At 70.1% G+C, this 56,192-nt stretch carries 49 protein-coding genes, 1 tRNA gene and 2 rRNA genes (1 of these 52 running past the window's edge); 24 read left to right on the forward strand and 28 right to left on the reverse strand.

Going from position 1 to position 56,192, the window contains the following annotated elements; translation table 11 throughout:
* Positions 1–241 precede the first annotated feature (241 nt).
* The 3 genes from M503_RS0108335 to M503_RS0108345 all read left to right on the forward strand — a co-directional run bounded on the left by M503_RS0108335 (position 242) and on the right by M503_RS0108345 (position 4,918).
* A 23S ribosomal RNA gene (locus tag M503_RS0108335) occupies positions 242–3,104 on the forward strand.
* Between the two features lie 125 nt (positions 3,105–3,229).
* Positions 3,230–3,343, forward strand: a 5S ribosomal RNA gene (gene rrf, locus M503_RS0108340).
* A 318-nt stretch (positions 3,344–3,661) separates the two neighbouring features.
* Positions 3,662–4,918 (forward strand): dipeptidase, encoded by a 1,257-nt coding sequence (locus tag M503_RS0108345; RefSeq protein WP_028920194.1) that lies wholly within the window; start codon positions 3,662–3,664, stop codon positions 4,916–4,918.
* A gap of 87 nt (positions 4,919–5,005) precedes the next feature.
* On the opposite strand, the gene M503_RS0108350 is transcribed toward M503_RS0108345, so the two are convergent.
* Entirely contained in the window at positions 5,006–6,727 is a 1,722-nt protein-coding gene (locus tag M503_RS0108350) for a M28 family metallopeptidase (protein WP_028920195.1), read from the reverse strand.
* Positions 6,728–6,779: 52 nt separating this feature from the next.
* Positions 6,780–7,445 carry a hypothetical protein gene (locus M503_RS0108355; RefSeq protein WP_037060933.1) on the reverse strand — a complete coding sequence of 222 codons (666 nt, stop codon included), beginning with the start codon at positions 7,443–7,445 and terminating at the stop codon, positions 6,780–6,782.
* Positions 7,446–7,532: 87 nt separating this feature from the next.
* On the opposite strand from M503_RS0108355, the gene M503_RS0108360 reads away from it, so the two are divergent.
* Together M503_RS0108360 and M503_RS0108365 are read left to right on the forward strand one after the other, a co-directional pair.
* Entirely contained in the window at positions 7,533–8,822 is a 1,290-nt protein-coding gene (locus tag M503_RS0108360) for a peptidoglycan DD-metalloendopeptidase family protein (RefSeq protein ID WP_155952004.1), read from the forward strand.
* Positions 8,823–8,920: 98 nt separating this feature from the next.
* Entirely contained in the window at positions 8,921–10,417 is a 1,497-nt protein-coding gene (locus M503_RS0108365) for a S41 family peptidase (protein ID WP_028920198.1), read from the forward strand.
* A gap of 93 nt (positions 10,418–10,510) precedes the next feature.
* Here M503_RS0108365 and M503_RS0108370 read toward each other — a convergent pair whose 3' ends face one another.
* Complete coding sequence (locus tag M503_RS0108370; RefSeq protein ID WP_024869165.1) at positions 10,511–10,834, reverse strand: DUF1820 family protein; 324 nt, start codon at positions 10,832–10,834, stop codon at positions 10,511–10,513.
* Positions 10,835–10,900: 66 nt separating this feature from the next.
* The gene (locus tag M503_RS0108375) at positions 10,901–11,593 is read right to left on the reverse strand and encodes a rhomboid family intramembrane serine protease (protein ID WP_024869166.1); all 693 of its coding nucleotides are present in this window, start codon (positions 11,591–11,593) and stop codon (positions 10,901–10,903) included.
* A gap of 210 nt (positions 11,594–11,803) precedes the next feature.
* On the opposite strand from M503_RS0108375, the gene M503_RS0108380 reads away from it, so the two are divergent.
* Positions 11,804–13,174, forward strand: coding sequence for an outer membrane protein transport protein (locus tag M503_RS0108380; protein ID WP_024869167.1), 1,371 nt, complete (start codon positions 11,804–11,806; stop codon positions 13,172–13,174).
* Positions 13,175–13,281: 107 nt separating this feature from the next.
* On the opposite strand, the gene M503_RS0108385 is transcribed toward M503_RS0108380, so the two are convergent.
* The 7 genes from M503_RS0108385 to M503_RS0108415 all read right to left on the reverse strand — a co-directional run bounded on the left by M503_RS0108385 (position 13,282) and on the right by M503_RS0108415 (position 18,858).
* Positions 13,282–14,310, reverse strand: coding sequence for an SMP-30/gluconolactonase/LRE family protein (locus M503_RS0108385; protein WP_028920199.1), 1,029 nt, complete (start codon positions 14,308–14,310; stop codon positions 13,282–13,284).
* Positions 14,311–14,366: 56 nt separating this feature from the next.
* A complete protein-coding gene (locus M503_RS0108390; RefSeq protein ID WP_028920200.1) occupies positions 14,367–15,155 on the reverse strand; it encodes a M48 family metallopeptidase in 789 nt (262 codons plus the stop codon).
* A 67-nt stretch (positions 15,156–15,222) separates the two neighbouring features.
* Positions 15,223–15,603 carry a hypothetical protein gene (locus M503_RS0108395; protein ID WP_028920201.1) on the reverse strand — a complete coding sequence of 127 codons (381 nt, stop codon included), beginning with the start codon at positions 15,601–15,603 and terminating at the stop codon, positions 15,223–15,225.
* Between the two features lie 91 nt (positions 15,604–15,694).
* Entirely contained in the window at positions 15,695–16,600 is a 906-nt protein-coding gene (locus M503_RS0108400; protein WP_028920202.1) for a recombination-associated protein RdgC, read from the reverse strand.
* A gap of 86 nt (positions 16,601–16,686) precedes the next feature.
* Positions 16,687–17,595: a tRNA 2-thiocytidine(32) synthetase TtcA gene (gene ttcA / locus M503_RS0108405; protein ID WP_028920203.1), complete on the reverse strand. Its 909-nt coding sequence runs from the start codon at positions 17,593–17,595 to the stop codon at positions 16,687–16,689.
* Between the two features lie 82 nt (positions 17,596–17,677).
* On the reverse strand, positions 17,678–18,280 hold the full coding sequence (locus tag M503_RS0108410; RefSeq protein WP_155952005.1) for a hypothetical protein: 603 nt from the start codon (positions 18,278–18,280) through the stop codon (positions 17,678–17,680).
* Complete coding sequence (locus M503_RS0108415) at positions 18,277–18,858, reverse strand: hypothetical protein (RefSeq protein ID WP_028920205.1); 582 nt, start codon at positions 18,856–18,858, stop codon at positions 18,277–18,279. The genes M503_RS0108410 and M503_RS0108415 overlap by 4 nt, the downstream gene beginning before the upstream one ends.
* A gap of 113 nt (positions 18,859–18,971) precedes the next feature.
* Here M503_RS0108415 and M503_RS0108420 point away from each other — a divergent pair, with 113 nt between their 5' ends.
* Positions 18,972–19,175, forward strand: a complete 204-nt coding sequence (locus M503_RS0108420) for a YdcH family protein (RefSeq protein ID WP_028920206.1) — start codon at positions 18,972–18,974, stop codon at positions 19,173–19,175.
* 178 nt (positions 19,176–19,353) lie between these two features.
* Positions 19,354–21,618: a tetratricopeptide repeat protein gene (locus M503_RS16845; protein ID WP_051414415.1), complete on the forward strand. Its 2,265-nt coding sequence runs from the start codon at positions 19,354–19,356 to the stop codon at positions 21,616–21,618.
* A gap of 33 nt (positions 21,619–21,651) precedes the next feature.
* Here the strand turns inward: M503_RS16845 and plsB are convergent, their stop codons facing one another.
* The 7 genes from plsB to M503_RS0108460 form a co-directional block, all read right to left on the reverse strand.
* Positions 21,652–24,288: a glycerol-3-phosphate 1-O-acyltransferase PlsB gene (gene plsB, locus M503_RS0108430; RefSeq protein WP_028920207.1), complete on the reverse strand. Its 2,637-nt coding sequence runs from the start codon at positions 24,286–24,288 to the stop codon at positions 21,652–21,654.
* A gap of 7 nt (positions 24,289–24,295) precedes the next feature.
* Entirely contained in the window at positions 24,296–25,270 is a 975-nt protein-coding gene (locus tag M503_RS16025; RefSeq protein WP_081720987.1) for a hypothetical protein, read from the reverse strand.
* A 220-nt stretch (positions 25,271–25,490) separates the two neighbouring features.
* The gene (gene pyrF, locus M503_RS0108440; protein ID WP_028920208.1) at positions 25,491–26,213 is read right to left on the reverse strand and encodes an orotidine-5'-phosphate decarboxylase; all 723 of its coding nucleotides are present in this window, start codon (positions 26,211–26,213) and stop codon (positions 25,491–25,493) included.
* Positions 26,210–27,100: a 5'-nucleotidase, lipoprotein e(P4) family gene (locus tag M503_RS0108445; protein ID WP_028920209.1), complete on the reverse strand. Its 891-nt coding sequence runs from the start codon at positions 27,098–27,100 to the stop codon at positions 26,210–26,212. Before M503_RS0108445 ends, pyrF begins: the two co-directional genes overlap by 4 nt.
* 74 nt (positions 27,101–27,174) lie before the next feature.
* Positions 27,175–27,711, reverse strand: a complete 537-nt coding sequence (locus tag M503_RS0108450; RefSeq protein WP_028920210.1) for a DinB family protein — start codon at positions 27,709–27,711, stop codon at positions 27,175–27,177.
* Positions 27,712–27,713: 2 nt separating this feature from the next.
* The gene (locus M503_RS16030) at positions 27,714–28,229 is read right to left on the reverse strand and encodes a GNAT family N-acetyltransferase (RefSeq protein ID WP_051414420.1); all 516 of its coding nucleotides are present in this window, start codon (positions 28,227–28,229) and stop codon (positions 27,714–27,716) included.
* A gap of 2 nt (positions 28,230–28,231) precedes the next feature.
* Complete coding sequence (locus M503_RS0108460; protein WP_028920211.1) at positions 28,232–30,205, reverse strand: UvrD-helicase domain-containing protein; 1,974 nt, start codon at positions 30,203–30,205, stop codon at positions 28,232–28,234.
* 220 nt (positions 30,206–30,425) lie between these two features.
* Here M503_RS0108460 and M503_RS16035 point away from each other — a divergent pair, with 220 nt between their 5' ends.
* From M503_RS16035 to M503_RS0108480, 4 genes are all read left to right on the forward strand, one after another.
* Positions 30,426–31,169, forward strand: coding sequence for an SEL1-like repeat protein (locus M503_RS16035; RefSeq protein ID WP_051414423.1), 744 nt, complete (start codon positions 30,426–30,428; stop codon positions 31,167–31,169).
* Positions 31,166–31,984, forward strand: coding sequence for a tetratricopeptide repeat protein (locus M503_RS16040; RefSeq protein WP_051414426.1), 819 nt, complete (start codon positions 31,166–31,168; stop codon positions 31,982–31,984). Before M503_RS16035 ends, M503_RS16040 begins: the two co-directional genes overlap by 4 nt.
* A gap of 157 nt (positions 31,985–32,141) precedes the next feature.
* Positions 32,142–32,885, forward strand: a complete 744-nt coding sequence (locus M503_RS0108475) for a sel1 repeat family protein (RefSeq protein WP_155952006.1) — start codon at positions 32,142–32,144, stop codon at positions 32,883–32,885.
* A gap of 70 nt (positions 32,886–32,955) precedes the next feature.
* On the forward strand, positions 32,956–33,576 hold the full coding sequence (locus M503_RS0108480) for a thymidine kinase (RefSeq protein WP_024869184.1): 621 nt from the start codon (positions 32,956–32,958) through the stop codon (positions 33,574–33,576).
* A 39-nt stretch (positions 33,577–33,615) separates the two neighbouring features.
* On the opposite strand, the gene M503_RS0108485 is transcribed toward M503_RS0108480, so the two are convergent.
* The 6 genes from M503_RS0108485 to M503_RS0108510 all read right to left on the reverse strand — a co-directional run bounded on the left by M503_RS0108485 (position 33,616) and on the right by M503_RS0108510 (position 40,810).
* Entirely contained in the window at positions 33,616–33,855 is a 240-nt protein-coding gene (locus tag M503_RS0108485) for a hypothetical protein (RefSeq protein WP_028920213.1), read from the reverse strand.
* Positions 33,856–33,985: 130 nt separating this feature from the next.
* Positions 33,986–35,575 carry a glucan biosynthesis protein gene (locus tag M503_RS0108490; RefSeq protein ID WP_028920214.1) on the reverse strand — a complete coding sequence of 530 codons (1,590 nt, stop codon included), beginning with the start codon at positions 35,573–35,575 and terminating at the stop codon, positions 33,986–33,988.
* 46 nt (positions 35,576–35,621) lie between these two features.
* The gene (locus M503_RS0108495) at positions 35,622–38,468 is read right to left on the reverse strand and encodes a protein kinase domain-containing protein (protein ID WP_028920215.1); all 2,847 of its coding nucleotides are present in this window, start codon (positions 38,466–38,468) and stop codon (positions 35,622–35,624) included.
* A 10-nt stretch (positions 38,469–38,478) separates the two neighbouring features.
* Positions 38,479–39,057, reverse strand: a complete 579-nt coding sequence (locus tag M503_RS0108500; protein WP_024869188.1) for an ECF-type sigma factor — start codon at positions 39,055–39,057, stop codon at positions 38,479–38,481.
* A 77-nt stretch (positions 39,058–39,134) separates the two neighbouring features.
* A complete protein-coding gene (gene mutM / locus M503_RS0108505; RefSeq protein ID WP_028920216.1) occupies positions 39,135–39,950 on the reverse strand; it encodes a bifunctional DNA-formamidopyrimidine glycosylase/DNA-(apurinic or apyrimidinic site) lyase in 816 nt (271 codons plus the stop codon).
* Positions 39,951–39,952: 2 nt separating this feature from the next.
* Positions 39,953–40,810, reverse strand: a complete 858-nt coding sequence (locus tag M503_RS0108510) for an ABC transporter ATP-binding protein (RefSeq protein WP_028920217.1) — start codon at positions 40,808–40,810, stop codon at positions 39,953–39,955.
* Positions 40,811–40,944: 134 nt separating this feature from the next.
* Here M503_RS0108510 and M503_RS0108515 point away from each other — a divergent pair, with 134 nt between their 5' ends.
* Both M503_RS0108515 and M503_RS0108520 read left to right on the forward strand, forming a co-directional pair.
* Positions 40,945–42,144, forward strand: a complete 1,200-nt coding sequence (locus M503_RS0108515) for a DesA family fatty acid desaturase (RefSeq protein WP_028920218.1) — start codon at positions 40,945–40,947, stop codon at positions 42,142–42,144.
* Positions 42,145–42,188: 44 nt separating this feature from the next.
* A complete protein-coding gene (locus tag M503_RS0108520) occupies positions 42,189–42,521 on the forward strand; it encodes an EF-hand domain-containing protein (RefSeq protein ID WP_028920219.1) in 333 nt (110 codons plus the stop codon).
* Between the two features lie 252 nt (positions 42,522–42,773).
* Here the strand turns inward: M503_RS0108520 and M503_RS0108525 are convergent, their stop codons facing one another.
* Positions 42,774–43,604, reverse strand: a complete 831-nt coding sequence (locus M503_RS0108525) for a glycosyltransferase family 2 protein (protein ID WP_037060937.1) — start codon at positions 43,602–43,604, stop codon at positions 42,774–42,776.
* Between the two features lie 96 nt (positions 43,605–43,700).
* Between M503_RS0108525 and M503_RS0108530 the strand changes: the two genes are divergently transcribed.
* The gene (locus M503_RS0108530; RefSeq protein WP_028920221.1) at positions 43,701–44,732 is read left to right on the forward strand and encodes a CDP-glycerol glycerophosphotransferase family protein; all 1,032 of its coding nucleotides are present in this window, start codon (positions 43,701–43,703) and stop codon (positions 44,730–44,732) included.
* Between the two features lie 16 nt (positions 44,733–44,748).
* Here M503_RS0108530 and M503_RS0108535 read toward each other — a convergent pair whose 3' ends face one another.
* The 3 genes from M503_RS0108535 to M503_RS0108545 all read right to left on the reverse strand — a co-directional run bounded on the left by M503_RS0108535 (position 44,749) and on the right by M503_RS0108545 (position 47,823).
* Entirely contained in the window at positions 44,749–46,281 is a 1,533-nt protein-coding gene (locus tag M503_RS0108535) for a PH domain-containing protein (protein ID WP_037060939.1), read from the reverse strand.
* Entirely contained in the window at positions 46,278–46,802 is a 525-nt protein-coding gene (locus M503_RS0108540) for a PH domain-containing protein (RefSeq protein WP_051414430.1), read from the reverse strand. The genes M503_RS0108535 and M503_RS0108540 overlap by 4 nt, the downstream gene beginning before the upstream one ends.
* A 91-nt stretch (positions 46,803–46,893) precedes the next feature.
* Entirely contained in the window at positions 46,894–47,823 is a 930-nt protein-coding gene (locus tag M503_RS0108545) for a lauroyl acyltransferase (protein ID WP_028920224.1), read from the reverse strand.
* Between the two features lie 117 nt (positions 47,824–47,940).
* Between M503_RS0108545 and dtd the strand changes: the two genes are divergently transcribed.
* The 9 genes from dtd to M503_RS0108590 all read left to right on the forward strand — a co-directional run.
* The gene (gene dtd / locus M503_RS0108550; RefSeq protein ID WP_028920225.1) at positions 47,941–48,381 is read left to right on the forward strand and encodes a D-aminoacyl-tRNA deacylase; all 441 of its coding nucleotides are present in this window, start codon (positions 47,941–47,943) and stop codon (positions 48,379–48,381) included.
* Between the two features lie 118 nt (positions 48,382–48,499).
* Positions 48,500–50,359, forward strand: coding sequence for an RNA polymerase sigma factor RpoD (rpoD, locus tag M503_RS0108555; RefSeq protein WP_028920226.1), 1,860 nt, complete (start codon positions 48,500–48,502; stop codon positions 50,357–50,359).
* Between the two features lie 107 nt (positions 50,360–50,466).
* Positions 50,467–50,542 (forward strand) — tRNA-Ile (locus tag M503_RS0108560).
* A complete protein-coding gene (locus tag M503_RS0108565; protein ID WP_269319396.1) occupies positions 50,509–50,904 on the forward strand; it encodes an HsdM family class I SAM-dependent methyltransferase in 396 nt (131 codons plus the stop codon). Before M503_RS0108560 ends, M503_RS0108565 begins: the two co-directional genes overlap by 34 nt.
* A gap of 226 nt (positions 50,905–51,130) precedes the next feature.
* Complete coding sequence (gene istA, locus M503_RS16045) at positions 51,131–52,228, forward strand: IS21 family transposase (protein ID WP_197017197.1); 1,098 nt, start codon at positions 51,131–51,133, stop codon at positions 52,226–52,228.
* Positions 52,229–52,598: 370 nt separating this feature from the next.
* Positions 52,599–53,264 carry a YkgJ family cysteine cluster protein gene (locus M503_RS0108575; RefSeq protein WP_028920228.1) on the forward strand — a complete coding sequence of 222 codons (666 nt, stop codon included), beginning with the start codon at positions 52,599–52,601 and terminating at the stop codon, positions 53,262–53,264.
* A gap of 16 nt (positions 53,265–53,280) precedes the next feature.
* Entirely contained in the window at positions 53,281–54,285 is a 1,005-nt protein-coding gene (locus tag M503_RS16050) for a MerR family transcriptional regulator (RefSeq protein WP_051414432.1), read from the forward strand.
* Positions 54,286–54,339: 54 nt separating this feature from the next.
* Positions 54,340–55,209: a class I SAM-dependent methyltransferase gene (locus M503_RS0108585; RefSeq protein ID WP_028920229.1), complete on the forward strand. Its 870-nt coding sequence runs from the start codon at positions 54,340–54,342 to the stop codon at positions 55,207–55,209.
* Between the two features lie 25 nt (positions 55,210–55,234).
* A protein-coding gene (locus tag M503_RS0108590; RefSeq protein ID WP_028920230.1) for an MBL fold metallo-hydrolase crosses the window boundary here: on the forward strand, positions 55,235–56,192 show its 5' portion. 179 nt of this gene lie beyond the right edge of the window; only the first 958 of its 1,137 coding nucleotides appear in the window; it begins with the start codon at positions 55,235–55,237; its stop codon lies off the right edge, out of view.

Below are 56,192 nucleotides of genomic sequence, written 5' to 3' on the forward strand. Positions count from 1 at the left end.
AGTCCTCCCAGACCCACCAACTCTGGATGTAAGCGCACATACTTTTATACGGATCGGCGTTGAGGCCGGTGCGTGTTCTTTAATAACTTGTGATGTAGCGAGCGTTTGAGATGACTATCTCGACGTGTCGTTGAGGCTAAGGCGGGGATCGCAAGATCCCTAAAAATTGAGTCGTTGCAATTCGCGCCTGGGGATTTGTACCCCTGGGCACAGACGACCCCGAGGCGACTTGGGGTTATATGGTCAAGCGAATAAGCGCACACGGTGGATGCCTTGGCGGTCAGAGGCGATGAAGGACGTGACAGCCTGCGAAAAGCGTGGGGGAGCTGGCAATAAGCATTGATCCCGCGATGTCCGAATGGGGAAACCCACTGCTTCGGCAGTATCCTGCAGTGAATACATAGCTGCTGGAGGCGAACCCGGTGAACTGAAATATCTAAGTAACCGGAGGAAAAGAAATCAACCGAGATTCCCTAAGTAGTGACGAGCGAACGGGGACTAGCCCTTAAGCTGGCGTGGTTCTAGGAAAACAACCTGGAAAGGTTGGCCATAGAAGGTGACAGCCCTGTATTCGAAAGGGCCACATCAGTGAAGACGAGTAGGGCGGGGCACGTGAAACCCTGTCTGAACATGGGGGGACCATCCTCCAAGGCTAAATACTCCTGACCGACCGATAGTGAACCAGTACCGTGAGGGAAAGGCGAAAAGAACCCCGGAGAGGGGAGTGAAATAGACCCTGAAACCGTGTGCGTACAAGCAGTAGGAGCCCGCAAGGGTGACTGCGTACCTTTTGTATAATGGGTCAGCGACTTACAGTTCGTGGCAAGCTTAACCGTATAGGGGAGGCGAAGGGAAACCGAGTCTGAATAGGGCGCATAGTCGCGGGCTGTAGACCCGAAACCGGGTGATCTAGTCATGCCCAGGGTGAAGGTGCGGTAACACGCACTGGAGGCCCGAACCCACTCCCGTTGCAAAGGTAGGGGATGAGGTGTGATTAGGAGTGAAAAGCTAATCGAACCCGGAGATAGCTGGTTCTCCTCGAAAGCTATTTAGGTAGCGCCTCATATGTATCCTCTCGGGGGTAGAGCACTGTTATGGCTAGGGGGTCATCGCGACTTACCAAACCATTGCAAACTCCGAATACCGAGACGGACTGTATGGGAGACACACGGCGGGTGCTAACGTCCGTCGTGAAAAGGGAAACAACCCAGACCCACAGCTAAGGTCCCAAATTACCGCTAAGTGGGAAACGATGTGGAAAGGCACAGACAGCCAGGAGGTTGGCTTAGAAGCAGCCACCCTTTAAAGAAAGCGTAATAGCTCACTGGTCGAGTCGGTCTGCGCGGAAGATTTAACGGGGCTAAGCGGTAAACCGAAGCTTGGGGTGCACACTTCGGTGTGCGCGGTAGAGGAGCGTTCCGTAAGCCTGCGAAGGTGGATCGAGAGGTCTGCTGGAGGTATCGGAAGTGCGAATGCTGACATGAGTAACGATAATGCGGGTGAAAAGCCCGCACGCCGAAAGCCCAAGGTTTCCTTGCGCAACGTTAATCGGCGCAGGGTGAGTCGGCCCCTAAGGCGAGGGCGAAAGCCGTAGTCGATGGGAAGCAGGTTAATATTCCTGCACCTCGCGTGAGTGCGATGGAGGGACGGAGAAGGTTAGGCAGGCCGGGCGTTGGTTGTCCCGGTGAGAGAGTTGAGGCGGTGCCCTTAGGCAAATCCGGGGGCGCAACGTTGAGACTAAGGACCAGCCCTATAGGGCGAGGCTGCTGATATCACGCTTCCAGGAAAAGCTCCTAAGCTTCAGCTCACGAAGACCGTACCGAAAACCGACACAGGTGGGTAGGATGAGAATTCTCAGGCGCTTGAGAGAACTCGGGTGAAGGAACTAGGCAAAATAGCACCGTAACTTCGGGAGAAGGTGCGCCTCTTCTGGTTCATAGCTGGGGGAGGCCGAAGTAACCAGGCCGCTGCGACTGTTTATCAAAAACACAGCACTCTGCAAACACGAAAGTGGACGTATAGGGTGTGACGCCTGCCCGGTGCCGGAAGGTTAATTGATGGGGTCAGCCGCAAGGCGAAGCTCTTGATCGAAGCCCCGGTAAACGGCGGCCGTAACTATAACGGTCCTAAGGTAGCGAAATTCCTTGTCGGGTAAGTTCCGACCTGCACGAATGGCGTAACGACAGCGGCGCTGTCTCCACCCGAGACTCAGTGAAATTGAAATCGCTGTGAAGATGCAGCGTTCCCGTGGCAAGACGGAAAGACCCCGTGAACCTTTACTATAGCTTTACACTGAACGTTGAGTTCGTCTGTGTAGGATAGGTGGGAGGCTATGAAGTGTCGGCGCCAGCTGGCATGGAGCCATCCTTGAAATACCACCCTGATGTGCTTGACGTTCTAACCTGGGCCCGTAATCCGGGTCGGGGACCGTGTATGGTGGGTAGTTTGACTGGGGCGGTCTCCTCCTAAAGAGTAACGGAGGAGCTCGAAGGTACGCTCAGCGCGGTCGGACATCGCGCACTGTGTGCAAAGGCATAAGCGTGCTTGACTGCAAGATCGACGGATCAAGCAGGTACGAAAGTAGGACTTAGTGATCCGGTGGTTCTGTATGGAAGGGCCATCGCTCAACGGATAAAAGGTACTCCGGGGATAACAGGCTGATACCGCCCAAGAGTTCATATCGACGGCGGTGTTTGGCACCTCGATGTCGGCTCATCACATCCTGGGGCTGTAGTCGGTCCCAAGGGTATGGCTGTTCGCCATTTAAAGTGGTACGCGAGCTGGGTTCAGAACGTCGTGAGACAGTTCGGTCCCTATCTGCCATGGGCGTTGGAGATTTGAGAGGGGCTGCTCCTAGTACGAGAGGACCGGAGTGGACGAACCTCTGGTGTTCCGGTTGTCACGCCAGTGGCATTGCCGGGTAGCTATGTTCGGAAGCGATAACCGCTGAAAGCATCTAAGCGGGAAGCGCGCCTCAAGATGAGATCTCCCGGGACACAAGTCCCCTGAAGGAACCATCAAGACCAGGTGGTTGATAGGCTGGGTGTGTAAGCGCAGTAATGCGTTGAGCTAACCAGTACTAATGATCCGTGCGGCTTGACCATATAACCTCAAGTGGCCTTGGACTCGACGACAACGTCGATAGCCATCCGCCGCTCCCTACATCACAAGTCCCTATGCGAGACGGTGCGGTACCTGTCACAGGCCACCTGCACGCTCCAACCGTCTCCCTGGTGAAATTAGCGTTGTGGAACCACCCGATCCCATCCCGAACTCGGAAGTGAAACGCAACAGCGCCGATGGTAGTGTGGGCTTCCCATGCGAGAGTAGGTCATCGCCAGGGTCTTTACCCGGAACCCCCAGCCAATGGCTGGGGGTTCTTTCTTTGCGCGAAAGAAAGACGCGCAACGGCCTGGAACAGCACGCAGAGGCCGAGGTGCGCAGGCTTCAACACGGTCTGCCGCCCGCCAGCATCACCGCAGACGAACCGCAGCTGAGCAACCACACGCGAAGCGCGTGCTGTACTAGCGCCGGCAACAAGACTGCAGGACGGCGCGGATCTTCGGGGAAAACCCGCAACGAAGCTGCACCCAGGCCCTTCGCACTATCCCCGCCCCGGAAAATGTCCAACAATCGACGGTCCGTTCGATGGGGGTAATGCATGAAAACTGCCGTACGCGTCCTGGCCTGCTGCGTGGCGCTGGCCTGTGCCGTCCCGGGTCTGGCCACCGAAGTGAGCGAACAGGCCAAGGCGCTGCATGAGCGCCTGCTGGTCCTGGACACCCACCTGGATACGCCGGCGAACCTGCCGCGCCCCGGCTGGAACGTCCTCGACGACCACACCGCCGAGCGCGACTTCTCGCAGGTCGACCTGCCGCGCATGCGCGAGGGCGGCCTGGATGGCGGCTTCTGGGCGATCTACACCGGCCAGGGCGACCGTTCGCCGGAAGCCAACCTCGCCGCACGCGACCACGGCCTGGTCCGCCTGGCCGCGATCCGCGAGATGGTCGCGGCGAACCCGCAGCAGTTCGAGCTGGCGCTGACCGCCGACGACGCGCAACGCATCGCCGCGGCCGGCAAGCGCGTGGTCTACATCAGCATGGAGAACGCCACGCCGCTGGCCACCGATCCGAGCCTGCTGACCGCGTACTACCGCCTCGGCCTGCGCATGCTGGGCATCACCCACCTGCGCAACAACGAATTCGGCGACTCGGCCAACACTCCGCCGGAATGGAACGGGCTGAGCCCGGCCGGCAAGGCGCTGGTCGCCGAGGCCAACCGCCTGGGCATCGTGCTCGACGCTTCGCACGCCAGCGACCTGGTGTTCGACGACCTGCTGGAGCTGTCGCGCGCGCCGATCGTGCTCTCGCACAGCGGGGCCGACGCGATCTACGAACATCCGCGCAACATCGACGACGAACGCCTGCGCAAGCTCGCGGCGAAGGGAGGCGTCATCCAGGTCAACGCCTACGGCGGATACCTGAAGGACACCAGCACCACGCCGGAGCGCAGCAAGGCGCTGGAGGCGCTGGAGGAGAAGTACGGCGACCAGGAGCACATGGATGCGGCCACCGTCGCCCGCTTCCTGGCCGAGCGCGACGCGATCGACGCGCGCTACCCGCCGGTGCGCGCCGACTTCGACGACTTCCTCAAGCACCTGCTGCACATCATCGAAGTGGCCGGTCCGGAGCACGTCGGCATCGGTGCCGACTGGGACGGCGGCGGTGGCGTCGACGGCATGGAGGACATCACCGACCTGCCGCGGATCACCCAGGCCCTGCTCGATGCCGGCTACAGCGAACAGCAGATCGCCGGCATCTGGGGCGGCAACGTGCTGCGGGTGCTGCGCGAGACCGAACGGGTCGCGGCCTCCCTCGACGGCGGCGCGAAGAAGGACGTCCCGGCGCACGCGCACTGAGGTCGCTGCGCTGCCAGCAACCGCCCAGGAAAAAGGGCCGGCGCCTCGCGGCGACCGGCCCTTTCCTTTTCTAAAGCCCGGGGATGGTTACGGCGTGGCCGCAGCCGGCGCCTTGTCCGCCATCATCCTGTCGCGGGCCGCCTTGAACGCATTGCCTTCGCGCCAGTTCGGCCAGCGGTCGCCGGCGGCCAGGTCGCGGCCCACGCCGTACAGCGCGGTGAGGTCCTCGACGATGCCGTCATAGCGCCAGCCCTCGTGGATCTCGTCGCTGGGCTGGTGGTAGCGCTTGGCGTACTCGGCGCTGGCCGCCTTGCCGGCGGCGGTGCCGCCTTCGACGAGGTCGCTGCCGCCACTGGCGTACAGCGCCGGAACGCCGGCCTTGGCGAAGTTGAAGTGGTCGCTGCGGAAGTAGTAGCCGGCGGCGGTATTGCCTTCCTCCTTCAGCACGCGGCCCTGCTGGTCGGCGTGGACCTTCAGCATGTCGTCCAGCTCGGAGCTGCCCAGGCCGGTGACCACAAGGTCCTTCGAGCGACCGGCGACGCTCATCGCGTCGAGGTTGATCACGCCGGCGATCTTGTCCAGCGGGAAGGTCGGGTGGGCGACGTAGTACTTGGAACCGAGCAGGCCCGATTCCTCCAGCGTCACCGCCACGAACACCACCGAACGCTCCGGCTTCGGTTCCTGTTTGGCGAAGGCCTCGGCGATCTCGAGGATGCCGGCCACGCCGGTCGCGTTGTCGACCGCGCCGTTGTAGATCTGGTCGCCTTCGCCCTCGTGCTTGCCCAGGTGGTCCCAATGGGCCATGTACAGCACCGCTTCGTCGGCGCGGCCGGCGCCCGGCAGCACGCCGATCACGTTGCGCGAGGTCTTGCGCGCGGTGCTGCTGGCCAGGTCGACCGAAAGCGTGGCGTTGAGCGGCACCGGCTTGAAGCCCGGCTTGTTGGCCTGCTTGTAGGCGTCCTCGAGCGAGATGCCCGCGCCGGCGAACAGCTTGCGCGCGGCATCGGCGGTCAGCCAGCCCTGCACGGGGATGCGCGGCTCCGGATCGTCGCTGGCCGGCAGGTCGTACTGCGCGCCGGACCAGGAGTTCTTCACCACGTCCCAGCCGTAGCTGGCGCCGGCGTCGTCGTGCACGATCAGCGCGGCCTTGGCGCCGCGGCGCGCGGCCTCCTCGAACTTGTAGGTCCAGCGGCCGTAGTAGGTCATCTTCTTGCCGTCGAACAGCTTCGGGTCGTCGACGTGGAAGCCCGGATCGTTGACGAACATGACCACGGTCTTGCCGGTCCAGTCCTCGTCGCCGTAGTCGTCCCAGCCGCGCTCCGGCGCCTTCACGCCGTAACCGACGAACACGACCGGACTGTCCTTGACGCTGACCAGCGATTCGCCGGTGCGGGTGCCGACCACCATGTCGGTGCCGAAGCCCAGTTCCACCGGCTCGCCGCCGATGGTCAGGACCAGCTTCGTGTTGGGATCGGCCGTGGTTTCCACCATCGGCACTTCCTGGAAGAAGCTGTCGCCGTTGCCCGGCTGCAGGCCGATCCGCTGCATCTGCGCGCGCAGGTATTCGACCGTGCGGTCCTCGCCGACCGAGCCGGGGCCGCGGCCCTCGAACTCGTCCGAGGCGAGCCTGCCGACCAGCTCGGCGAAATCACCGGCGTCGATCGCGGGCTGGAACTCGTGGTTGCTGGCCGGCAGCGAGGTGCTGGCCGCTTCGGACGCGGCCGCGGCGGCGGGCGCGTCGGCTTCCTTCTTGCAGCCGGACAGCGCGATTGCGCCGGCTGCAAGGCCGATCAGGATCTTGCGGGACATCGGGACTCCGTAGTTGACGGCGGACGTCCCGATTCTAGCCAAGCCCCGCCGCTCAGTCCTTGGGCGCGGTATCGGTTTCGAACTGGATGGGCTCGGCGCCGTTCACCTCGCCGATGCGGGCGGTGCGGTGCACGTACAGGGTGACCTCGCGGCCGAACTCCAGCTTGCCCTCGACCACCGCGTCGGGGCCGATCACCACGCGCGGCTTGCGCCGGGTGGTGTTGAACCAGCCCTGCGGGCGCTCGATCACGATGCCACCGCGCACGTGCGAGCCGATGCCCACGGTGACGTCGCCGTTCACCGTCTCGATGCCGCCGCTGAGCTGGGTGCGGACCAGGCCGATGCCGCCGTTCACGGTCTCGATGCCGCCGCCGATGACGCTGCCCTGGTCGACGAACACGCTGCCGTTCACGGTTTCGATGCCCTTGGCGACCTGCACGTTGCGGCCGACGCGGATCCCGCCGTTGACGGTTTCCAGGCTGCGGACGATGGCGCCGTCGCCGACCGTGATGCTGCCGTTGACGGTGGAGGCGTCGTCGGCGCGGGTGTTCCCGGCGATGCGCACGGCACCGTTCACCGTTTCCAGGTCGCCGTAGGTGTTGCCGGCGGTGGTTTCGATGCTGCCGTTGACCTTGCTGATGTCGTCCGCCGCGGTCGCCGCCAGCGGGCAGGCCAGGGCCAGCGCCAGGGCAAGGCGGGTGAAGGTACGTTCGATCATGGCGGGCGCCTGTTTCCGGGACCAGACAGCATACGATCACCGTTGGCTACAATCCGCCACTGTCTGAAGTCATTGGGATGACCGGGCGTGCCCCCATGCCGTGAGCACCAGCCGCGCTGGCCTGCCGTTCCTGGCGGATTCCGGGCGCGGGCGGCGCTGGCCCTGGGGCTGGCCGCCGGGCTGGGCCTGGCACTGCCGGCCGATGCCCCGGCGCAGTCGCAGAAGGCCACCGAGCAGCAGCTGCGCAAGGCCCGCGCCGAGCTGGAACAGATCGCCCGCGAACGCCGCAAGCTGGAAAGCCAGCGGGGCGAGGCCGCGCGCAAACTGCGCGAGGCCGAGGAGCGGCTGGGCCGCTCCAGCCGCGCCCTGGCCGAGACCGAGGCTGAACTGCGCAGCCAGCGTGAAGCCCTGGCAGGCCTGGAACAGCAACGCCGGACCCTGCAGGCCGACCTGGGCAAGCGCCGCGAGCGCCTGGCCACCCTGCTGCGCAGCGCCTACACCCAGGGCGCGCAGGCGCCGCTGAAGCTGCTACTGGCCCAGGACCGGATCACCGATGCGCAGCGGGCGATGGCGTACTACCGCTACGCGCAGCGCAGCCAGACCACCGAGGTCCGCGAACTGACCGCCGCGCTGGAAGCGCTGGCGGCCAACGAGGCGGAAATCGCCGCGCGCACGCAGGAACTGGAAGCGCTGCAGGCGCGCCAGCAGGAAGAGCTGGCCGCGATCCGCCGCGACCGCGGCGCGCGCGCCTCGCTGGTGGGCGAGCTGGAGCAGCGTTACGGCGACCGCGAGGCGCGCGAGAAGGCGCTGGGCCAGGACGTGAAATCGCTCGAGACCCTGCTCGCCAACCTGCGCGCGGCCGCTGCCCGCGCCGCTGCCGAGCGCCGTGCCGCCGCCGCCCGCGAGGCGCAGGAAAAGCGCGACGCGGCCAGGGCGGGGACGACCTCGCCAGGCAAGGTCCCGCCGAAGGTGGCCTCGGCCGCGCCGCCACCGAAGGTCGGCGGTCTCGGCTGGCCGGCCACCGGCGAACTGCTGGCGCGTTACGGCGGCCGCCTTCCGGATGGACGTACCAGCAACGGCGTGCTGATCGGCGCCGCGCTCGGCAGCCCGGTCACCGCCGTGGCCGACGGCACGGTGGTGTTTTCCGAGTGGATGACCGGCTACGGCCTGATCCTGATCATCGACCACGGCAACGGCTACATGAGCCTGTACGCGCACAACGAAAGCCTGCTGCGCGACGCCGGCGCGCGTGTGCGCCGCGGCGAGGCGGTGGCGAAGGTCGGCAATTCCGGCGGCCACGGCCGCCCGGCGTTGTACTTCGAGCTGCGCCGCAACGGCCAGCCGGTGGACCCCTCGACCTGGCTGCAGCGGCGCTGAAGCAGGCGCCGCGCGGGGCCGGCCGGGTTCAAGCGGCATTCGGCCGGCCTTGACGCATAATCGGGACGAACGCGCCTCGAGCGCTACCGGAGTCCTGCATGCGTCGTCTTCCGCTCCTGCTGTCGCCGGCCCTGGCGCTGGCCCTGCTGCCGGCCGCGTCCGTCCTCGCCCAGCAGCCGGCGCCTGGACAGCCTCCGGTGTCGGTGGAAGACCCGGCGCGGGCGCCGGCGGACGAGGCCGCGCCGGGCGACGACGCGCCTGGGGACGCCGCCTCCGGTGAAGCGCCGGCGGGCGAGCCGCCCGCCACGGCTCCGGCCGAGGCCCCGGTCCCGGCCAGCGACGATCCCGATGCCAACGAATCCGCCGCCGCGGCCAGCTCGCGCGTGCCGCTGGCGGAGATCCGCCGCTACGTGGCGGTCTACAACGCGGTCAAGGAAGCCTACGTCGACCCGGTCGAGGACCGCGAGTTGATGCAGTCGGCGATCCGCGGCCTGCTGATGGACCTGGATCCGCACAGCGCCTACCTCGACAAGGCCGCCGCCGAATCCTTCGACGAGCAGACCAGCGGCGCCTACGACGGCATCGGCGTGGAACTGCAGCAGCAGCAGGACAACACCCTCAAGGTGATCGCCCCGATCGACGACACCCCGGCCGCGCGCGCCGGCATCCTCGCCGGCGACACCATCATCGCCATCGACGGCAAGCCGATCGCCGAAGTCGAGGGCATGGAACCGCTGCGCGGCGCGCCCGGCAGCAAGGTCACCATCACCCTGGTGCGCGAAGGCCGCGACAAGCCGTTCGACGTGACCCTGCAGCGCGAGACCATCAAGGTCACCAGCGTGCGCAGCCGCATGCTCGAACCGGGCTACGGCTACGTCCGCATCAGCACCTTCCAGGCCGACACCGGCGCCGATTTCCAGAAGCACGTCGACCAGCTGCAGGCCAAGGCCGGCGGCAACCTGCGCGGCCTGGTGCTGGACCTGCGCAGCAACCCGGGCGGACTGCTGACCGCCGCGGTACAGGTGGCCGACGACCTGCTCGACCGCGGCGGCATCGTCAGTACGCGCGGCCGCATCCCGATCAGCGACACCCGCTTCGACGCCACCCCGGGCGACCGCCTCAAGGGCGCGCCGGTAGTGGTGCTGGTCGACGCGGGCTCGGCGAGCGCGGCCGAAGTGCTGGCCGGCGCCCTGCGCGACAACGAACGCGCGCGCATCGTCGGCAGCCGCACCTTCGGCAAGGGCTCGGTGCAGACCCTGCTGCCGCTGGACAACGGCGATTCGGTGAAGCTGACCACCGCGCGCTATTACACGCCCAGCGGCCGCTCGATCCAGGCCAGCGGCATCGTCCCGGACACCGAGCTGTCGCCGGATCCGGCGCTGGTGCAGGCGCCCGACATGCCGGCGAGCATCGCCAGCATCAGCGAGGCCCGGCTGCCGGGCCACCTGCGCGGCGACGACGAGGACGCGGCCGACTACCGGCCCGGCCTGCCGCTGCCCGGCGACCAGCCGATCACCGCCGCGCTGGCGGAACTGAAGAAGCTCGCCAGGGGCGCGCCGGTGGCGGCGTCGAAGGCGGGCGCGCAGGCGCACTGAGCCGGGGACAGCCGGCGCCGCGGTCGTGACGCGGGGCGGGGAGGGATTCGCTGGTCGGGCGGTGATGAACGCCGTCGCGGTGAGCGACCGGCCTCAGCGCGGCGGCTTGGCCGGCAGCGGGAACGGGGTGACCACCTTCTCGCCGGTGGCCGCGTCGCGGATCGCCGACTGGCCTTTCCGCTCCACTTCCTCGACCCGGACGATGCTCTGCATCGGCAGGTGCAGCATCTTCGTGTTGCCGAACTCGTCGCGCAGCCGCTCCTCGGTGGGGTCGACCACCAGGCCTTCGTGCACGTCGAACACCAGCTCGCCGACCTCGGTGAACCCCCACAGCGAACTGCCGGCCACGTGCCGGGCGTAGAGCTCGTACACCTTGCCGTGGTTGAGGAAGGTCACCTTGTACAGCGGCTTGGCCATGGGCGCGATGATCTCCGGAGGGGACGCAAAGATGGGGCGCGGCCGCCCCGAATCCAAGGGCCGGCCTCAGTAGCCGCGCTGCCGCCGCAGGCGCCGGGCGATGCCCGCGCGCACCGCCAGGGCGAACACCACCCCGAACAGGAAGCCGGCCACGTGGGCCGCCCAGGCCACCGCGCCGAAGGCCGGGCCGATGTAGGCGAACAGCACCTGCAGGGCCGCCCAGATCCCGATCAGCAGGAACGCCGGCGCGCGCACGAACTCCAGGAACAGCCCCAGCGGCAGCACCACCCCCAGCCGGGCCGACGGGAACAGCGCCAGATAGGCGCCGATCACCGCCGAAACCGCGCCACTGGCGCCGATCACCACCTGGTCCGGGTTGCCGATGGCCATGACCGCGGCCAGGTTGGCCACCGCCCCGCCAAGCAGGAACAGCAGCAGGAAGCGCCAGGCCCCCATGGTCCGCTCGGCCGGCAGGCCGAAGATCAGCAGGAACACCAGGTTGCCCAGCAGGTGGGCCCAGTCGGCGTGCAGGAACAGGGCGGTGAACAGGCGCGAGACGCTGCCGTCCTGCAGCGCCGCCAGCCAGGCGACCCCGCCGCCGAGGCCCCGTCCCAGGGCTCCCCAGGCCAGCCAGAGGGCGTGCCGGGCCTCGTCCGGGCGGCCCAGCGACCACAGGAAGGCCAGCCACAGGGCGGCGAACAGCAGGGGGGTGGCCCAGCGCGGCGAGGGTTTGCGTCGTGACGGCAGCGATACAAACATGCCGTCAATATCGCCGATCAGCGGCAAGCTTGTCCGCTGCAGTGCGGCAACTTTTACTGCACTGCAGCGTTATTTCCAAGTTAAAAGCATGGTTATATTCCAGTACGGCGTCGTATGTCGGGGGGAAGGGCTCCGATGATGGGGGTCCGGAAGGGCGATCCGCCGACGCTGGTGACAACAACAAACACGTACCCGGAGAGAGAGCGCAACATGCATTACGCCCACAGCTTCACCCGCTTTTCCGTGCTGGCCCTCGGCATCGCCGGTGCGCTGGCATGCGGCCACGCCCACGCCGCCGCCTTCCAGCTGAAGGAGAACAGCGCCAAGGGCCTGGGCCGCGCGTTCGCCGGCTCCACCAGCGCCCCCGGCGACGCCTCGGTCGTGGCCACCAACCCCGCCTCGATGCGCCTGCTCGACGGCCGCCAGCTGCAGGCCGACCTGAGCGCGATCAGCTTCTCGGCCGAGTTCGAGAAGTTCGGCGCCCGCCACGTCGGCCCGACCGGCCCCGGCACCGGCACCCCGGTCACCGGCGGCAACGGCGGCGATGCCGGCATGATCGCCCCGGTCCCGGCGGCGTACTTCCACGTGCCGTTCGGCGCCGAGGACAACATGCACTTCGGCCTGTCGGTGACCGCCCCGTTCGGCTTCAAGACCGAATACGACAGCGACTGGGTCGGTCGCTACCACGGCATCAAGACCGACCTGAAGGCGGTCGACTTGGGCGCCGCGTTCTCGTACGACGTCAATCCGTACGTCTCCTTCGGCGCCAGCGTGTTCGTCGAGCACCTGACCATCGAGCTGAGCAGCGCGATCGACTTCGGTACCGCGATCTACGCCCAGCCGGGCGGCGCGCAGCTGGGCTTCCGCCCGGGCAACGCCGACGGCACGATGACCATCGAAGGCGACAACAACGCCTGGGGCTTCGTGGTGGGCACGACCGTGACCCCGGTCGAAGGCACCAACCTGGCCTTCACCTACCGCTCCAAGGTCGAGCACAAGATCACCGGCGGCAAGGCCAACTTCGACGTCCCGGCCAATGCCGCGGCCGTGCTGGGCCTGGTCGCCCCGGGCCAGTACGTCGACACCAGCGGTCGCGCCACCCTGACCCTGCCGGCGGTGTTCAACTTCAGCATCACCCATGCGCTCAACGACCGCTGGATGGTGATGGCCGACCTGTCGCGCACCGCGTGGAGCCCGTCGTTCGACCAGGTGACCGTCGACTTCGCCTCCAACCAGCCGGATGCCGTGCTGGAGTTCAACTACAACGACACCACCTTCGGCTCGATCGGTACCGAGTACAAGCTGTCCGACACGGTGACCCTGCGTGCCGGCGTGGCCTACGACGAGACCCCGACCAGCTACGCGCACCGCGACATCCGCGTCCCGGACGTGACCCGCAAGTGGCTGTCGTTCGGCCTCGGCTGGACCCCGTCGGAGAAGGTCGAATACAACTTCGGCTATACCCACCTGTTCACCAACGACCCGGCGGTGAACCTGGTGTCGCCGACCGGCAGCACGCTGCAGGGCCGTTACGACGTCGGTGGCGACATCCTGGCGGCTTCGATCAACTACAAGTTCTGATCGGGTCCCACGCGTCGCACACGGAAAAGCCCCGCTTCGGCGGGGCTTTTTCTTTGGGCGCCGGCTGCATCCGCCGCGCATGCCGCGCGTGCGTGACGGATGCGTCCTCAGTACGGCAGGCCGGCCACGTCCAGCCCGATCGACCACACCGAACCGGCGCCGGTGAGGTAGAGCGTGCGCCGGTCCTCGCCGCCGAAGGTGGCATTGGTGAGGTTGGCGTCCACCGCGATCGTCGCCAGCGCCTCGCCCTGCGGCGAGACCACGCGCACGCGCCGGCGCGTGTGCTCGGTGAGGTAGATGTTGCCGAGGCAGTCCACGGCCAGGCCGTCGGGGATCACCGCGTCGCTGACCAGGTCGCGATGGCTGCCATCTGGCCTGCCGTCCACCAGCGGATACGCGCGCAGTACGCCATTCTCTTCGCCGCCGGCCGCGTACAGGGTGCGGCCGTCGGGCGACAGGGCGATGCCGTTGGGGTTGCGCAGCGTGTCGTCGACCACCGAGACCACGCCGTCGGTGCCGACGCGGTAGACGCGGGTACGCTCCTGCCCGCCCGGCGCGGCCGCGCGCTGGAAATCCGGATCGGTGAACCAGATCGTGCCGTCGGCGCTGGCGACCAGGTCGTTGGGCGAGTTGAACGGCTGGCCTTCGAACTCGCCGACGATGCGGATGCGCGAACCGTCGACCAGGTCGAAGCGGGAGATTTCCTTGCGGTCGTGGGTGGCGGCGAGCAGCGCGCCGTCGTCGCCCAGGGCCAGGCCATTGCTGCCGCTGGGATCGATCGCCGTCTCCAGGCGGCCGTCGGCGGTGAGCCGGCGGATCTTCGAGGGGAAGCCCTCGTCGAAGGTGAAGTCGGAGAAGTACAGCGCGCCGCCGGTCCACACCGGGCCTTCGTACAGGCCCTTGCTGCCATCGCCGTCGGCGGCGGCGATGCGGGTGGCGACCAGGTCGCCGCGTGGCGCGGTGCCGGGTTCGGCCGGGCAGGACGGATGGATGCCGGACGTCGTGGCGGTGGTAGCCGGCGCTTCCGGGGCCGCAGGGGCATCCGGGGCGGCGGGTTCCTCGGGCGCGCCCTTGCAGGCGCACAGCAGGAGGGTGGCAAGCGCGGCGGACAGCACGGTGCGAGACGACGGCGTCATCAGGGGCTCCCGGTATGGACCGGGCCATCCTAGCGCGCCGCGCGCGGCCGGGCGGATCAGCCGACCAGCAGGGTCCGCAGGGTCGCCTTGAGGCGGCGGCCTTCGCGGTGGAAGTAGGCGCGCTCGTCGCGCCAGTCCGGGAAGCGGGCCTCGACCTCGGCCCAGAACGCCGGCGAGTGGTTGGCCTGCAGCAGGTGGCACAGCTCGTGCACCAGCACGTACTCGAAGGCCGGAGGCCGGGCCAGGACCAGCGCCAGGTCCAGGGCGAGGCTGCCGTCCGGGGCCAGCGAACCCCATTGCGAGGACATCACCTTCAAGCGCAGCTGGCGCGGCGCGCGCGGCAGCCCGGCCAGGTAACGCGGCAACCAGCGGCCGACGTCGGCGCGCGCCTCGGCCTCGTAGAACGCGCGCAGCGCACGGCGCAGGCTGGCGTCGGTCGTGCGTGCGGTGAGCTGGACATGGATGCCGGCCTCATCGCGGGCGATGCGCAGGCACCGGCCCTGGCTCCAGTGCACAGGGACCTCGCCGCCACGCAGCGGTAGCAAGGCGGTTTCGCAGGGCACCAGGGCGACCGCGCTGCCGTCCTCCGGCAGGTGGCGATCCAGCTGCATCGCCAGCCAGTCGCGGTGTTCGTGCAGGAAGCGGTCGCCGGACACCAGGCTGGCGCGCACCGGCAGGGTCAGGCGCGCACCGCGTTCGTCCACGCTCAGGCGCAGCCGGCGTGCGCGCGGATCGCGCACGCGCTGCACCTCGATGCGGCGGCCGTCGTCGAGCTCGAGTTCCAGCGTGTCGCGCTGCACGCGTTGCGGCGTGCGGGCGAACAGTCGGGAGAGCGGCGACGGCATGCGCAGATTCTAGGCGCAAAGCGCCTTCGCGCCGTGCTTTGGCGCGGACTGGCCGTGCCGGCCAGGCTTAACGATTCCGGGAGGGCTGCTGCGGCGCCGGATGCGCGGCGACCTTCGGGAACATGTGCGAGAACCGCAGCGCATTCCGGTCGGGGATCGGTGGCGCCGAGGCGCCGACCGGATGCTCGCGGAGGGCGGCTTCGCGATGCCAGAGGCCCAGCAGGCGCTCGCACTGCTCGGCCAGGCCTTCCGGATAGCGCGTCCGGGCGAACGCCTCGTCGTCGCAGCGCGCGATGAACTGGCGACCGGAGTGGGTGACGATCGGGGGCGAGTACAGCGCCGGGATGACATGGACCGACCCGTCGGCCGCGGGCGACTGTGGTTCCGAGCCGTGCGCGGGCGATGCGAAAGCGGCGGCGAGCACGACGGACAGCGACAGCGTCTTCATCGGGGTGCCTCCCTGGCAGGGTGTGGCCCAGCCTAGTCCCCGCCCGCGGTGGCAGCAAGCAAGACCGTTCCCGGCGAACGGCCTTGCGTATTCAGCTCTCGGCCCTGCTCAGCTTCAGCGCCGACTCCAGCACCAGGAACAGGCGGCGCACCTCGCCGGCGAGCAGCGCGAAGCGCGCGTCCAGCTCCTGGCGCAGGTCGTCGCGCTCGGTGCTTTCCAGCTGGTCGACCGCGCCCTCGAGGAACTTCAGCTTGCGCACGCCCAGGTCCTCGCCGAGGACGAAGGAGACGTGGTCGTCGAGGTTCAGCGCCAGCCTGGTCACCTGCTTGCCAGACTCCAGGTGCTTGGCGATCTCGTCGCTGATCAGCTCCTGGTTCTGCGCCTTCACCACCGCGCCGCCATCCATCGCGTCCTTCAGCTCGCATTCCTCGCCCAGCGACAGGCCTTCCGGCAGCGGCTCGCCGGCGATCCAGCCGGTCAGCACGCTGCGCGGCGCCACTTCCGCATTCGGCGGGATCGCCGGGAAGCTGCCCATCGCGCGGCGGATTTCCGAAGCGACCGCTTCGGCGGTCTTGCGCGAGGAGGTGTCGACGGCGAGGAAGCCGTGCTCCAGGTCCAGCAGCGCGTCGGTGCGCGAGCTCTTCACGAAGGCGCGCGGCAGCAGCTCGTGCAGCAGGTCGTCCTTGAGCCGCTTGCGCGCCTTGCCGCCGAGCTTGCGGCCTTCCTTCTCCTCGATCTCGGCGACCTTCTGCGCCAGCAGGTCGTTGACCACCGAGCCGGGCAGGAGCTTGTTCTCGCTGCCCACGGCCAGCCAGATGGAATTGCCGATGCGGTGCGACAGCGCCTCGTCGCCGCGGCCGAACGGGGAGATGAAGCCGCTGGAGGACAGTTCCAGCGGGCCGACCGGCTTGAGCGCGGCTTCCGGGAGCAGTTCGTCGAGCTGGGAGAAATCGTGGGCGGTGGGAAAGCGGAAGAAGGTCAGGTTGCGGAAGAACATTCGGGATCCAGGATCGGAAGCGGGGCAGGCGCCGGACGGCGCCGTGCATCAGGGCAGGAAGCGGTCGCAGGGTTCGCGACGCGCGCTCAGGCGGATGTGGGCGGCTCGTCCTCGTGCGGCGTGCCGGCCAGCCAGGCGTGGGCATCGGCGCGCGCGGCGCCTTCGCGGTGGCCCAGGCCGAGGAAGTCGAACAGCTTCGGGTCGGCCAGCTGCGAGGGGCGGATGTCGCCCAGCGCCCGGGCGATCGTCTCGATGCGGCCGGGCGACTCGCGCTCCCACTGCCGCAGCATCAGCCCGACCTGCTTGCGCTGCAGGTTCTCCTGGCTGCCGCACAGGTTGCAGGGGATGATCGGGAACTGGCGCGCGGCCGCGTACTCGACGATGTCCGCCTCGCGCACGTAGGCCAGCGGCCGGATCACCACGTGGCGGCCGTCGTCGGACAGCAGCTTCGGCGGCATGCCCGACAGCTTGGCGTGGTGGAACAGGTTGAGGAAGAAGGTGGCGACCATGTCGTCGCGGTGATGGCCCAGCGCGATCTTGGTGAAGCCGTGCTCGGCCGCGTACGCGTACAGCGCGCCGCGGCGCATGCGCGAGCACAGCGAGCACATGGTCTTGCCTTCCGGCACCACCCGGCTGACCACCGAGTAGGTGTCCTGCTCGATGATGTGGAACGGCACGCCGATCGAGGACAGGTAGTCCGGCAGCACGTGCTCGGGGAAGCCCGGCTGCTTCTGGTCCAGGTTCACCGCCACCAGCTCGAACGGTACCGGCGCCTTGCGCTGCAGCTGCAGCAGGACGTCGAGCATGGTGTAGCTGTCCTTGCCCCCGGACAGGCAGACCATGACCTTGTCGCCGGCCTCGATCATGCCGAAGTCGGCGATCGCCTGGCCGACCTGGCGGCGCAGGCGCTTGGCCAGCTTGCTCTGTTCGCGGTGGGCCACGCGCGGGTCGGCGCGGCGGGAAGAAGGTTCGGGCAGGGGAAGGACGGCTGGCATGGCCGCTATTGTACCGGCGCGGCTCCCGGCCACCGGCCGGCCACGCCGGGCTCCGTGCCCGGCGTGGATGCAATGGCGCCGGTCAGGGCTCGTACCAGGTGTAGAGGTGGGCCAGCGAGGCGTAGTCGCCACCCCGCCTGGACAGGAAGGTGTTGCCGGGCAGTGGATTGACCATGCGCACGCCGTCCTGCTCGCCGGGCAGCGGCTGCATGATGTCGATCTTGCCTTCGTCCCCGGCCAGCTCCTGCCCGGGCAGGCTGCCGTCATGCAGCGCGACCAGCATCCGCTCCAGCTCCGCGTTGTTGGAGCGCAGGGCCCCGGTGAGCAGGCTGCAGTCGTCGGCGACCCAGATGCCGGCGTGCTTCAGTGCCGCGGTGGCCGGGGTCCAGTTCGTCTGGCGCGCCTCCTTCAGGCGGAAGTCGTGCCGCCACTGTTCCTTGAGGGCCTTCTTGCGCGCGGCGCGGTCGCCGGCGTTGGCCTTCGCGATCAGGTCCTGGGTCGGGCCGGCGGCGAACCGCTCGTTCTCGGCCTTGACCAGGGCGTCGATGTCGTCCTGGGTCTTGGGTTCGATGCGCACCTGGTCCGATGCCACGACCAGCCGGTCGGTGCGCACGGGCCGGGTCTCCCAGCGCCGGTCGGCCCCCTCGATGGCGGCGGAGTAGACGTCGATCTTCAGCGACGTCACCACCGTCGAGAAGTCCGGGTGATGCTGGAACTGGCCGTCAGGACGCGCCGTTCGGACTTGCGGTCGACGACGTCGTCGACGTCCTGCTTTGGGCCCAGCGTCGCGACCTTCGGTTGCGACGCCGGCCCGCCGATGCCGGCGAGCAGGCCCGCGCCCACGGCCTGCGCCAACTGGTCGCCGACCGGCAAGGGACAACCGGCTTCGCGCAGCAGGTTGTGGGCGGGCTCGACCCTGGCTTCCGCCTCGACCTCGGCCGCCTTGGCGGCGAGCGCCGCGCCCAGCAGCCCGCCGACGGCGCCGGCGGCCATTGCCTGCCCCATCGAGATTCCCGGCACTGTCGCCAGGGTGTTGTCGATGGTGGTCTGCACCAGCGACTGCCGCCATCCCGGGTCGATGCCCGAGTTGCCGTAGGGCAGCTGGGTACGCAGCTCGTCGTCGAGCAGCACCACATGCGTTGGCATGCCCTGCAGCCGGTCACGGTGCGTCTGGTAGAAGCCCACCGTGTCGGCGGCGTGGGCATTGGAACAGGCATACAGGAGCACCAGCGCCGCGAGCGGGCGCCTGGCAGCAGGCTTCATGGTTTTCCCCGGGTAAAGAGTCGTCGCGGGCCGCTGCCCGCCTGCCGACTCTAGCCGCCCGCCTGCCCGCGCCGCCATGACCCCGGTCACGGCTTGCGCGGTATGCTTGGCGGGTGGAAACCACCTCCCTGTCAGGACTCGCCCAACGACTGGCCGAACTGCGCCGTGAGCACCGCGAACTGGACGCGGAGATCGAGCGCTGCGCGGCCAACGCCGCCGACGACCTGCTGGTGAAGCGGCTGAAGAAGCGCAAGCTGCAGCTCAAGGATTGCATCGCGCGGCTGGAGAGCATGCTGATCCCCGACCAGCCGGCCTGACGGCCCGGTCGCCGCCGGACCTGGGTCGTGGACTGCCGCACGGCCCGGTCATCCATGCCCGTCGCAGGGTCTTGCGGTATCGGCACGCCGCCTTCGGTCCTGTCAAGTCCGGCCTGGGAGTGTCTTTGCCCGCGCTTCCTGCCTTCAACTGTGGTGGGGACATTCCACAGGGGACGGCATGCACAACCAGGAGCGTTTGGCGGCCGCGCGCCGGTCGCGTCGGGAGCAATCAGCGGGAGGGACCGTTCTTGGCCTCGCGATGACGGAAGCGATCCGCCTCGTGGGCATCGTTCTGGTGCTGCTGGCGTGCCTGCAATCAGCGGCGCACGCCGCGCCGAACGACGTCAACGCGCTCGCCGCCGCACATCGCGCCTTTCTGGACGGCTTTCCGAAGGACCGCACCGCCGTGCAGGAGCTGGCGCTTGCCGGCAACGGATTCGCCGCGATGATGACGCAACGGACCTGGCAGAACGACAGCTACGGTCCGGTCAGCGAAGCCGAGGCCACGCGCTGGCGCGACCAGGCGGTGGCCGACGACGTGCCGGCGCGCCTGCTGGCCCTTGCCGGGCAGGGCAACGCTACCGCGATGGCATGGCTGGGAAGCATGCATCGCTACGCCTTGGCTGGCGCCAGCACGGACGTGGAGCAGGCGGCTGCCTGGTACCGGAAGGGGGCTGAGAAGGGCAGTTCGTTCGCCCAGCGCCTGTTTGCCGCAATGCTGTGGGAAGGCACGGGCGTGGAAAAGGACCCGGTTGCGGCCCTCCGTTGGAACCGCAAGGCTGCCGACAAGGGTGACCGCTTCGCCCAGTACGCGGTCGGCCTTGCCTACGAGCTGGGCGAGGGGGTGGCCAAGGATCCGGCACAGGCGATTGCGTGGTACCGCAAGGCCGCGGCCCAGGACGACGAAAGTTCGATCGGCAGGCTCGCCTGGATCTACGGAAAGGGTGAGGGCGTCGGCGTGGACCTCGACCAGTCGGTCTTCTGGTACCGCAAGCTTGCCGAGATGGGTAACGCGAAAGGCCAGTACAACCTGGCCGTGAAGTACTGGAACGGCACCGGGGTGGCGCAGGACCGCAGCCACGCGCTGTACTGGTTCCGCAAGGCGGCCGACCAGGGTGACGAGGATGCGCTATTCGCGGTCGGCGTGGTGGAGTATGGGGCCGACAACTACTGTCACGCGATCGACGCCTGGGAGCAGGCGGCGGTGGCGATGAAAACGGGCAAGGCCCACGCCAGCCTGGCCGAGCTGTACAGCCACCTGGGCAACCAGGTGCTGGCCCGCGACCACGCGCAGCGGGCCGCCGCAAAGGGCGGGCTCGAGCCGGGGACGGCGGAGACGGTCGGCAAGATCGTCGCGTCCACCACGCACCTGCGACACGTCGATGTCGCCCCGCTGGCATGGAGCGCTTCCGGGGAAACGGCGGCGGCACGCTATCAAACGGTCGTGGCCGCGTTGGACGGGAAGGCGTATGTGTTGACCCACGATGGTGGCCACGCCAGCTATTCGAGCTACCACTCCTGCGGTCCGGGCAAGGACCTGCTGATCGAATCCGGCTCGGTCGGCGAGTATGGAATGAACCTGCGGATGCTCTACCGGTTCGACCGTGCGCTCGGCCGCTACAGGGCGTTCCCGAAATCCTGGGCCTCCGGGGCGCACCCGGAGAGCCAGTTCACCTTGGGCAGCAACGGCCAGCTCGTCTTCAACAGCGTGGAGTTCGACCGGAAGGGACGCCGCCGCGTCAGCACGCTTGGCACTGAGCAAGTACTCGTCCAGGACGGCCGCAGGGTGCGCGTGACGACCGACACCGGCCTGTTCACAACCAAACTGGAACACCGGCATGCCGAGCTGGTCCCAGCTGCCAACGCCAAGGGCCTTGCGCGCCAGCGAATGGACCAGGCACGGGCCCAGCTCGCGCAGGTGCAGCGCGAACGGCAACTCGAGCAGCAGAGTAAGGGAGAAGGCGGCGGCTTCATGCGCGCCCTGGTCGGCGCGACGGTGGGCGCTTCAATGATGGCGGCCGGCGGTGGCAGCAACGAACAGGTGCTCGGCGGGGCGCTGAAGGGGGCCCAGGTGTTCAACCCGGACAGCGCGGCGGCGGCATCGCTGGGCTCCACGGCCGATGTCCTGTTCGGTGCCAGTAGCACGTCGTTGCCTTCCACGTTGGCGGGCGCTGGCACGCAGACGGGCTATCCGACCCGGCCCAGCCTCGCTACCGGCGCCTGCGCCGGGTTTACCGAGGGCAATTACCGACAGAAGGCCCTGACCGGCGGTCCGGACCAGCAGCTGTACGCCTTGTGCGGCCAAGCCTTCGAGTACTACACCATGTATAAGCGCGCCATCGCACAGGGCTACAGCGAGGCCGACGCAAATCGCACGTATGCCGCGCATGAGCAGTCGGCGCGGGTGGCGCAGGGCTTTCTGCGCAGCCATGGCGCCGACTGATCTGCCGAGCGACGGCCGCGCCGCGCGCGCCCGTCACTCGGCAGGCGCTGCCGCCTCGGTTTCCGGCCGCGCCGCCTCGGGGCTGACGCGCTCGATGGTGTGGCGCAGCTCGCGGCCGAGGATCATCTTCGCGTCCTTGGCCCACACGTCCAGGCGTTCGTCGAACAGCAGCTTGCTGTTCTGGTCCGGCCACACCAGCCTCATCTCGCGCAGCTTCTGGATGAAGCCGCGGAACAGGCTCCTGTCGAAGAACTCCGGCGCGGCCTCGGCGTAGAGCAGGCTCAGCCGCTGCGCGGCCAGCTGGCACAGGCTTTCCAGCTCGGCGGCGCCGAGCGTGCCGGGGCCGTTCTTCACCAGCACCGAGATGGCGATGTAGTAGCGCTCGAACGCCTGCTGCAGGGTGTGGCCGATCGCGCGCAGGCGGAACACCTCGTCGCTCTGGCCCTGTTTGCGCTGCAGGATGCCGTCTTCCTCGTCGTTGACCTGCTGCAGCAGGCCCTCGCGCACGAACACGTCGGTGATCCGCTCCAGGCGCCCGCCGAACTCCTCCTCGGTCCACGGCAGGAACAGCTCGGCCTGCAGGAACGGGTACACGGTGCGGCCCAGCCGCACCAGGGTGCGCCGGCTCATCCGCCGGTTGTGCTGGAAGCACACCGCGATCCACGACGAGGCGGTGAACAGGTGGGCGACGTTGTTGCGGAAGTACGACAGCAGCACCGCGGTGTCGTCGTCCACGCTCAGCACGTCGCCCAGCGGGTGCGGGATGCGCCGCAGCACGCCGATCTCCTCGCCGTGGGCGACGATCTCCTCGGGCGTGTGCGGGGTGACGGTGAAGCGCGCCGAGTACGGGATTTCCGACAGCAGGGTCTTGGACAGGGCGATCTGCGCCAGCAGGTCGGCCTCGCCCATCGCGTGCTTGGGCGTGGACAGGATCGCCAGCGCCAGCAGGTTGATCGGGTTGACGTCGGCGGCGCTGTTGACGTGCACCTGGATCTTCTGCGCCAGTGCGTCGACGGTTTCGGCCAGCCAGCCCGGCTTCTCGTCCTCCGGCAGCGGGCGGCCGTCCCAGGACGGCGCGCGCTCGGCCAGCACCTTGCCCAGCTCGATCGGCTCGCCGAAGTTCACCACCACCTGGCCGTAGTTGCTGCGCAGCACCTTGGGGATGCCCCACAGCAGCGACCAGATCGACTCCTTCTCCTTGGGCTTGCCCGACAGCTCGTCCAGGTAGCTGTTGCCCTCCATCAGCTTCTCGTAGCCGATGTAGACCGGCTGGAACAGCACCGGGCGGGTCGGCTGGCGCAGGTAGGCGCGCACGGTCATCGCGATCATGCCGCCCTTGGGCTGCAGCAGCCGGCCGGTGCGCGAGCGCCCGCCCTCGATGAAGTACTCCAGCGAGTAGCCGCCGGACACCAGCTGCGCCACGTACTCGGTGAACACCGCCGAGTACAGCGGGTTGCCGCGGAAGCTGCGGCGCATGAAGAACGCACCGCCCTTGCGCAGGATGGTGCCGACCACCGGCAGGTTGAGGTTGATGCCGGCGGCGATGTGCGGCGGCACGATGCCGCGTTCGTACAACAGGTACGACAGCAGCAGGTAGTCCATGTGGCTGCGGTGGCAGGGCACGTAGACCACTTCGTGGCCGGGCGCGACCTCCTTCAGGCGGTCCAGGTGGTGGACCAGCACGCCGCGGTAGATCTTGTTCCACACCGGAGTGAGGATGAAGCTGGCCGAACGCACCACCGGGTGCGAGTAGTCGGCGGCGATTTCCCAGGCGTAGGCGTGGGCCTTCTTCCAGGCCTCGGCCGGGCGGGTGCCGTCGCGCCTGGCCTGGTCGGCGATCGCCTCGCGCACGGTGTCGGCGGCCAGCACCTTGTCGACCAGCAGGCGCCGGGTCGACAGGTCCGGGCCGATGACCGCGGCGCGGATCCGGCGGAAGTGCGCGCGCAGCACGCGCTGCAGCTTGCGCACGGTGCGCTCGGGCGACAGGCCCTCGTCCACGCTCTCGCGCAGGGAGATCGGCTCGGCGAAGCGGACCAGGGTGTCGCGGCCGTTGATCAGGATCGCCAGCAGCCGGCGGAAGCGGCCGACCAGCGCCCAGTTCTCGGAGAACAGCACCGAGAACCAGCCGCTCTGCCGCTCCGGCGCGCGGCCGACGAAGATCGACACCGGCACCAGGCGCACGTCCAGCGCCGGGTCGGCGCGGTGCGCCTGCAGCAGGCGGGCCATCGAATCGGAATGGGTGCGCCTGGCCGGGCGCTGGTCCGGGATCAGCGGCGCGGCGTTGCGGCGCGACAGCGCCACGTAGGCGCGCTTGCGCCCGGTCGGGTCGCGCGGCAGCGGCACCAGCGGCGAAGGCAGGCCGGCCTCGCGGCAGGCCTTGTCCAGGATCAGCGCGTTGGACAGGCCGTAGCTCTCGAGCACGTAGCAGACCGGGCGCGGGTCGCCGGTGTGCTCGCCCAGGTCGGCCGGCTCCAGCTTCAGGTCCAGCCAGGGACTGGCCAGCCAGCCCATGAAGCGGGCCCACAGCGGGCGCCGCGCCGGGGGCGTCGGGCGCTGCGCGGGCGGCGTCGGCACCACGGACTCGGCGCCGGCGGGGGTCTTGGCCGCCCCGCTGTCCGCGGACGGATTGCCCTGGGACTCGGGGAACGGCAGGGGATTCTGTTCTGGCATGGCGGGATTATCGCCCAGCGGCCGGTCCGTCCGGTGGCTGGGCCGGCGGCGGGGCCGGCAGGCCGGGCAGGGCCGGGGCCCCGGTGGCAGGCGCGCCGGCCGGTTCGGCCAGCAGCGAGGCGGCGTGTTCAAGGTAGTCGGTCAGGTACCAGCGGCCGTTGCGGCGGGTCAGGCTGACCGTGGTGTCGATCTCGGCGCCGGCCAGCGGATAGTGCACGCGCACCTTGGCGTGGTCGCCGTCCTCCTCGACCAGGCCGGTGCGCAGGTCGGCCAGGCTCTGGTCCAGGTCCAGGCCGTAGTCGGCCAGCACTTCCTTGAGCGCGGCGGCGAACGGTCCGAGCCGGCGCAGGCTTTCCTCCATGCCGGCCGCGGCCAGCGCCTCGTCGCCGGGCAGGCCGGTGGCGCGGGCGGCGGCGGCGAGGCGGTCGATGGCGGCATGGCCGCGGTCGCGGCTGCCCAGCGGCGCGGTGGTCGACCACGCCGACAGGGCCGCCACCACCTGCACGTAGTGGGCGCGTTCCTCGTCGCTGTAGTCGCCCTGGGTCCTGATGTACTGGGTGCCGAACAGGGCCAGGCTGCGGGCGGCGTCGCGCAGGGCGGCGTCCTGGCCGGCGAGCTGGCGGTCGAAGGCCTGGCGCAGCTCCTGCTCCGAACCGGGCACCGACAGGGCCGCCAGCATCGGCCCGACCTGCTCGTCCAGCGGCAGCTCGGTCAGTGGCCAGCGGCTGCGGCCTTCGGCCCAGGCCTCGGCCAGGCGGGCGTGCTCCTCTGCCGGCAGCGCGTCGCGGGCGAAGGCCTGCAGGTCGTTGCGGCGCACGTGCTCGGCCAGCAGCCGCACCGCGCCGGCGGGCTCGCTGGCCGCGCCGGGGAGTTCGTCCGGGACCGGTTCGCGTCCGCACGCCCCGAGCAGCAGCGCCAGCAGCAACGGCGGAGCCCACGACATGGCAGCGTGCCGGTGGTGCAGGCGGTGCGGTCGCGACATGGGTGGCCTCCGGTGGTCCGCGCCGAGTGTGGCGGGAGCCGGCGGGCCCCGGCAAGGCGCCGGGCAATAAAAAAGGGAGGCCCGAAGCCTCCCTCAAGCCGGCCAGGGGCCGGTGGACATCGTGTTGTGGCACGGTTCCGGCACTGCCGGACGGCGGCCATCCTAGCGCTGCCGCGAACCTTCGGCAACACTTGAAGTTCCACAATGTAACTGTTTGATCCTAAACGCCAAGAGCCTGGGCGATCTCGCGCTGGATCGCCGCCGCCGCCGCCGCCGGGTCCGGTGCCTGGCGGATCGGGCGGCCGACCACGATGGCATCGGCGCCGTCGCGGAAGGCCTGGGCGACGCCGACGCTGCGCTTCTGGTCGTCGCCGGCCGGGCCGCCGGGGCGGATGCCGGGGCAGACGATGGAGAAGCCCGGGCCGGTGGCCGCGCGGATCGGCGCGGCCTCGAGGCCCGAGGCGATCACGCCGTCGATGCCGGCGGCCTGCGCAGCGAGCGCACGTTCGACGACGATATTTTCCGGTTCGCCGGAGATGCCCATCGAACGCAGGTCGTTGCCGTCCATCGAGGTCAGCACGGTCACCGCCAGCAGGCGCATGTCGCCGGTGTTGGCCTCGGCGGCGGCCTGCATCATCGCCGGGTGCCAGCCGTGGATCGTGCAGTAGCTGACCGGCCAGCGGCCGAGGCCGCGGACGACCCCGGCCACGGTGGCCGGGATGTCGAAGAACTTCAGGTCGACGAACACGCGCTTGTCGCGCGCGGCCAGCTCGTCCAGCACCTGGAAGTACTCGCCCGAGGCCAGCAGCTCCATGCCGATCTTGTAGAAACGCACCGAGTCGCCGAGGCGGTCGATCCACTCCAGCGCCTGGACGCGGCCGGGCACGTCCAGGGCGAAGATCAGGCGCTCTTCCGGCGCCAGCGGCAGCGGCGGGCGGCTCATGGCGCCACGTCCAGGGCGGCACGCTTGGCCGCGCGGCGGGTTTCGCGGGACTGCTTCCAGCTGTTGCCGAACGCCGCCGGCTCCCAGCTGCCGTAGGTCGGGTTGGGCAGCATCCACCAGCGCTCGCCGAACCAGTCGTCGTACTCCTCCAGCAGGCGCTGGCGGCCCTCGAAGGTGTTGGCGTCGATGTGGACGAAGTCGCCGAGCTGGTCGCCGAACTGCATCAGCACCCGGTACTGGCGCCCGGCCAGGCGGCGCCGGCAGTCCTTCTCGCTGCCGTGCTGCTCGCAGCCTTCCACCACCGTGCCCAGGCCCAGGAACACGCTGTCGTCGGCGACCGGCAGGCCGACCGCGCGCAGGTTGTCGAGGGTTGCCTGCTTCAGGTGCACGGCGCGGTTGGAGATGTAGACCATGGTGATGCCGCGCTCGCTGGCGGCGCGGGCGAACTCGAGCACCCCCGGCACCGGTTTCGCCTTGCGCTCCTCGACCCAGGCGTCCCAGGTCGGATCGCTGTACTCGAGGCCGTCGCGGACCAGGCGCGCCTGGTAGGGCGAGTTGTCCAGCACGGTCTCGTCGATGTCCAGGACCACTGCCGGCTTGAGGCCGTGGCCGGCGTTGTCGCGCTCGGACGGGACCAGCGCGTCCCAGTGCGGTTCGGCCAGGGCGCGGTCCAGCAGCGCCGCGGCGGCACGGTAGGTCTGCGTGGCGGCGGCCTGGTATTCGGCCGTGCGCTGCACCCACAGCACCGCGTTGAGGTTGTCGTCGGCCGGGACGGCCGCTTCGGCGGTCGCGGCCACCGGGGTGGCGGCCGGGGCGGCCGGGCGCACGGGCTGGCAGGCGGCCAGCAGGGCCACGGCCAGCGCGGCGCAGGACAGGGGAAGACGCATGGAGCGCGGTCTCGCGGGAGTTACGAAGGCCCGCAAGTTTACCGGGTCGGGCGGCCGGGACCGCGCCGGCGCGCTCACGGCGCGGTGGGGATCCGCAGCAGCAGGTCGGTCGGACCCACGTCCACGCCGGCCTGGCTGAACAGCGTGGTGGCCTGGCCACGGTGGTGGGTCTGGTGGTTGAAGAAGTGCAGCAGCAGGTGCGCCAGGCGCTTGCGGTGGGGATCGCCGCGCATCGTGGCGTAGGCGATGGTGCGGTCGAGGTCGGCCGCGTCGAGCTGGCCGATCCAGTCGACGATCAGCGCGTCCAGCGCCTGGCGGCGGTTCCACCACGCCGCCAGGTCGGGGCAGGGCCGGGCATCGAGGCTGGCCGGCATCGGCTCGCCGCGCATCGGCCGCAGCGCGCTCCAGCAGTCGGCTTCGTCGGCGGCGGCGAAGCGCTTGAGCCAGATGGTGTCGGCCACGACCAGGTGGTTGAGGGTGCCGAGGATCGAGTCGAAGAACGCGCCGCGCGGCGCCGCCAGTTCCTCCGCCGGCATGCCGGAGGCGGCGCGGTGCAGGTTGCCGTTCATCCACTGGTTGTAGCCGGCGTGCAGGACGAAATGGTCGAGCATGGTCAGCCTCCGGGCGTTTCGAACAACAGCAGCGGATCGTCGGAATGTGGGGCGAGGACGGTGCCGGCCTCGCGCATCCCCAGCCTCCGCAACAGGCCGGTGGAACGTTCATTGTCCGGCGAGACGATGGCCAGCACCCGGCCGATGCCGCACGCGCGCGCATCCTCCAGCATCGCTTCGGCTGCCTCGCGGGCATAGCCCTGGCCGTACCAGGCCGGCAGGTAGGCGAAGCCGAGGTCCGGCGCCGGCAGCCAGTCGCGCTGCAGCAGGCCGCAGATGCCGATCGCGGTGCCGGTCCCGCGCAGCTCCACCGCGTGCAGGCCGGAGCCGTCGCGCGCGTAGCTGGCCAGCGGACCGCTGCGCAGCCAGCCGTTGGCCTGGTGCTCGTCGCGCGCGCCGCGGTCGCCGATGTGGCGCAGGAAATCCGGCTGGTTGAGCAGCTCGACGATGAAGCCGGCATCGGCCGGGGTGAGCCGGCGGATCCGCAGGCGCGGGGTGAGCCGTTCCGCGCCGTCCATGCTCAATCCCCCAGCAGCGCCTGGATCGCGGCGAAGCCGGCGTTGGCGCGCTCCTTCTTCGCCACCGCGTCGGCCACCGGATCGGCGCCGTCGCGCTGCAGTTCGCCGGCCGGCAGCTCGTCGAGGAAACGGCTGGGCTTGAGCCGCACCTTCTCGCGGAAGCGCCTGGTCTCGCGGCTGTAGCTGAGCCACAGACGCTGCTTGGCGCGGGTGATGCCGACGTACATCAGCCGGCGCTCCTCCTCCAGCGAGCCTTCCTCCAGCGCCGCGTCGTGCGGCAGGGTGCCGTCCTCGCAGCCGATGATGAAGACGTAGCCGAACTCCAGGCCCTTGGCCGCGTGCAGGCTCATCAGCCGCACCTGGTTGCCGCCATCGTCCTTGTCGTTGCGCGAGAGCAGGGCCAGCTGCGCGGCCAGGTCGCCGGCGCTGGCGCCGCGCGGGCCGCCCTCGAACCACTCGGCCAGTTCGTCCAGGTTGGCCTTGCGGCGCTGGAACGAGGCCTCGTCCTTGCACTGCGCGCGCAGCTCGGTGAGCAGGCCGGACTTCTCGGCCAGGCGCCGCACCAGGTCGGCCGCGCTCAGCTTCGTCGCGTGCTCGCGCAGGTCGGCGATGGCGTCGTTGAACGCGCCCAGGCCGTTGGCCGCGCGCGGCGGCAGCTGCGCCAGCGCGCCCATCGACTGCGCCGCGCGGGACAGCGGCATGTGCTTGCTCGAGGCCAGCTCGGCCAGCCGCGCCAGCGAGGTCGCGCCCACTTCGCGCTTGGGCGACTGCACCGCGCGCAGGAAGGCCGCGTCGTCGTCCGGGTTGGCGATCACCCGCAGCCAGGACAGCGCGTCCTTCACTTCCTGGCGTTCAAGGAAGGCGGTGCCGCCGGTGAGGTGGTAGGGGATGCGCAGCAGCTGCAGCGCCTTTTCCAGCGGCCGCGACTGGTGGTTGCTGCGGAACAGGATGCAGAAGTCGTTCCACGGCACCTGCTTGGCCTCGTGCAGGAACGAGATCTCGGCGGCGACCTTCTCCGCCTCGTGTTCGTTGTCGCGGCACTCCCACACGCGGATGCGCTCGCCATCGGCCTGCTCGGACCACAGCGTCTTCAGGTGCTTGTGCGGGTTGCGCGCGATCAGCGCGTTGGCCGCGCGCAGCACGCGGTTGGAGCAGCGGTAGTTCTGCTCCAGCTTGATGACCTGCAGGCCGGGGTAGTCCCGCGCCATCTGGTCGAGGTTTTCCGGGTTGGCGCCGCGCCAGGCGTAGATGCTCTGGTCGTCGTCGCCCACGCAGGTGAAGTTGCCCTTCGGCCCGGCGATGGCCTTCAGCAGCCGGTACTGGGCGTCGTTGGTGTCCTGGCATTCGTCGACCAGCAGGTAGCCGATGCGCTCGCGCCAGGCGGCGACGATCTCCGGGTTCTCCTCGAGGATCTGCACCGGCAGGCGGATCAGGTCGTCGAAGTCGACCGCGTTGAACGCGGCCAGCCGCGCCTGGTAGCGCGCGTACAGCTTCGCCGCCTCCATCTCGCGGGTGGAGCGGGCCAGGGCCAGCGCCTGCTCCGGCGACAGGCCGGAGTTCTTGGCGCGCGAGATCAGGTTCTTCGCGTCCTCGACCGCGTCGGGCTTGGCGCCGGGCATCAGGTCCTTGACCTGGGCGGCGCTGTCGTCGGCGTCGAAGATCGAGAAGCCACGCTTGAGCCCGGCGGCCTCGTGCTCGATCTGCAGGAACTTCAGGCCCAGGGCGTGGAAGGTGCAGATGGTCAGCTCGCCGGCGGCCTCGCCCCTGATGCGCTTGGCCACGCGCTCGCGCATTTCCTTCGCCGACTTGTTGGTGAAGGTGATCGCGGCGATGCGCCGCGCCGGATAGCGGCCGGTGCCGACCAGGTGGGCGATCTTCTCGACGATGACGCGGGTCTTGCCGCTGCCGGCGCCGGCCAGCACCAGCAGCGGGCCTTCGTCGTGCAGGACCGCGGCGCGTTGGGGAGGATTGAGCAAGGTCGCGTTGGGAATGGAGCAGGGGCCGGGCATTCTACCGCCCCGACCGGACCGGACCGGTCCGGGCGCCGGCGGGGCCATGGCCGCTGGGCTGCGACGGTCCGGCCCGCCCCGACGTATGGTTCAGGCACCTTCGCGCGGAGAACCCGACATGGACAGCCCGGCCCCGGACGCCTCCGGGATATCGCCCCTCCGGTCCCGGCTTCGCCTGGCCCTCGCCATGGCCCTGCTCACGGCCTGCGCGGCCGCCGCGGCGGCGCCTTCCGGCGCGGTGCGCCTGCTGCAATGGGAAGGCCCGGTCGACCGGCCGGTGTTTGGCAGCTACGTCGGCGAGCCGGACATCGCCCCGGAACTGCTGACCGAGGGCTTCCTCGCCGCCCACCCGGACATCCGCTGGCGCCGCGAAGGGCTGCACGCCTTCCACCACAAGCGCTACGACGAGGCCCTCGACTGTTTCCGCCGCGCCGCCACCTACGCCGACAAGGCCTCGATGGCGATGCTGGCGGAGATGCACTGGGAAGGCCTGGGCGTGCCGCGCGACCGGCCCATCGCCTATGCCTGGATGGACCTGGCCGCCGAGCGCATGTATCCGAACTTCACCATCCTGCGCGAGCGCTACTGGCGCGAGCTGTCGAAGGAGGAGCAGGAGGCGGCGATCGAGCGCGGCCAGGCGCTGCTGGCCGAGTTCGGCGACGCGGCGGCCAGGCCGCGGCTGGAGCGGATCCTGCGCACGGAAGGGCGCAAGGTCACCGGGAGCCGCACCGGCTCGGTCGGCTTCGTCCGGATCGTGCCGATGACCGGGCCGATGGCCGGCAAGGGCCAGGTGATGCGCGCCGACGACTACTACCGCCGCGACTACTGGGATCCGCAGCGCTACTGGGCCTGGCAGGACGAGGTGTGGAAGGCGCCGCGCAAGGAGAACGTCGACGTGGGCGACGTCGAGCAGGTGCCGGCGAAGCCATGAGCCGGGACGCGCCCGCGCCCGCGACGAAACGCGCGCCGCGCCGGCGCCGCGCGCAGGCCTGGCGGGCGCTCCGGCTGCTGGCGTTGCCGCTGCCGCTGCTGGCGGGCGAGCTGCCGTCGCGCTGGCATTCCGCGGCTTTCACCGCGGTGCCGGACGCGGTGATCGCGCCCGAAGCCGCGCAGGCCCAGGGCGACCTGCAGGGCGACGAACCGCTGGCCCGGTACCTGGTCCTGCGCTTCATGCAGGGCCATCCGGACCTGTTCTGGCGCCTGCGCGGGCGGGGCTATCTGGAACAGGGCGACTACGCCCGCGCCCGCGAATGCTTCGAGCGCGCCGCCAGCTTCGCCGACAAGCCCTCGCAGGCGATGCTCGGCGAGATGTACTGGAACGGCCAGGGCGTGGCCGTGGACCGCGCGCTGGGCTACGCCTGGATGGACCTGGCCGCCGAACGCATGTACGAGGACTTCCTGCTGCTGCGCGAGCGCTACTGGTCGCAGCTCGACGCGGTCGCGCGCGACGAAGCCCTGGCCCGTGGCCAGCCGCTGCTGCGCCGCTATGGCGACGACAAGGCCAGGCCGCGCCTGGCCAAGGCGATGAAGCGGATGCGCCCGCGCGGCATCGACGCCGCCGGCTTCTTCGGCAACCTGCCGATCCTGCCCTCGGTCGATGGCCAGCCCGGGACGATCACCCTGCGCGGCAGCGAGTACTTCGACGACACCTACTGGGAACCGGAGGCGTACTTCGCCTGGCAGGACGCGGCCTGGGGGCGCCGCCACGCCGAGGCCACGGCTCCGGCGCCGCCGCCGGGGGAGTGAGTGGGGCGGGCGCCGGGCGTGCACGGCGCCCGGGCCTGTTGCAGACTGCCTGTGGCCGCGGCGCACCGGGGACTGGCGGGCGCCGGCGGCAGGATCCGCGCGCCGGAGGGGACGGCAAGCCGCGCGGCAAGGAGCGGTTCGACAAGGAGGAACGGGAATGGACGTACGTCGGAAGTCCCGCACGCGCGTGTCGCGCGGGATCGTGTCGCTGTTGCTTGCAATGCTGCCGGCCGCCTCGCTGCAGGCCGAGCCGTCGATGGCGGAGCGCCGCTTCGCCGAACTGTCCGGGATCGCCGGGTTCCAGGCCTACCACCCCGACCTGCGCTTCCGCCAGCTGGGGCTGGGCGCCTACGCCGAGGGCAACCACGAGGAGGCGCTGCGCCGCTTCCTGCGCGCGGCGCGTTTCGCCGACAAGCCCTCGCAGGCGATGGTGGCCGAGGCCTACTGGCATGGCCGCGGGGTCGAGGTCGACCGCGCCCTGGCCTACGTGTGGATGGACCTGGCCGCCGAGCGCGGCTACCCGGATTTCATCCAGTTCCGCGAGCGCTACTGGCAGGAGCTGACCGACGCCGAGCGCGAGCGCGCGCTGGCGATCGGCCCGGCCGTGTTCGACGAATACGCCGACGAGGTGGCGCAGCCGCGCATGGCCGCCTGGCTGCTGCGCGGCCGCTCGAAGGCCACCGGCAGCCGCACCGGTTTCGTCGGTTCGCTGGTGGTGCAGGTGATGGACGACAACGCCCCCGGCGGAGTGCGCACCTACAACGGCCGCGACTATTACGCCACCGAGTACTGGAAGCCGCGCGACTACTGGCGCCTGCAGGACGAGATCTGGCGCGCGCCGGTGCGCGAACGGGTGGAGGTCGGCGATCCGGCGACGGTGCAGGCCCCGGCGGCGGAATAGGTCGCGGCAGCACCAGGGCTTCCGCCACCGCGGTGTGGGTGGCGGAAGCGTCTGGCCGTAGAATCCGCCGATGGCCAAGCTCTACTTCTACTACTCGGCGATGAACGCCGGGAAGACCACCACCCTGCTGCAGTCCGCGTACAACTACCAGGAACGCGGCATGCGCACCCTGATCCTCACCCCGCGCTTCGACGACCGCGGCGGCCGCGGCGGGGTGGTCGCCTCGCGCATCGGCCTGCGCGCCGAAGGCACGCCGTTCGACCGCGACACCGACCTGGAGCGGCTGGTCGAATCGGACCTGCTCGCCCACGGCAAGCTCGGCTGCGTGCTGGTGGACGAGGCGCAGTTCCTCAGCCGCAGCCAGGTCTGGCAGCTGAGCGAGGTGGTCGACCGCCTGCGCATCCCGGTGCTCTGTTACGGCCTGCGCACCGACTTCCGCGGCGAACTGTTCGAGGGCAGCCAGTACCTGCTGGCCTGGGCCGACGAGCTGGAGGAGATCAAGACGATCTGCCACAGCGGCAAGAAGGCGACGATGAACGTGCGCGTCGACGCGCAGGGCCGCGCCGTGCAGGATGGCCCGCAGGTGGAGATCGGCGGCAACGAGCGCTACGTCTCGGTGAGCCGCCAGGAGTTCAAGAAGGTCATGCGCGGCGAAGGCACGATCGAGCCGCTGCAGGCGCCGCTGCTCTAGCGCGACGGATGCCAGGAACCGGGCAGGCCGGGCGCGGCGTCAGGCCGGCCCGTGAGCCTTCTTCGGCAGGGCCAGGCGCCCGGTGAGCGCGTACCTGCCGAACAGGTAGATCCCGTAAAGCGCGCCGATGGCCATCGCCACCGTCGTGGCTTCCACCGTCCCTTCCGACAGGAACCGCAGGACGCCCTGGGCGATCGCCCAGATCCCACCCAGGGCCAGCACGCCGCTGGCGATGCGGGTCATGATGCGTGCGTCGGCGACTTCGTTCTCGTGCTTCATGCAGCCATCCTGTGCTGGTCATGGGAGATCGACCCGTGCGCGGAACCGGCCGCGGCGAGCCCTCCCGGAATCTACGTGCGCCCGGCCCGCGACGGAAGAGGAGGCACCTTCGGCGCAGCCCGGCAGCTGCTCAGTACAGCACCCGCTCGCCCGGCGGCGGCGGATTCCACTGGTACAGCCAGGTCTCGGTGAGCGCGCGGCCTTCGTGGCGCAGGTACAGGCGCAGGTCGATCTGGGTGGTGGACTCGTCCGGCGGGACCACGTCGAACATTGCCCGGTAGCCTTCGATCGCGTGCAGCGGCCGTGCCGAGACCGTCTCCAGGGTGCCGCGGCTGCTTTCCACCACCGCCTCGACGGTGGCGTTGCGCCTGCCCAGTTCCGCCAGCTCGCCGCCGGCGAAATCCACGGCGAAGCGCCAGGAGAACCGCTCGCGCTTCCTGCCGATCACCCCGCCCAGGCCGGTGCGGGTGGCCATGGTCTTCGCCAGCGCCGGCTGTACCGGCGGCTGCTCGCCCCAGAACAGGCGGTAGCCGAACAGCAGCTCCTGGCCCGGCTGCGGCTTCGCTTCCGGGTTCCAGAACGCGACGATGTTGTCGAAGGTCTCGTCGACGGTGGGGATCTCCACCAGCTGCACCGAACCGCGGCCCCAGCCGTGCTTGGGTTCCACCCACAGGCTCGGGCGCTTCTCGTAGAACACGCCGTCGTCCTGGTAATGGTCGAAGTCGCGATCACGCTGCAGCAGGCCGAAGCCGCGCGGGTTGTCGTCGGCGAAGGCGTTGAAGCGCAGCTGCGCCGGGTTGCCCAGCGGCCGCCAGATCCATTCGCCGTTGCCGGTGTGCATGGCCAGGCCGTCGCTGTCGTGGATCTCCGCGCGCCAGTCCCAGTCCATGCGCCGGTCGTTTTCGCCGACCTGGAACATGCTCGTCGCCGGGGCGATGCCGAGGCGTTCGATTTGCCTGCGCGGGTACAGCGCCGCGTCCACGTCCATCAGCAGGGGCTCGCCCTTCGTGATCGCGAAGCGGTAGGCGCCGGCGACGCTGGGCGAATCCAGCAGCGCGTACACCACCACCGTTTCCGAAGCCGGCGCCGGGCGCTCCAGCCAGAAGGCGACGAAATCGGGGAATTCCTCCGGCCGCGGCATGCCGGTGTCGATCGCCAGGCCGCGCGCCGACAGGCCGTACTGCATGCTCGAACCGACCGCGCGGAAATAGCTGGCGCCGAGGAACGCGGCCCAGTCGCGGCGCACGTCGTCCGGCGAATTGAGGCGGAAGCCGGCGAAGCCCAGGTCCTTCGGCAGGCGCTTGCCGTCCAGGCCGCTGCGGCCGTAGTCGAACATGCCAGGGTCGTAGGCCAGTTCCTGCGCCTGCCCGCCGGCGACCTCGAACATGCGCACCGGTCGCTTGAAATACAGGCCCAGGTGGAAGAACTTGGCCTGGAACTTCGAACCGGGCAGGTCGCCCCACAGCGCGTGGTCCTGGCGGAAGCCGATCGACTGGTACTGGTCCCAGTCCAGCGCGGCCACCGCTGGCGGCAGCACCTCGCTGCGCGGCACGAACGGCTGCCCGGCCAGGGCGCGGGCGTGGCCCTTGAGCCAGGCGTAGTCGAAGGGATGGCGCTGGCCGAGCGGCACCGGCGCGGCGAAGGCTTGCAGCAGCGGCAGGGGCAGGCCGGCGGCGGCGAAGGCCGCGGCGGCGCGGGTCAGGAACTGGCGTCGTTGCATGATGCGGATCGACGGCGTGGGGAGCGCGCCATCTTAAGCAATGCCCTCAGCGCGAGGCGGTGGCGCGGAGACTGCCGTTCAGCCGGCCGTCGCACGCGGCCGCCATCCGCGCCACCTCGCGCACCAGGCTGCCGCCCTCGGGCCGGGCACCGCGCAGTTCCAGGTCCAGCGCCTGCAGCTGCCGGCCGGCGGCCGGATCGCCCTCGTCGCAGGCGACCCCGGCGGCCAGGGCCCGCGCATGCCAGCGCAGCCGGGCCAGGGCCGGCTGCGCCGGCAGCTCGGCGGCGATGCGGCCCAGGCGCGAGGCGGTGCCGGCGTCCACGCCGGGACCGTCCGGCTGCACCCGGGCCAGCGCCAAGCGTGCGCGCAGGGTGCGTGGATCGTCCGGCCCGTAGCCCACGCGGGTCAGCTGCGCCGCGCGCTGCAGCCACGGCCGCGCCGCCTCGGCGTGGCCGGCTTCCAGCAGCAGTTCGCCCATGCGCCGGTCCAGGTCGCCGACCGCCGGGTGGCTGGCGCCCAGGCGCGCGGCGCGGACCTGGCGGGCCTCGGCCAGCGTCTTCCGTGCCGCGTCCAGGTCGCCGTGCGCACGCTGGGCTTCGGCCAGGTCGGCCAGGCCGTAGCCGAGCAGGTGGCGGCCGTCGGGCTGGCGCCAGATCGCCACGGCGCGGGTGAAGTTGGCCAGCGCCGCTTCGGTCTCGCCGCGCTCCAGCGCCAGCCGGCCCAGCGCCACCATGCTCAGCGCGGTCTCGCGGTGGGTCGGGCCGAGCAGCGCCTCGGTCGGTCCGTGCTGCTGCTCGAGGAGTCGTGCCGCTTCGTCCAGCCGGCCCAGCTGCATGCAAGCCAGGCCGAGCTGGCGCTGCACCGCCAGGGTGGACGGATGCCGCGGGCCATGCAGTTCCTGGGACAGCGCCAGCGCCCGGCGCAGCACCTGTTCGGCCTCGACGGCGTCCTCGCGGTCCATGTACAGCACGCCGAGGCTGCGCTGGATGTCGACCAGCAGCGGATGGCGATCGCCCAGCCGCTCGCGCAGCCGCCGCTGCGCGGCGAGGAACCGTTCGATCGCCTCGCCCGTCCGCGCCGCGTCGGCTTCCAGCGCGGCCAGGTCGATCATCGCCTCGGCCACGCCGGTGTCGTCGTCGAGCACGCCGCGGCGCAGGGCGATGGCCCGCTCGAACCACTGCCGCGCGGCGATCGGTTCGCCGAGCATGCGCCGGCAGCGGCCGTACTGGACGTAGAACTCCGCGGCCTCGCGCGCCAGCGTCTCCTGCCGGCGCTGCACCTCGGTGGCCAGCGGCTGCATCCGCGCCACGCAGTCCTGCGAACGGCTGAGCAGGCGCAGCACGCGGCCGTGCTGGCTGGCCGCATCCAGGCGCAGGCCCGCCGGCGCGCCGGGATCGCCGGCCAGCAGCGCCTGCTGGCGCTCGGACAGGGCCAGCGCCTCGCGGTAGTCGCCCAGGCCGATGTACAGCCGCGCCAGCACGCCGAGCAGTTCGGCGCGGGCGCGCGGCTGCCGTTCCAGTTCGCTCTCGCTGCGCCGCGCGCCGGCCGAGAGCAGTTCGCGCATGGCCAGGCCCTGGCTGCGCTGGGCGCCGCCGGCATGGTCGAACAGTCCCAGCACCAGGCGCTGCATCGCCTGCGCGCGCGCCGCCTCGTGCCGCGCCTCGTGCGCCTGCCACAGGGCCACGCCCAGCGCCGACAGCAGCGCCAGCACCGCCACCGAACCCAGGCCCACGCCCCAGGCATGGCGCTGCACGTACTTCTGCAGCTGGTAGCCGATCCGCGGCGGGCGCGCCTCCACCGGACGGCCTTCGAGGTGGCGCTGGATGTCGCGGGCCAGCGCCTCGACCGAGCCGTAGCGCCGCGCCGGCACCTTGTTGAGCGCCTTCAGCGCGATGTTGTCGAGGTCGCCGCGAAGGCGCCGGGCCAGCCTGCGCGCCTGCGCGGTGTCCAGCTGGCCGGTCTCGGCCAGGCGCTGCACGGCGATGGCCGGGCGCGGCGGCGACACTTCAAGGATCGCCCGCTCCCACTCGGCGTCGCTCTGCCGGCGCAGGCGGTAGGGCTTGTCGCCGACCAGCAGTTCGTACAGCACCACGCCCAGCGAATAGACGTCGGTCAGCGTGCTCACCGGTTCGCCGCGGACCTGCTCTGGCGCGGCGTAGTGCAGGGTGAACGCGCGCACCTCGGTGCGCGGATGGGCGACGTCGCCGTCCTCGCGGTCGAGCAGCTTGGCGATGCCGAAGTCGAGCAGGCGCACGTCGCCGGACGGGGTGACCAGCATGTTCGACGGCTTCAGGTCGCGGTGCACGATCAGGTTGGCGTGGGCGTGGCTGACCGCGTCGCAGACCTGCAGGAACAGGCGCAGCCGCGCTTCCACCGGCAGCGCGTGCTGGCGGCAGTAGTCGGTCAGCGGGATGCCTTCGACGTACTCGAGCACCAGGTAGGGCTGGTCGCCCTCGCCGATGCCGGCGTCGAGCAGGCGGGCGATGTTCGGGTGCTGCAGCCGCGCCAGGATCTCGCGTTCGCGGGAGAAGCGCAGGCGCAGGTTGGGATCGGCGTAGCCGGGTCGCAGCAGCTTCAGCGCCAGGCGGCGCCGGTAAAGGCCGTCGGCGCGCTCGGCCAGCCAGACCTGGCCCATGCCGCCTTCGCCGAGCAGGCGTTCGAGCCGGTAGGCGCCGAGCACGCTGCCTTCGCGCGAGGCGGGGCGCGCGTCGTGCAGCGGTTCGTGGAGGAAGTCGTCCTCCTCCTCGGCGCCCGCCAGCAGCGTTTCGAGTTCCCGGGCCAGCTCCGGGTCGGCGGCACGGTGGCGTTCGAGCTCGGCGGCGCGTTCGCCCGGCGGCAGGTCGAGCAGCGCGTCGAGCAACGGCGACAGGCGCTGCCAGCGCTCGGCGTCCATCGCCGCGCCCTCAGTCCTCGCGCATCGCCGCGAGCAGGAACAGGCGCGCCTTCTGCCAGTCGCGGCGCACGCTGCGTTCGGAGCGCTGCAGCAGCTCGGCGATCTCCTGCTCGGACAGGCCGGCGAAGTAGCGCAGTTCGACCACGCGGGCGAGCTTGGGGTCGAGCGCGACGAGGCGTTCCAGCGCGGTGTCCAGCGCCAGCAGGTTCTCGTCCAGGCGCAGGCTGCTCTCGCTTTCCTCGGGGATTTCCGCGACGCGCTTGAGGTCGCCGCCGCGCTTGCGGGCCATGCGGTTGCGCGCGTAGTCGACGACCACGCTGCGCATCGCCGAGGCGGCGTAGGCGAAGAAGTGGGCGCGGTCCTCGAAGCGTGCGCCGCCGCTGGCGCCGATCAGCTTGAGGTAGGACTCGTGGACCAGCGAGGTCGGGTCCAGGGTGTTGTTCTGCTGGCCGGACAGCTGGCGGCGGGCGAGGGTGTGCAGCTCCTGGTAGAGCGTGCCCAGCACGCGGTCCAGCGCTTCGCGGTCTCCGCCGCGCGCGGCATCCAGCCACACGGTGATCTCGGGGGAACTCTCGGGGGCGTCGGCCATCGTCGTCTCCACGACTGAGGCAGTCGGGCCGAATATAGCGGCTTTTCAGGCCCCGGGCGGGAACGGCCCCGGCTGGCTCAGCGCTGGCAGCGCGGGCACCAGACGCTGGCGCGCTGGCCGATGCTGGCCTCGCGCAGGGGCGTGCCGCAGGTCGGGCAGGGCAGGCCGCCGCGGCCGTACACGGCCAGTTCCTGCTCGAAGTATCCCGGCGCCCCGTCCGGGTTGAGGAAGTCGCGCAGGGTGGTGCCGCCGCGGGTGATGGCGTAGGCCAGGATCTCGCGGACCGCCGCGGCCAAGGCCACGTAGCGTTCCCGGGAGACCTTCCCGGCCGCCCGGAGCGGCGAGATGCCCGCGCGGAACAGGCTTTCGGCGGCGTAGATGTTCCCCACCCCGACCACGATCCGCTGGTCCATCAGGAAGGTCTTCACCGGCGCGCTGCGGCCGCGGCTGAGGCGGTACAGGCGGTCGCCGGCGAAGTCGTCCGACAGCGGCTCCGGGCCCAGGTCCTGCAGCAGCTCGTGGACGGTGCCGGCCGGCTGCCAGAGCAGGCAGCCGAACCGGCGCGGGTCGGTGAAACGCAGCACCCGCCCCGAGTCCAGGGCCAGGTCGACATGGTCGTGGGTTCCGACCGGGGTGTCCGCCGGCAGCACCCGCAGCATCCCGGACATGCCCAGGTGCAGCAGGGCGCTGTCGCCGGCGTCGGTGTCCAGCAGCAGGTACTTGGCGCGGCGGCGCACCGCGTCGATGCGGCGCCCGGGCAGGTCGCGGCTCACCTCGACCGGGATCGGCCAGCGCAGGTCGGGGCGGCGCAGGACCACCCCGGTGATCCGGCGGCCCTCCACGTGCGGGGCCAGGCCGCGGCGGGTGGTCTCGACCTCGGGCAGTTCGGGCACCGTCAGCCCCCGGCGGCGGCCAGGTAGTGGACGTCGCCCTGCGGGTCGCGTTCCTGCCAGACCCGCACCGGGCCGCCGAAGGCCTGCGACAGCAGGGCGCCGTCGAGCATGGCGCCGCGCGGGCCGTCGGCCAGCACGCGGCCGCCCTGCAGCACGACCACCCGCCCGATCTCCGGGACGATCTCCTCGATGTGGTGGGTCACCAGCACCAGGGTCACGCCGTCGCGGGCCAGGGTGCGCAGCATCGCCAGCAGGTGGCCGCGGGCGACCAGGTCCAGGCCGGTGCCCGGTTCGTCCAGCAGCAGCGCATGCGGGCGGTTGACCAGGGCGCGGGCGATCAGCACCCGCCGCGCCTCGCCGGTGGACAGCTCGGCGTAGAGCCGGTGGCGCAGCGGCAGGGCGTGGGCACGGGCCAGGGCCTCGGCCGCGCGTTCACGCATGTCGTCGGTGATCTCGCGGAACGGTGGGACCACGAAGCTGGCGAACAGGCCGCTGAGCACCGCGTCCTCCGCGGTCAGGCCGGGCTGGTCGGCGAGGTTGGCGCCGAAGTCGCCGGTGACGATGCCCAGCTGCGAGCGCAGCCGGTCCACCTGCCAGCGCGCCTGGCCCAGCACCTGCACCGGAGGGGTATCGCCGGTGCGCGCCAGCGGGTAGAGCTCGCGGGTGATCAGCTTGATCAGGGTCGACTTGCCGCAGCCATTGGCGCCGAGGATCGCGGTGTGCTGGCCCTGGTCGATGCGCAGGTTCAGTTCATGCAGGACCCGGACCTGGCCGCGGATGACGCTGGCCCGATCCAGCTCGATCAGTGGTGGGCGGGCCGTTTCCGGCACGGCGAGGGCGGCGGGGGCGGGGATCGGCACGTGACTTCCTGGCTGGCGGGGCCGCGAGCCTGAACAACATACGCGGCCGACAGGTGAAGTTTGCCGGAACAGGGCCCATCATGTCCCTCGCACGGGCCGCGTTCTGGCCCCATCACCGAGAGCCACCGCACGACATGTCCGACACGCTGATCCAGTTCCTCACTTCCGGCGTGGCCGGCCTCGGCTGGGTAGGCCTGCTGGTGGTGCTGCTGGTCTTCACCCAGCTCACCATCTTCTCCGTCACCCTCTACCTGCATCGCAGCCAGGCGCACCGCGGCGTGGACTTCCACCCGGCGATCGCGCACTTCTTCCGCTTCTGGACCTGGCTGACCACCTCGATGATCACCCGCGAGTGGGTGGCCATCCACCGCAAGCACCACGCCAAGGTGGAAACCGAGGAGGACCCGCACAGCCCGCAGACCCGCGGCATCGGCAAGGTGTTCTGGGAAGGCGTGGAGCTGTACCGCGAGGCGCGCAACGACCGCGCCTCGATCGAGCAGTACGGCAAGGGCGCGCCGGATGACTGGATCGAGCGCCGCCTCTACACCCCGCACGCCAACCTCGGCCCGACGGTGCTGCTGTTCGTGAACTTCGCCCTGTTCGGCCTGCCGGGCATCGCGGTGTGGGCGATCCAGATGGCGTGGATCCCGTTCTGGGCGGCCGGCGTGGTCAACGGCCTGGGCCACTGGTGGGGCTACCGCAACTTCGAATCGTCCGACACCTCGACCAACCTCACCCCGTGGGGCGTATGGATCGGCGGCGAGGAGCTGCACAACAACCACCACGCCTTCCCGAGCTCGGCGCGCTTCTCGATGCGCCGCTGGGAGTTCGACATCGGCTGGGCGGCGATCAAGGGCCTGGAGAAGCTGCGCCTGGCCAAGGTGCTGCGCGTGGCGCCGAGCCTGGACATCCGCCCGAACATCGCGGTGCCGGACACCGAGACCCTGCGCGCGCTGCTGTCGCACCGCTTCCAGGCGATGACCGACTACCAGCGCAACGTGATCAAGCCGGTGCTGCGCGAGGAAGCGGCGGCTGCCGGTGCGCGCCTGCGCGAGCTGCTGCCGCGCCGCATGCGCCGCGGCCTGGTCGACGACGGCCGCTGGCTCAAGCCGGATGCGCGCGAGCAGCTGCAGCAGTGGGTGCAGCAGCGTCCGCGGATCCAGGCGCTGGTCGAGCACCGTGCGCGCCTGGCGGCGCTGCTGGAGGCGCGCAGCCACGATGCGGCCGAGCGCCTGCACCAGCTGCAGGCCTGGTGCCAGGAGGCCGAGGCCAGCGGCATCCGCGCGCTGCAGGAATACTCGATGCGGCTCAAGGGCTACGCGCTGGCGCACTGATGCGCGTCACCCGTCGCCATCTGGTCGACCACGGGCCCGGGCGCATGCGTCCGGGCCTGCTGCTTTGTGCGGGCCTGCTGGCGAGCGCGGGCGCGTTTGCGCAGGTCGAGCGCACCACCGACTACCTCTCGAGGATGGATGCCGACGGCGACGGCCGGGTGTCGCAGGAGGAGTACGTGGCCTGGATGGGCTACGCCTTCGAGCGCATGGACACCGACGGCGACGGGGTGCTGTCCCCGGCGGAACTGCCCGGCGGCAAGGGCAAGCCGGTGACCCTGGAATCGCACCGGCAGCGCCTGGCGGAGCGCTTCAGGCGCCAGGACGCCAACGGCGACGGCTACCTGGACGCGAAAGAGCTGGCCGCGCCGCCGCTCTGATCTGAAGCCCTTTCTTCCCTTCGGGTGAGGCGGCATGTTTGCGCGCCACTGGCGCGCATGCCGAACGCCAGCCTCGTTACCGCATCAGCCAGGGACCTGCTGGTGATGCCTCCGCGCTACCGCGTCTTTCGGCGCGAGGTCGTGGCTTCGTTCCTGTTCCCCTCTCCCACCGGGAGAGGGGCCAGGGATGAGTGTCGGGAGCGTGGCGACGTCGGAATGCCTGCCCTCTCCCCAATCCGCTCCCGGTGGTTGCTACTTCCCGTGCCTCGGCGGATCCACCAGCGGCTGCCCGTTCTGCAGCAGCCACAGCATGATGGTCTTCTGGCGCACGTAGTTGGCGCTGACGAAGGATTCGACCAGGCCGGGCCAGCCGTCGAGGAAGCCGGCCTTGAGCACGTAGCCGCGGAAGAAGCGCCACGCCGGCGCCAGCACCAGCTTGCCGAGGGTGGCGCGCTTGCCGCGGGCGAAGTCGTGCTCGGCCATCATCCGCGCGTAGCGCTGCTTCTTGTCGAGCAGCTGCATGAAGGAACGGTAGGGGTGGTGCAGCAGGTCGCCGGGCAGCAGCGCCACCGGGCCGTCCACCGACACCGCCTCGTGGATCTCGCGGTCGCCGCGCCAGCCGCCGCGGCGGCGGTCGAACAGGCGCAGCACGCGGTCGGGATAGGCGGTGCCGTGGCGCAGGAAGCGGCCGTAGTACTCGGACATGCGCGCGAAGCGGTAGCCGGCGGCGCGGGCGAAACCGGCGTCGCGCTCGGCCTCGATCGCCGCGCGCAGGCGTGCGTCCACGCGCTCGTCGGCGTCCAGGCTCAGCACCCAGTCGTGCGCGCACTGGTCCACCGCGAACTGCTTCTGGCTGCGGAAGCCGTCGAACGGCCGCTCCAGCACGCGCGCGCCGGCCGCGCGCGCGACCTCGCGGGTACCGTCGGTCGAGCCGGAATCGACCACCACGATCTCGTCGCAGAACGCCAGCGAGGCCAGGCAGTCGCCGATCCGGTCCGCTTCGTTGAAGGCGATGATGCAGGCCGACAGCGGTACGCGGCCGGGGCCGGCGTTGGCGGAAACTTGGGCGGGGCTGGCAGGCATGCGGCGGTGGCGGGCTGAGGGTGGGCAAAGCCTAGCAGGCGTCGGGCCGCGGCCCGCGGTGCGATAATCGCGCACCCCCAGCGCCCGGAGGGCGACGTGCCGAAACATTACCTGCTGTACGGGTCGGAGCGTTACGCGCTGGCCATCCTGCGTCCGATCCAGGACGCGATCCGCGCGCGTGGCGACGAGACGGCCTGGTTCTTCGACGGCCCCGGTGCCGCCGACCTGCGTGCCGACGAGAAGCTGCTGACCGTCGACGAGGTCCGCGCGTGGAAGCCGTACGCGGTGATCACCTCGTCCAACGCGGTGCCGCACTTCTTCCCCGGGGTGAAGGTCGAGACCTTCCACGGCTTCGACGCGGGCAAGCCGCGCCACATCTACATCCGCGGCTTCTTCGACCTGTACTGCACCACCGGCCCGCGCGACACCGCGGCCTTCGGCGCGCTGGCGGAGAAGATGGGCCACTTCTCCGTGGCCGAGACCGGCTTCCCGAAGATCGACCCGTTCATGGCCGCGCTCGGCGACGAGCCCGAGCCGGTGCGGCAGCCGCCGGTGATCCTCTACCACTCGACCTTCTCGCCGTCGTGGAGCGCCGCTCCGATCCTGTACGACGAGGTCGCGCGGCTGTCCAGCACCGGCGAGTGGCGCTGGATCGTCACCTTCCATCCGAAGATGGACCCGGCGATGGTGGCCAGGTACAAGGCGCTGCAGAGCGAGTACCTGACCTTCGCCGAGAACGACAACATCCTCGAGCTGTTCCCGCAGGCCGACGTGATGTGCTCGGACACCTCCTCGGCGCTCAACGAGTTCCTGCTGACCTACAAGCCGGTGGTGACCTTCAAGAACCGCCGTCCCGGCCCGCAGCTGATCGACATCGACGACCCGGCGCAGTTCGAACCGGCGATCCGCCGCGCGCTGTCGCGGCCGCCTGAGCTGATGGTCGCGGTCCGCGAGTTCGCCGACCAGCTGCACCCGTACCGCGACGGCCGCTCGGCCGAGCGCGTGCTCGATGCGATCGATGCGTTCGTCGCCAGGGGCGGGCGCAACCGCAAGCCCAAGCCGATGAACCTGTGGCGCAAGCTCAAGATCCGCAAGCGGATCGGCTACTGGGGCCCGGCCGGCTGGTAACGGCCGGGCGGTCCGCTCACCAGCGCAGGGGCCGCGTGGCGAGCGCCCGGCCCAGCCGGGCGTGGAGCGCGCGCGCATCGGCCTCGGGCAGGAAGCGGATCTGGAGCGGCGGCGACATGTTGCCGGCGCCGGCGGTATCCAGGGCCAGCGTGGCGGTGCCCAGCCAGCGGTCCAGCGGCGAGCGGCGCAGGCGCAGCGCCTGCACCTTGTCGATCTCGGCGAAGCGCCACCAGCGCGACCACCAGCCGCCGCGCACCGCCACCAGCGAGGCGTCCACCGAATAGCCCATGCGTCCGGCCTGGCGCCACGCGGCGTAGGCCTGCCACGGCAGCCACAGCAGCACCAGCAGGCCACCGGGGCCGAACTTCCAGGCCAGGCCGCCGGCGATCAGCAGGGTCCACGGCGCGGCGCCGGCGAACAGCCGCCACCAGGCGCGGCGCGGCAGCGATTGCCATTGCGGCGGCGGCCAGGTGCCTTCGGGCAGCAGCCGCGCGGCCAGCGCGTCGCAGGCCTCGGGTGTGGCGATCGGAGCCAGTTCGCGCAGCTTGCGCGGGTCGTCGTGGCGGCCGCCGGTGGCGGTATCGATGCGCAGCGTGCGGCGCTTGAACCAGCGGTGCAGCAGGGTTTCCTGCAGGTGCCAGGCCTGGATCCGGCGCGGCGCCACGCTGCTGCGCATGCGCGCGAACAGGCCGCGCTCGACGGTCAGGCGGCGCCCGGCTTCGGTCAGGCGGAAGCCGTAGTACTGGGTCATCGCCAGCGCCACCGACAGCACCCGTACCAGCACCACGAACACGCCCAGCAGGGTGCTGGCCAGGGCGAGGTAGCCGGTCCAGCCCAGGTGCAGCGTGGAGGCATAGCCGGCGGCCTGCTGGAACGAGTCCTGGGCCAGGCGCGCCATCCAGCGCTCGTCCGGGAACAGCTGCCACATCAGGCCGAAGGCCGCGGCGATCACGATCATGCCGCGGTTGGAGATCAGGCCCAGCCGTACGACTTCGGAAACCGGCAAGGCCAGCAGGACTTCGTCCGCTTCCTCGTCCTGGGTCGGTGCCGGCGCGGTCCCGCCGGGCGCGGTTGCGGCCGCCACGGGCGCGTTGGCGCGATGGCGCACCAGCCGCTCCAGCGCCAGCGCATCGTCCATGCCCAGCACGCGCATCTGCGCCTCGGGTTTCTCGCCGCCGGCCGCTTCCAGCCGCACCTCGGCGACCTTGAAGATCCGGTGCAGCAGCGACTGGTGCAGGGCGACGTTGTGGATGCGGGTGAACGGGATCTCGCGCTGCGAGCGCTGCAGCAGGCCGTTGCGGATGACGATGGCGTCGCTGCCGATGCGGTAGCGGTAGGTGAAGTACTGCACCATCGAGATCACTACCAGCGCGCCGACGCCGATCAGCGGGCCGATGTCCGCCCAGATGTTGCTGTTGCGGCGGCCGGCCACCACCAGCACCACCAGTGGCACCACGAACTGGCGGATCTGCTGCAGCAGCACGAACAGCCACGACCAGGGATGGAGCCGGCGCTCGGCCGCGTTCGCCGGTGCGTCCACGCTGCTCACAGGGCGTCGTCGGTTTCGACCTGGCGGGCCAGGCGCGCGCGCAGCGCCTCGGCGTCCTCCAGGGCCAGCAGCGGCAGCTTCACCGCGGCCATGCGCGTGCCGGCGGTATGCACCACCAGCGTGGCCAGGCCCAGCTGGCGTTCCAGCGGCCCGCGCTCCACGTCCAGGTGCTGCACGCGCGACACCGGAACCAGGGTTTCAGTGCGCCACACCCCGCCGCGGCGGGTGGCGAACCCGTCGCGGTCCAGCTTCCAGCCGATGCGGCGGTGGCGGCGCAGGCCGATTACCGTACCCAGCGCCAGGCCGACCACGCCCAGTGCGATCGAGCTGCCGATCCGCGGCAGGTGCGCCAGCGACGCCACCAGCTGGCCCACGGCCAGCGCCGAGGGGATCGCGAAGGCGATCGCCACGCCGCTGGCGTAGAGCAGGGCGCCGCGGCGCGGCAGCGGCTGCCAGTCGGCGGCGGTTGGAAGCCCGGGCGCGTCCCGCGGCGGGAGCGGAACGTCTGGCGAGTCGGTCACGGATCGGGTCCCCTTCGATGCGATGACGCGATCGTAAGCGTTCACGCCCCTGCTTGAGTACACCGAGCGCGTCGACGACGGGAAGGCGGACCTACGCTGGCCGCTTGGCCCACTCCCGGGTCTCGTACGGATTGACCTCGCCGCTGCCCGGCGGACGCAAGGTGTAGCGCTTGTAGGTCCACTGGTACTGGGCCGGGGCGCGCCGGGCGATGCGTTCGACTTCGGCGTTGAGGCAGGCGACTGCCGCCTTCGGGTCCGCGTCGGCGATCGCCGCTGGCGCCGGTTCCACGTGCAGGGCGAACTGCGGGCCGTCGCCGATGCGTTCGCACCAGGCCAGCAGCACCGGCGCGCCGGTGCGTTCGGCCAGGCGCGACAACAGGGTCATGGTCAGCGCCTGCACGCCGAAGAACGGCGCGAACTCGCCGTCGCCGGCCTTGGGCTGCTGGTCCGGCAGGATGCCGACCGCGCCGCCGTCCTTCAGCACCTTCCACAGCTGGCGCACGGCCGGGCCTTCGGCGCGCACCTGGCGCACGTTGTCGACGCCGCGCACCGCCTGCAGGAACTCGTCGCCCACCGCCGACTCCGGCGGGCGGTAGACGATGGCGATCTGTCCGCGCGAAGCCAGCCACTGGTTGAGCAGTTCCCAGTTGCCGAAATGCGGGGCGGCGACGATCACGCCCTTGCCCGCGGCCAGCGCCGCGTCGTAAAGCGCCTCGCCATGGCGTTCTCGCAGCAGGCGCTCGAGGTTGTGCGCCGGCGGCCGGGTCCACAGCTTGAGCGTTTCCAGCGCCTGCCGCGCGGTGGTGCGCAGCACCTGGCGGCGCAGGGTCTCGCGTGCGTCCGCGGACAGTTCGGGGAAGGCCAGCTCGAGGTTGCGCCGCGCCACCCGGGCCTCGCGCACGTCGCCGCGGCGCCAGGCCCAGGCGACCAGGTCGCCTAGCCGGTACACCGCCGGCCAAGGGAGACGGCCGAGCAGGCCGGCCAGGAAGACGAGGAAACGGGCGCGGAATCGTGCGGACATCCGCCAAGTTTAGCCGGGTGTGTGTTCCGGCCCCCTCGCTGGCGGCGGTCGCAGGGGATGACAGCACCCCGGCCGTGGCTAGATGCTGGAGCGCTTCCTGCCAGGAGTCCGTACCCGATGCTTGCCCTGATCCAGCGTGTCACCCGTGCCTCGGTCCAGGTCGACGACCAGACCGTCGGCGAGATCGATGGGGGGCTGCTGGCCCTGGTCGGGGTGCAGCCGGGCGACGGGCCGGCGCAGCTGGAGCGGATGACCCAGCGCCTGCTCGGTTACCGAGTTTTCGCCGACGAAGCCGGCAGGATGAACCGCTCGCTGGCCGATACCGGCGGTGGCCTGCTGCTGGTCAGCCAGTTCACCCTGGCCGCCGACACGAATTCCGGCATGCGTCCAGGCTTCAGCACGGCCGCCCCGCCGGAGGAGGCTGAACGCGTCTTCAACCAGCTGGTCGAACGATGCCGGGCAATCCACCCCGGAAGGGTGGAAACGGGGCGCTTCGGCGCCCATATGGTGGTCAGCCTGGTAAACGACGGCCCGGTCACCTTCCTCCTCAGGGCCTGAAACGGCTGAATGGAAGCTGCCGCAAGTCGTTGATGTGAAAGGCGGGAAGGGTCCAGTGCCCGCCGGCCTGTTATAATGCTAGGTTCACTTCACCCCTTCGAGACCGGTGGCGCCGCACATGGCCAACGAACGTCCAGCCCAGCAATCCGAAATCAAGCAGCTCATCAGCAAGGGCCTGGAGCAGGGTTATCTGACCTACGCCGAGGTCAATGACCACCTGCCCGACGACCTCGTCGATCCGGAGCAGATCGAAGACATCATCGGCATGATCAACGGCATGGGCATCGATGTCCATGAGGTTGCGCCCGATGCCGAGACCCTGCTGCTCAACGACGGCAACACCGGCAACCGCGAGATCGACGATACCGCCGCCGAGGAAGCCGCCGCCGCGCTGACCGCGCTCGACTCCGAAGGTGGCCGCACCACCGACCCGGTGCGCATGTACATGCGCGAGATGGGTACGGTCGAGCTGCTGACCCGCGAAGGCGAAATCGCCATCGCCAAGCGCATCGAGGAAGGCCTCGGCCAGGTCCAGGCCGCGCTGGGCAGCTTCCCGTGGTCGATCGAGCTGCTGCTCGAGGAATACGAACTGCACAAGGCCGGCAAGAAACGCCTGGCCGAAGTCGTCGTGGGCTTCAACGACCTGGTCGAGGAAGCCCCGGAGCCGGCGCCGCTGCCGGTCGAGGATGTCGCCGACGCCGATGACGACGATGACGACGAGGAAGAGGTCGCCACCGACGACGAGGCCGATGCCGGCCCGACCGGCCCGGACCCGGCCGAGGTCGCGCGCCGCATGGAAGCGCTCGCCGCCGAGTACGCCAAGTTCAAGAAGGCCCACGCCAAGGGCGGCGCCCAGGACAAGAAGGTGATCAAGCTGCGCGCCGACATGGCCGAGCTGTTCTCCACCTTCAAGCTGCCGCTGCCGCTCACCGACACGCTGGTGAGGAAGCTGCGCGAGGTGATGGGCGAGATCAAGGAGCACGAGCGCCGCGTCCTGCACCTGGCCACCAACGTGGCGAAGATGCCGCGCAAGGACTTCATCCGCGCCTGGGAAGGCAACCAGACCAACCTGGAGTGGGTGGACGAGGTCCTCAAGCGCAAGCAGAAGTGGTCGTCGGCGCTGCGCGAGGTGAAGGACCAGATCGTCGCCGAGCAGCAGGCCACCATCGCCGTCGAGCAGGCGATGTGCCTGGACCTGGCCGACATCAAGGAAATCAGCCGGCAGATGGCCTACGGCGAAGCCAAGGCGCGCAAGGCCAAGAAGGAAATGGTCGAGGCCAACCTGCGCCTGGTGATCTCCATCGCCAAGAAGTACACCAACCGCGGCCTGCAGTTCCTGGACCTGATCCAGGAGGGCAACATCGGCCTGATGAAGGCGGTCGACAAGTTCGAATACCGCCGCGGCTACAAGTTCTCGACCTATGCCACCTGGTGGATCCGCCAGGCGATCACCCGCTCGATCGCCGACCAGGCGCGCACCATCCGCATCCCGGTGCACATGATCGAGACGATCAACAAGCTCAACCGCATTTCCCGCCAGATGCTCCAGCAGTACGGCCGCGAGGCCACGCCGGAGGAGCTGGCCAAGGAAATGGACATGCCCGAGGACAAGATCCGCAAGGTCATGAAGATCGCCAAGGAGCCGATCTCCATGGAGACCCCGATCGGCGACGACGAGGACTCCCACCTGGGCGACTTCATCGAGGACACCAACGTGGAGTCCCCGATCGACACGACCACCAACATCAACCTGTCGGAAACCGTCCGCGACGTGCTGGCCGGCCTGACCCCGCGGGAAGCCAAGGTGCTGCGCATGCGCTTCGGCATCGACATGAACACCGACCACACCCTCGAGGAAGTGGGCAAGCAGTTCGACGTCACCCGCGAGCGCATCCGCCAGATCGAGGCCAAGGCCCTGCGCAAGCTGCGCCACCCGAGCCGTTCGGAGCAGCTGCGCTCGTTCCTCGACATCGACTGAGCCGGCTGCACCACGCGTCATCCGGAAGGCCCCGCAGTGCGGGGCCTTCTTTTTGCCCGGATGTGTTGCCGCCGGCCCGGCTCCACTAAACTCAGCACCCCGGCACCGGGCCTATAGCTCAACGGTTAGAGCAGGGGACTCATAATCCCTTGGTTCCAGGTTCGAATCCTGGTGGGCCCACCAAAAAGCCGTCCATCGGTGTCCAGCGAACGCCGCGGGAAGTGATCAAGCTGATGGTCAACCTCGTATTCATCGAGGATGACGACGTGCTGACGCCCGGCAACGCGGTCGTGCGCACCATTTACGACCCGACGGCCGGAACCGGTGGAATGTTGTCCGTTGCCGCAGAGCATCTTGCCGAGCACAACCCCGCCGCTCGTCTGACCCTTCATGGGCAGGAGCTCAACGACGAGTCCTACGCCATCTGCAAGGCAGACATGCTTATCCGCGGCCAGGCGGTGGAGAACATCGTTGCCGGTAACACCCTGAGCGAAGACGGGTTCCCCAAGAAGACCTTTGACTACATGCTGGCCAAAGCTCTCTAAACTTGGGTTAGCGCGTCCTGATCATACCTCGCGACGTGTTGGTTAGGATTTCGACGACTTCAGCAACATATCCCGATACTGTCTGGCCTTCTGAGAGCGAGATTAAGTGTGTTGAGGCGCGTTGAAAATTGACCAGCAAACGGCGGTTTTGCGCGTTGAAAATTGACCAGGGTGTTTCCCCTTACCTTGCAGGCGACCAGGCCTGTGGGGAGAAGAGGTGCACACCATGTCGATGTACGCGAAGGTCCGGCGGCTGAGGCTGCGCGAAGGTCTGTCGATCAGCGAGATCGCCCGGCGGACCAGCTTGTCCCGCAACACCATCAAGACCTGGCTGCGGGAGCCGGCGCCCCGCACGCAGATGGCCTACCAGCGGCCGCCGGGGCCCAAGGTGCTGGAAGGGTTTACGGCCTGGCTCGACCAGACGGTCAAGACCGACGAGAACCGCCCCCGGAAGGAGCGCCGGACCGCCCGGCGACTGTTCGAGCAACTGCAGGAACAGGGCTTCAAAGGCCACTACTGCCGGGTGACGGAGTACCTGCGCGCCCAGCGGGCGGCCGCGGGGGCGGTAACGGCCCGTTCGGCCTACGTGCCGCTGCAGTTTGGCTGGGGCGAGGCGTTCCAGTTCGACTGGAGCGAGGAAGGGCTGGTGATCGGCGGGATCTGGCGCAAGGTGATGGTGGCGCACATGAAGCTGTGCGCCAGCCGGGCGTTCTGGCTGGTGGCCTACCCGGGCCAGGGCCACGAGATGCTGTTCGATGCGCACCTTCGGTGCCTGACGGGCCTGGGCGGGGTGCCGCGCCGGGGCATCTACGACAACATGAAAACGGCGGTGGACAAGACGCCGCGGCCGGACCGGGCGCGCAAGGTGAACAACCGGTTCCTGGCGATGGCGACGCACTATCTGTTCGAGCCGGACTTTTGCAACGTGGCGTCGGGCTGGGAAAAGGGCCGGGTCGAGAAGGGCGTGCTCGACGGCCGCCGGCGCATCTGGCAGCGGGCGCAGGAGCAGCGCTGGGCCAGCTTTGCCGAACTCAACGTCTGGCTGGCGACGCAGTGCACGCAGGCCTGGGCCGCGCCGCACCCGGACTGCCGGGACATGAGCATCGCCCAGGCGCTGGCACTGGAGCAACCGGAGCTGATGCCGGTGCCGGCGGCCTTCGACGGCTATGTCGAGGCCGAGGCCCGGGTGTCGAGCACCTGCCTGGTGACGGTGGCCCGCAACCGCTATTCCGTGCCCTGCGCCTTGGCCGGGCACCGGGTGGTGGTGCACCTGTACCCGGAGCGGGTGGCCGTGGTGGCCCACGGCAAGGTGGTGGCCTGTTGATGCGCGACGAAAATTGACCACCCCTGCGCGTTGACAGCTGGCCACCCCAACCAAACAGAGATCTCGCTGTACGGCCGCGGAGTCCTTGCCTCGTGGGACTTCGAAGATGGTCAACCCATGGCGCGCGGCTCGGCCGGATGCTGACCAGTTCCAGGCGCGCATCAACACATCCGGGCCACCCAAGCCACCAATCCCGCCGCACCCGGAATCCCAGGTCATGGTCGTTTTCCGCGATCGCCTTTGGCTCGCGCGCGACGTCGGGTTGGCCGCGACCCCGCACCCCAGCGCCCTAGGCTTGGCGCCACGAGGCCGGGCGTTTACGCTGCGCACCCGCCCTCCAGGATCCGCGCTGGCCGGATCCCGACGCCCCATGACGCCCCGCCCCATCCCGCCGCCCAAGGCCCCGCCGGCATCCACGCTGGACGCCGGGGACTTCATCGAGTGGCTCGGCCGCTTCCTGGCCTCGCTGTCCTCGGGCGCGGGCATGGCGGTCGAATGCGGCGACTGCCGCGCCTGCTGCCGCGCGGGCTTCTTCATCCCGGTCGGACCCGAGGAAGCGTCGAGCCGGAAGGCGATTCCCTCCCAGCTCCTGGTGGATGCCGCGGGCGCCGGGTCGCCGGGCCATCAACTGGTGGCGATCACGCCGTCGGGCGACTGCGCCCTGCTGCGCGGGAACGAGTGCTCCATTTACGCCAGCCGCCCGCGCGCCTGCCGCGAGTACGACTGCCGGCTCTTCGCGGCCGCGGGGATATCGGCCGGCATCGAGGCGATCGACCGGCAGGCCCGGCGCTGGCGCTTCCGGTACGCCGATGCCGCCAGCGAACGGGCGCACCAGGCCACCCGCGCCGCGGCGGCCTTCCTCGTTGAGCACCGGGGCGCCTTTCCCGGCGCGCGCGCCCCCAGCCGTCCGTCGGACATCGCGCTCGTCGCCGCGAAGGCCCACCACGTCTTCCTGGCGCCGGATGGCGCGGCCTCGCCCCAGGCCATCGCAAGGCAGGTGATCGAAGCCTGCCGCCAGTTCGATGCCACGGCCTGACCACGCCGCGAACCCCATGGCCGCCGGGACCGGATCCGCGCTCTACACCGTCGGCCAGGTCGCCAGGCGGGCCGGGCTGACCGTGCGCACCCTCCACCACTACGACGCCATTGGCCTCGTCCGCCCCAGCGCCCGCAGCCCGGCGGGTTACCGTCTCTACGATGCGGCGGACATCCGCCGGCTGCACCTGGTCGTCAGCCTGAAGCGGACCGGCATCGGCCTCGACGCGATCGCCGGCATCCTCGCCGGCGACGACCTGGACCCTCGGGAGGTCATCCGGCAGCAGATCGCGGAGCTGGACCGGTCGATCGCGCAGGCCGGCGCCGCCAGGGAAGGGCTGCGGCTGCTGCTGTGGACGCTGGAGGACGATCCCGGCTCGGCCGACTCCCTGCTGGGCGCCACGGGCCTGCTGGCCGAATACCAGAAGTACCTCCCTGCCCTCGACGTCCGCAGGCTGCTGGCGCGATGGCGGCAGGCGCAGCCGCACTGGGGTCCGATCGCCGCCGCCGTCCGGGCCTGCCAGTCCGGGGGCACCGATGTCTTGTCCCCCGACGTGCAGCGACTGGCGCAGCGCTGGATGAACGTGGCCATGCGCGTGTTCGGCGGTGAGTTGCCCGTGGTTTTGCGGTGGGCGAACATGCACCAGCGCTCGCCAGCCACTGCGGTGCACGCCGGCCTTGACCCTGCGCTGTTGAGGTATCTGGGCCAAGCGATCGAGGCGCGGCTCGATGCGCTCCGTCGGCACCTAGGCGACGACGGGCTGGCCCGCCTAGACGGATCGGCGTCGTCGGAATGGGAACAGCTCGCGGCCGACGGCGAGGCCCTGCTCGCGTCGGGCGCGCGCCCCGACGATCGCCGCGTCGGGGCGCTCCGGCGCCGATACCAGGACCTGCTGGCGCGGACGGTGCGGCACGATGCCAGCCTCGCTGCGCGCCTGCGGGCGGCCTACGAGTGCGAGCCGATCCTGTCGCTGGGGCACTTCATAGGTCCCGAACTCCGGGCCTTTCTCGACCCCCCTTGACCCTCACGCAGCGTCAGGCCGGAAGGTGTACCCCCCGCACCAGAGGACCTGCCCATGAGCCACGCACCATCCCTTCCGGATTGCCCCAGTCCGTCCGCGTTCCGGGTCGCATTGTCCCGAGCGATCCACCAGGTCCTCGACGAACCGCGGGTCTTCGACGATGCGTTCGCACTGCCGATCCTCGGCGCGGACGCCGCCGCCCGCATCGATCCCTTCCACCACAACGGCGTGGCGGCCCGCTCGATGCGAGCGGGCATCGTCGCGCGCTCGCGCTTCGCGGAAGACCGGCTGCAGGCGGCGATCGAGGCCGGCACGCGCCAATACGCGCTGCTCGGCGCCGGGCTCGACACCTGGGCCCTGCGCGCCGCGCGGTTCGGCTCCGAGGTGCGCGTCTTCGAACTCGACCAGGCCGCGATGCAGGCGTGGAAAGCCGCCGTGCTCGAGGCGAATGGCTGGCGGAAGCCGGTGGGACTTGAATGGGTCGAACAGGACTTGCGGCATGGCACCGTTCCCGACGCGCTGGCCGGCAGCGGCGCCGACCTGTCGGCACCCGTGGCCATCGCCATCCTCGGCGTGCTCGTCTACCTCGGCGAGGAAGACGTCACGCGCCTGCTGTCGTCCCTGGGCCGGTTCGCCCCGGGCTCCACGCTGGTGCTCGACTACCGCCTGCAGGACGAGCTGCTGCCGCCGATGGATCGGATGATGATGCGCGCCACCGCGGAGGCGATGGCGGCGGGGGGCGAGCCGTGGCGGTCGTCGTCCGATCCCGACCGTATGCGGGCCCTGCTCTCTGACGCGGGCTTCGACGTCGAGCAGGACTTGGGTCCCGCCGACCTCAATGCCCGATACTTCGACCGTCGGCGCGATGGCCTTCAGATCGCTGGCGGCGGTTTCCGCCACCTCAGCGCGATCAAGCGGCGCTGATTCCAGCCCCCAAGAGGATCTCCCCATGCTCCTGCCTGCCGCGCTGGCCTCCGGCCTCGCGCTCCTTTTCCCCGGCCTCGCGGCGGCCGACGCCGACCCGATCCGTGCATACGGGCACGAGATTCGCGAGGTGACGCCCGGGATCCACGTGATGGCGCAGCGCGAGCCTTTCCACGTGCAACCCCTCGGCAACGTCACGATCTTCCGCCAGAGTGACGGCTTCGTGGTGGTCGATGCGGGCGGCACGCCTGCCGCGGGACGCCAGGTGGCCGACGCGCTGCAGCGCTTGGGACCGGCGCCGCTCAAGGCCCTCGTGATCACCCATTGGCATGCCGACCACGCGCTCGGTGCGGCGCAACTGCTGGCGCGCTGGCCCCGCGCGAGGTTGATCGCAACCCGCCACACGCACGACCAGATGCGGGAGGGGTTGGCGCCGTTCCGCGAGCCCTCCAGGCTGGCCGGGAAACTGGCCACGGTGGCCGACAACTACCGGACCCTCGCGGCCGATCCGGGGCTTTCGCCCGCGGAGCGACGCGGCCATGCCCGGACGGCGGACGAAGTCGCGCACTACGCCACGCAGTTCGACGAGGCCGGGATCCGGCTGCCGACGGAATTCGTCGAGGACCGCCTCGAGCTCGACGATCCGGTGCGGCCCCTGTCCGTGCTCCATCCGGGCCCGGCCAACACGCCCGGCGACCTCGTGGTGCTGTCGCCGCGCGATCGGGTCGTGGCGGTCGGCGACATCGTGGTGGCGCCGTTGCCGTTCGCCTTCGACGTGGACCCGGTCTCCTGGGCCGGCGTGCTGGCCGGGCTGGTGGAGGACCGGCCCCGCGTGGTCATCCCCGGCCACGGGGCGCCCATGCGCGACACCGCGTACGCGAGCCGGCTGGCCGGCTGGCTGTGCGACGCGCATGATCGGATCACCGGCGCGTCCGGCGACCGCGCGGCGCTGGAGGACCAGGTCGAGACGATCGCCGGCGGCG

Source organism: Pseudoxanthomonas suwonensis J47, from assembly GCF_000513955.1.
GTDB lineage: Bacteria > Pseudomonadota > Gammaproteobacteria > Xanthomonadales > Xanthomonadaceae > Pseudoxanthomonas > Pseudoxanthomonas suwonensis_C.

Excerpts from the sequence above, each read along its gene's own strand:
- M503_RS0108345 (WP_028920194.1), top strand. The coding sequence starts at position 3,662 with ATGAAAACTGCCGTACGCGTCCTGGCCTGCTGCGTGGCGCTGGCCTGT.
- M503_RS0108350 (WP_028920195.1), bottom strand. The coding sequence starts at position 6,727 with ATGTCCCGCAAGATCCTGATCGGCCTTGCAGCCGGCGCAATCGCGCTG.
- M503_RS0108355 (WP_037060933.1), bottom strand. The coding sequence starts at position 7,445 with ATGATCGAACGTACCTTCACCCGCCTTGCCCTGGCGCTGGCCCTGGCC.
- M503_RS0108365 (WP_028920198.1), top strand. The coding sequence starts at position 8,921 with ATGCGTCGTCTTCCGCTCCTGCTGTCGCCGGCCCTGGCGCTGGCCCTG.
- M503_RS0108370 (WP_024869165.1), bottom strand. The coding sequence starts at position 10,834 with ATGGCCAAGCCGCTGTACAAGGTGACCTTCCTCAACCACGGCAAGGTG.
- M503_RS0108375 (WP_024869166.1), bottom strand. The coding sequence starts at position 11,593 with ATGTTTGTATCGCTGCCGTCACGACGCAAACCCTCGCCGCGCTGGGCC.
- M503_RS0108380 (WP_024869167.1), top strand. The coding sequence starts at position 11,804 with ATGCATTACGCCCACAGCTTCACCCGCTTTTCCGTGCTGGCCCTCGGC.
- M503_RS0108385 (WP_028920199.1), bottom strand. The coding sequence starts at position 14,310 with ATGACGCCGTCGTCTCGCACCGTGCTGTCCGCCGCGCTTGCCACCCTC.
- M503_RS0108390 (WP_028920200.1), bottom strand. The coding sequence starts at position 15,155 with ATGCCGTCGCCGCTCTCCCGACTGTTCGCCCGCACGCCGCAACGCGTG.
- M503_RS0108395 (WP_028920201.1), bottom strand. The coding sequence starts at position 15,603 with ATGAAGACGCTGTCGCTGTCCGTCGTGCTCGCCGCCGCTTTCGCATCG.
- M503_RS0108400 (WP_028920202.1), bottom strand. The coding sequence starts at position 16,600 with ATGTTCTTCCGCAACCTGACCTTCTTCCGCTTTCCCACCGCCCACGAT.
- ttcA (WP_028920203.1), bottom strand. The coding sequence starts at position 17,595 with ATGCCAGCCGTCCTTCCCCTGCCCGAACCTTCTTCCCGCCGCGCCGAC.
- M503_RS0108415 (WP_028920205.1), bottom strand. The coding sequence starts at position 18,858 with ATGAAGCCTGCTGCCAGGCGCCCGCTCGCGGCGCTGGTGCTCCTGTAT.
- M503_RS16845 (WP_051414415.1), top strand. The coding sequence starts at position 19,354 with ATGCACAACCAGGAGCGTTTGGCGGCCGCGCGCCGGTCGCGTCGGGAG.
- plsB (WP_028920207.1), bottom strand. The coding sequence starts at position 24,288 with ATGCCAGAACAGAATCCCCTGCCGTTCCCCGAGTCCCAGGGCAATCCG.
- M503_RS16025 (WP_081720987.1), bottom strand. The coding sequence starts at position 25,270 with ATGTCGCGACCGCACCGCCTGCACCACCGGCACGCTGCCATGTCGTGG.
- pyrF (WP_028920208.1), bottom strand. The coding sequence starts at position 26,213 with ATGAGCCGCCCGCCGCTGCCGCTGGCGCCGGAAGAGCGCCTGATCTTC.
- M503_RS0108445 (WP_028920209.1), bottom strand. The coding sequence starts at position 27,100 with ATGCGTCTTCCCCTGTCCTGCGCCGCGCTGGCCGTGGCCCTGCTGGCC.
- M503_RS0108450 (WP_028920210.1), bottom strand. The coding sequence starts at position 27,711 with ATGCTCGACCATTTCGTCCTGCACGCCGGCTACAACCAGTGGATGAAC.
- M503_RS16030 (WP_051414420.1), bottom strand. The coding sequence starts at position 28,229 with ATGGACGGCGCGGAACGGCTCACCCCGCGCCTGCGGATCCGCCGGCTC.
- M503_RS16035 (WP_051414423.1), top strand. The coding sequence starts at position 30,426 with ATGGCCCTGCTCACGGCCTGCGCGGCCGCCGCGGCGGCGCCTTCCGGC.
- M503_RS16040 (WP_051414426.1), top strand. The coding sequence starts at position 31,166 with ATGAGCCGGGACGCGCCCGCGCCCGCGACGAAACGCGCGCCGCGCCGG.
- M503_RS0108475 (WP_155952006.1), top strand. The coding sequence starts at position 32,142 with ATGGACGTACGTCGGAAGTCCCGCACGCGCGTGTCGCGCGGGATCGTG.
- M503_RS0108480 (WP_024869184.1), top strand. The coding sequence starts at position 32,956 with ATGGCCAAGCTCTACTTCTACTACTCGGCGATGAACGCCGGGAAGACC.
- M503_RS0108485 (WP_028920213.1), bottom strand. The coding sequence starts at position 33,855 with ATGAAGCACGAGAACGAAGTCGCCGACGCACGCATCATGACCCGCATC.
- M503_RS0108490 (WP_028920214.1), bottom strand. The coding sequence starts at position 35,575 with ATGCAACGACGCCAGTTCCTGACCCGCGCCGCCGCGGCCTTCGCCGCC.
- M503_RS0108495 (WP_028920215.1), bottom strand. The coding sequence starts at position 38,468 with ATGGACGCCGAGCGCTGGCAGCGCCTGTCGCCGTTGCTCGACGCGCTG.
- M503_RS0108500 (WP_024869188.1), bottom strand. The coding sequence starts at position 39,057 with ATGGCCGACGCCCCCGAGAGTTCCCCCGAGATCACCGTGTGGCTGGAT.
- M503_RS0108515 (WP_028920218.1), top strand. The coding sequence starts at position 40,945 with ATGTCCGACACGCTGATCCAGTTCCTCACTTCCGGCGTGGCCGGCCTC.
- M503_RS0108520 (WP_028920219.1), top strand. The coding sequence starts at position 42,189 with ATGCGTCCGGGCCTGCTGCTTTGTGCGGGCCTGCTGGCGAGCGCGGGC.
- M503_RS0108525 (WP_037060937.1), bottom strand. The coding sequence starts at position 43,604 with ATGCCTGCCAGCCCCGCCCAAGTTTCCGCCAACGCCGGCCCCGGCCGC.
- M503_RS0108545 (WP_028920224.1), bottom strand. The coding sequence starts at position 47,823 with ATGTCCGCACGATTCCGCGCCCGTTTCCTCGTCTTCCTGGCCGGCCTG.
- dtd (WP_028920225.1), top strand. The coding sequence starts at position 47,941 with ATGCTTGCCCTGATCCAGCGTGTCACCCGTGCCTCGGTCCAGGTCGAC.
- rpoD (WP_028920226.1), top strand. The coding sequence starts at position 48,500 with ATGGCCAACGAACGTCCAGCCCAGCAATCCGAAATCAAGCAGCTCATC.
- istA (WP_197017197.1), top strand. The coding sequence starts at position 51,131 with ATGTCGATGTACGCGAAGGTCCGGCGGCTGAGGCTGCGCGAAGGTCTG.
- M503_RS0108575 (WP_028920228.1), top strand. The coding sequence starts at position 52,599 with ATGACGCCCCGCCCCATCCCGCCGCCCAAGGCCCCGCCGGCATCCACG.
- M503_RS16050 (WP_051414432.1), top strand. The coding sequence starts at position 53,281 with ATGGCCGCCGGGACCGGATCCGCGCTCTACACCGTCGGCCAGGTCGCC.
- M503_RS0108585 (WP_028920229.1), top strand. The coding sequence starts at position 54,340 with ATGAGCCACGCACCATCCCTTCCGGATTGCCCCAGTCCGTCCGCGTTC.